We start from the raw sequence: 57,671 nt of genomic DNA, 5'->3' as shown, positions 1-57,671 counted from the left end.
CTGCACGCCTTTTTGAAGAAGCCGGGAAGCTCGCTAAAAAGATCACCGCAGCAAGAGTAAAAGAAGTAAAGCCGCTGGAAGATAAAGTAAACAAATTGCTGGTGCAGGTTGGTATGCCCAATGCCAGGATCAGGGTAGATGTCCGTGCAGATGAACTTCGTGAATTTGGTGCAGATGTGATCGAGTTTCTTTTCGACGCTAATAAAAGCGGGCAGTTCCATCCACTGCGCAAGGTAGCCAGTGGGGGTGAGTTAAGCCGCCTGATGTTATGCATCAAATCACTGGTTGCACAAAGTATTGATCTGCCTACAATGATCTTTGACGAGATCGATACAGGGATCTCCGGTGAAGCAGCGAAGCAGGTGGGGATCATCATGAAGGGGCTGGCATTGAAACGCCAGGTGATCTGCATTACACATCAGCCTCAGATTGCAGGAAAGGCTGATGCACATTATTTCGTGTATAAGGAAAAAGTAAAGGATACAATAAAGACGAATATCCGGGAATTGAAAACAGAGGAGCGGGTAACTGCTATCGCTCAGATGCTGAGTGGAGAAAAACCAACGGCAGCAGCGCTGGAGAATGCGAGAGAAATGCTCTCGAACTAAAGATCAAAAAGTAAAAAGTAAAAATAACCGGCTGGTTGAAGTCCTTTTTCTTGTAACCGGGATGCCCGATCAATAAAAACGTTGAAATGTCGGCGATCTATAAAATAGTACTGACGGTGATAGTCGCAGGGTTTGCACTCTTCGCTGGTTACAGGTTGTTCAGGTATTTCAACGAGAAGATCCAGGATAGTGCAAGAGGAAGAGATATCCTGGCTTATGCTGTATTATTCTTTTTAGTTTGCGCCGGCCTGTTTTTTGGTTCTTTTACGGCGTTAGCGCTGGTTTACCAGTTTCTCCGGGACAGCTAACCTGCACGGAATACAAATCAGGTCCATTCCGTTTCGGGCGGGCATTGCATATTCCCATGGACATTTTTTTAATTTTTACTTTTGAATGCTGACTTTTTATCTTTACCCGCATTTATAAAAATAAAATTATGGCTTATAATCTTTTGAAAGGTAAACGAGGCATTATCACCGGCGCGCTTGACGCCAATTCTATTGCATGGAAGGTGGCTGAAAAAGCGCATGAGGAAGGTGCAACTTTTGTACTGACCAATGCACCGATTGCCATGCGGATGGGAGAGATCAAGAAACTGGCGGAACAGACCGGTTCTGAGATCGTACCTGCAGACGCAACGAATGTGGATGAGCTGACAACGCTTTTCACCCGTTCACAGGAGATCCTTGGTGGTAAGATCGATTTCGTTCTTCACTCTATCGGCATGAGTGTGAACATCCGCAAGAATATCCCTTACACAGAGTCCAACTACGAATATTTCATGAAAGGCATCGATGTATCGGCAATGTCATTCCACAAGATGCTTGCTGTGGCTAAAAAGCTTGATGCGATCAGTGAGTGGGGAAGTGTCGTAGCCCTGACCTATATGGCGGCACAGCGTACCTACCCGTTCTATACAGATATGGCTGATATCAAAGCAATGCTTGAGTCCATTGCACGGAGCTTTGGTTACCATTATGGCCTCGATAAAAAAGTCCGGATCAATACTGTATCCCAATCTCCCACCAAAACCACAGCCGGTACGGGTATCAAAGGGTTTGGCGATTTCTATGATTATGCCAATGCGATCGCTCCTTTGGGCAATGCCAGTGCAGAAGATTGTGCTAACTATTGTATCACATTATTCTCAGATCTCACCCGCATGGTAACGATGCAGAACCTGTTCCATGATGGTGGCTATTCTACTACGGGAGTAAGTAATGAAGTGATGCAGAAGCTGGGAGTGGAGTGAAAATTAAAAATTAAAAAGTAAAAATTAAAAAAAGCCCTCCTTTTGGAAGGGCTTTTTTAATAAAGCAGATATATCAAAAGAATGTACGCGTGAGGGTGACGATGCGGGAGCTGGGAGTCGAGTGAAAAAGTAGAAATTAAAAAAAGCCCTTCCAACAGGAGGGCTTTTTTTATAAAGCAGATACATCAAAAGAATGTTCCCGTAAAGGACACTCATTTTTAATTTTGACTTTTTAATTTTTACTTTTCTTAGTATTCGTCTTCATTGAACAGAAAGTCATCCTGCGTTGGATAATCCGGCCAAATGTCTTCGATCGTTTCATACACATCGCCTTCATCTTCCAGTTCCTGAAGATTTTCCACCACTTCGATTGGAGCACCGCTCCGGATAGAATAATCAATCAGCTCGTCTTTAGTCGCCGGCCACGGCGCATCTTCCAGGTACGAAGCAAGTTCTAAGGTCCAAAACATCTTTCGAAAGGTTTTAAGTTTTTGAAATCCGGGAGTTCGGGGTGGTCAGCCGACCCCAAATTTCCCGCAAAACTAATTTTATTAACGAATTTTCCAAATCAATAGTTGCGCACAGATTGCAGGGAATTCATAAAAAGCAACTTTATACCCATTCCGGTTTTTGCCGGGGGGCTGGTTTTATGGATATTTGAGTTTCAAAACCCTTTCCAAGATGATCAAAGGCGCGAATATTCATAAAAAATACGGGACTGTAGAAGTGTTGAAGGGTGTGGACATGGAAATAAATAAAGGGGAGGTTGTCGCAATTGTGGGGCCATCCGGTTCGGGGAAGAGTACTTTATTACACATTCTGAGCACATTAGACCGGCCGGATGAGGGGCATATCGAAGTCAGCGGTAAAACGATCGAATATCAACCGCAGCTCAATCCGCCGCCTGCCGCATGGTGGAAACGAGCGATCAACCTTTTGATTGACATTGTTTTATCGGGTACAATTGCTTTTCTGATCGCCCAGATCACAGGTTTCCAGCTATCAGACGCTGATCCTGCCCTGGCTTCTGTTGGGGACGTGCTGGCAGGATTCTCCTGGGTCACCTACCTCTACCTGGGTATAATTATCATTCTTTATTACACCCTGATGGAATGGAGCACCGGCCGCACACTGGCAAAATTCATCACACAAACCAAGGTGATCGTTGAGGCGGAAGCAACCAGGCCGGGCTTTCTGATCTGCCTGATCCGTTCGGTCTGCCGATTTCTTCCATTGGAATTTATCAGCGGATTCTCCAAACGTCCTGTTACCTGGCATGACAGCCTTGCTTCCTCCACGGTGATAGACAGCAAACTGGCCTATCAGAAAAAGATGAGCCATAGCCTGACCCCAAAACAACTTTCACTGTTCCGCAACCAGCATATCGGTTTTGTATTCCAGTTCCATCATTTATTACCTGAGTTCACTGCTATAGAGAATGTTTGCATTCCGGGGTGGCTGGCGGGCCGTAAAAAGGCTGAAGTGAAAGCAGAGGCGGAGAGATTGCTCGAAATGCTGGGGCTCTCACATCGGATGGAAAACAAGCCTAATGAGATGAGCGGGGGCGAACAGCAACGTGTTGCCGTGGCGAGGGCACTGATCAACAAGCCCGGGATCGTGTTTGCCGACGAGCCGACAGGAAATCTGGATTCTGCCAATGCCCGTGATCTTCACCAGTTATTTTTTGATCTCCGGAAACAATTTAACCAGACCTTCCTGATCGTAACGCATAATGAGGAACTTGCCCAGCTCAGCGACCGCGTTCTGCGGATGCGTGACGGCCGTATAGAGGCAACGCCGGCCGATGCATAAATGAGAGCGACCATCATGGAACCGGTTCAATAAGATCCCGTGCAGCGTTAAGGCTAACCCCTGTCTATGCGGGGACGCCATGGCGTTTCCGGTACCTGTAAAAGATGCGCCGCAAAACGGGCAAGTGTGAAAAGATAATCGCTCAGGCGGTTGATATATTTGATCACGATCTGATCCACCTCTTCTCCCGCGGCTTGCAATCTGACGCAGGCCCGTTCGGCTCTGCGGCAAATACAGCGCGCAACATGCAATTGTGATACCGTAGGATGACCGCCCGGAAGAATAAAGGATTTCATTACGGGAAGCGTCTCATCCATCTTGTCCATTTCCTTTTCCAGCAGCGTAATATCCTCCTCTTTCAGATCGGGGATCTTCATCTTTGTCTCTTTTTCCGGGTCACACGCCAGCGAAGAACCGACTGTAAACAGCCTGTCCTGTATTTCCTGCAGCACATCAGTGGCAGTGATCCCATCCAGGAGGTCTTTGCAAAGGCCAATGTAGGAGTTCAGTTCGTCCACCGTCCCATACGCCTCTATGCGAAAATGCGCTTTGGATACTTTTGTTCCGCCTATCAGGGAAGTAGTACCCTTGTCACCTGTCTTTGTATAGATCTTGAATGCCATGTTGGAGTGGTTTAGATGTTGAAAGAGACCACCGGGAACGGTCTACGAATGCACTGCATTCGACATCCTTTCCGTTGGGCGGTCACTTTCAATAATGCCGTCACGAAGCCGGACAATGCGTTTGGAGTGATTAGCGATATCTTCTTCGTGTGTAACGAGGACGACGGTGTTGCCGCGACTGTGGATATCGCCAAAGATGGACATGATCTCGTAAGAGGTTTTGGTATCCAGATTACCGGTGGGTTCATCGGCAAGGATGAGAGCCGGATCGTTCACCAGTGCACGGGCGATCGCAACACGCTGGGATTGTCCACCGCTGAGCTCATTCGGTTTGTGGTGGCTGCGTTGGGTAAGATTTACCATGTCAAGCACATGCAGGGCTTTTTCCTGCCTGATCTTTTTGCTGATGCCTGCGTAAACAAGCGGAAGCGCCACATTTTCGAGGGCGGTCAGCCTGGGCAGCAGGTTGAATTGCTGGAATACGAAGCCGATGGTCTTATTCCGTACCTCGGCGAGGGAGTTATCGTCCATTTTACTAACGTCCTGCCCGTTCAATACATATTTCCCTCCGGTGGGGGTATCGAGGCAACCGAGGATATTCATGAGCGTACTTTTCCCGGAGCCTGATGGCCCCATCAGGGCCACATATTCGTTCTTATGAATGTCTAACGAAACGCCTTTTAGTATCTCAAGGGCATTTTTCCCCATGAAATAGGATTTGCGGATCTCTTCCAGGTGTATGATAGATGCATTGCTCATAATAGGATCGTTAGGCAGTCGTGGTTATTTCCTGATTACTTTGGGTACTTTGAAAAACTGATCATCATGCAACGGTGCATTCAGCAAGGCTTTATCCCGGCCGACGGAACCTTTGATCTCGTCTTCGCGCAGCACATTTGTTTCTTCACTCATATGAAGCAGCGGCTGAACGCCCTCAAGGTCCAGTTCATTCAGTTTTTCCACAAAGCTGATCATGCGTTGCAGGTCCGTTTTGATCTCAATTTTCTCATTGTCGTCAAAACGGAGCTTTGCGAGTTTAGCCAGCTTGTCTACCATGGAGTCGTTGATTTCCATCGGACAAATATAGAGGATAATGTTCGTTGTGCGATGGTCGATGGCCGATGACCGATGGCCGGGCTCCGCAGTTTGACAGTTCCGAAAAAATGCGGAGCCCCCCAAGGCTGCCGTGCACCCACATTTTTCCTTTTGTATGACCGAATAATTTCTTGATAGCTTGATGGCGTAAAGGAACGCGGCGGACGCGGCGATACGCGACGCGCGCGGCGAATACAAAGTCTGCTATGGCTGTTTTCGCTGCGTACGTCGCGTATCGCTGCGTACGTCGCGTATCGTCCGCCGCGTTCCTTTTACGCCATTCAAATACTTATGGGTACACGCTAGCCCGAAGGGGAGATTTCCATAAATACAGGAGATTCCTGTTTGCTGCTTGATTTCGGCCATCTGCCATCGGTCATCGGCCATCGATCACCCTCACCAGGAATCTTCCAACTAAACCCCCGCGCCCTGCTTCTGACCGCCAAACTCTCGTTATCTTCGCCGCCCCTTCGGGAGGTGGTAAAACGCCATCCCAGAAAGGGAGAAAGCCGGGAATTAAATAACCGGCATCAGCGTTATGGAAAAGAAAATCGTTATGAGCGGGATCCGGCCTACAGGTTTTTTGCACCTGGGGAATTATTTCGGGGCTCTCCGCAATTATGTACGCATGCAGGATGAGTTTGAATGCTATTTTATGGTGGCAGACCTGCATTCGCTTACCACGCATCCTGACACAAAAGAGTTGAAGGAAAATGTACATCGTGTGCTGTCGGAAAATATCGCGTGCGGACTGGATCCTGATAAGGCAGCTTTGTTTTGCCAGAGCCATGTTTATGAAACCTCGGAGTTATACCTGTACTTAAACATGCTGGCATATACCGGTGAGTTGGAAAGAACAGTGACTTTTAAAGACAAAGCCCGTCAGCATCCGGATAATATCAATGCCGGCCTCCTGACCTATCCGGTTCTGCAGGCTGCAGATATCATCCTTCACCGCGCATCGCTCGTTCCTGTGGGTAAAGACCAGGAACAGCATCTGGAGATGGCCAGGAATTTCGCTAACCGCTTTAATCACCGGTATGATGAAATATTCCCGGAACCGCATGCATTTAACTATGGGTCTGACCTGGTCAAAGTGCCGAGCCTGGATGGTAAAGGCAAAATGAGCAAGAGTGAGAATCAAATGGCGACAGTTTATCTTTCTGACAGCGATGATCTGATCATAAAAAAAGTGAAAAAAGCGTTGTCTGATTCAGGCCCTACTGAACCTAATTCAGCAAAGCCTGATTATATCGAAAATTTGTTTTTGCTTCTTAAGCTGTTCAGTTCCGAAGAAACACTTCAGAAATATGAGTCAGCATACAATGATTGCTCCATCAAGTACGGACATTTGAAAGAAGAACTGTGGACAGATATGATCAGGTTCATCTCACCGATCCGGGAAAAAGCTGAGTCTATCCGCGAAGACAAAGCGTACCTAAAGGAGGTGATGGAAAAAGGCGCCGCAAAAGCCCGTGCCAGCGCACAAGCTACCATGTCACTCGTCCGTGAAGCAATGGGACTCAATTATTACTAATATTTCTTTGCTTGAATGCAAAAACACCAGATAAATCAATATTTTTATTAGCGACGATTCGCGTTCATTCGCGCTGATTCGTGTCAACATTTGCGTTTATGGCAAAATCAAAGAAACCAAAGCATATAGCAGTAGCAGGAAATATCGGTGCGGGAAAGACGACTCTTACAGAAATGCTCAGCAAGCATTATAAATGGATCCCCAACTTCGAGGACGTGGATCATAATCCATACCTCATGGATTTTTATGAAGACATGCCCCGATGGAGCTTCAACCTCCAGATCTACTTCCTGAACAGCCGCCTTCAGCAACTGGTCGACATCCAGCGGGGAACCGAGACTGTCATACAGGATAGAACGATCTATGAAGATGCCAACATCTTTGCCCCCAATCTTCATGAAATGGGCCTCATGAGCAAAAGGGATTTTGATAACTACTTCAATTTCTTTCAGACACTAAAAACCCTTGTACAGCCACCTGATCTGCTCATTTACCTCAATGCCTCTGTACCTACACTTGTGGGGCAAATACAGAAACGCGGCCGGGAATACGAAGAGAACATCCGTCTTGATTACCTCAAGAGGCTGAATGAATATTATAACAAATGGATCGGTGCGTACACCGAAGGTCCACTGCTCGTAATTGATGTCGATAAGAACAAGTTCGCCGAAAAAGAAGAAGACTTCGGCGATATAATCAGCAAGGTGGATAGTCAGTTGTACGGGCTGTTCTGAGAATAAAAGTTTACCTGTTCAAAAGTTTAAAGGTTAGGATGCAAGAAGTATTTTTTGTTTTCTAACCTTTAAACTTTTGAGCAGATAACTTCTAAACTGCTCTCCCTAATAGTTTGCAAATCCGCTCAATTTTTCCAGTTCGCTGCCGATCCTCTGCAGCCATTCCGCTTGTTTTTCCCTGTTGATGGAGTGATTGGTTTCCCGGTCGTATTTGTTCTGCATTTCCTCTTTATCATCCATCGTATTTTCGTAAATGTCCCTGAGATCGGTCTGGTAAGTTTTTTTATCGAACTGGTATTCTTTCAATCGTTGATGGAGTTTTCTGGCGAAGATCTCAGCGATATCGAAATGGCCCTGCTCATGTGCAAGGATATAGTCGTTCTTATGCAGACCCCAGGATTTTGATCTCGAGAAACTGCAGGTAATGATATAACCCAGTTTACCATCCTTGAAGGAATATTCAACGCTAAGATATGTTGCCGTGGAAGCAGCGGCAGTGGCATTGGCTTCCGGTTTTCCCTGGTAATCACTCCAGGAAAGCTGATGACGCTTGTTCCAGTGCACAAGATCATCCGGCTGTTGCGCGTGGACCAATACGGGTAGCAGCGAGATAAAAAGAATTAACGCATATTTCATTGTACCTGTTAACGGATACAGGGAAGGAAATGATGAGTGGGTTTAGCTAAAATTTACTTAAGGTTAAAAGCAGGGCTGATAGGGATGCATAAAATTCCCGGGATCAAAGCCTGGTAAAGGTATAGGTGAGCCCGTCTGTCACGTTGTGAGCCAGTACTAGGCTGTCATTGCGGTTTTTCAAGACGATCATATTGCCGGTGCCAAAAGTGAGAACAGGCTTGTCGAATTTGATCACTAAGGCATCCTGGTACCCGGGAAGAGAAGCTTCGAAGGAAAATCTGCCGCTTGTTTGTTGCCCGGAAGGCTTTGTTGTTGCAGTGAATTCATAGAATGCAAATGACAGCGTATGTTGCTGACCGGGGGGAAGATCAACATTCACTCCTGCAAGGCCACCACTATAATTGACCATTTTCCATGCAGTATTCGCCAACGGCGGCGGAGGAGGAGCACAATCACAATTATTCTTGTTACAGCCGGCATTTAAGATGCCGGCTATAAGGAAAAACATAAGCAGATAAGTTTTCATAAAAAATTTTAAGTGATAGTCGTGACAGCTTCAGCAAGCAAAACGTTGCCCGGATTGCTTGCTGTGACCTGAATGAAGTCGATCTGGTGTTGTTTAACGCCCCTTGGATCCGGCAATATTTTCCTGACAGGCAGGGCTTATCAAACCCATGGTAAGCAGTGAAGGGACAACGGCGACAGCCTGGGTAAGCTGCATCCCGGGAAGCCGGTCAGCAAAAAAATATCCCCCGCACGAACGAAACGCGCAGGGGATGCTACAGCAAGCAATCGCAGGATCTTTATGGTTTTGGGGCTGAAGCCAGAACCTCTGCGGATACTCCGTCCTTATATTTTTCAAAATTCTTAATGAACAGGCTCGCCAGGTAATGCGCCTTATCGTCATAGGCAACTTGATCTTCCCATGTGCTGCGTGGATCCAGTATTTCTGAAGGAACGCCCGGGCAATTTGCGGGAATGGCAACGCCAAATACAGGATGTTCACTGAATTCCGCATTGTCGAGTTTTCCTTCCAGTGCGGCTGTGATCATCGCACGGGTGTAAGAAAGTTTCATACGATTCCCGACACCATAGGCGCCACCTGTCCACCCGGTATTTACCATCCACACATTCACCTTATGCTCTTCCATTTTCCTGCCGAGCATTTCGGCATACCTGCCGGGGTGAAGCGGGAGGAACGGGGCACCAAAACAAGCGCTGAATGTTGGTTTCGGTTCCGTCACGCCGGCTTCAGTGCCTGCAACCTTGGCGGTATAGCCGGAGATGAACTGGTACATTGCCTGGCCAGGACTAAGTTTGGAGATTGGAGGCAACACTCCAAAGGCATCACATGTCAGGAAGAAAATGTTCTTTGGCAATCCGCCGACAGATGGTTCCTGTGAGTTACTGATGAAATCGAGCGGATAAGAGACACGTGTATTTTCTGTGATGCCGGCATCGTCAAAGTTGATCCGTTCAGTTCCGGGAAAGAAGCGAACATTTTCCACTAATGCGCCGGGGCGGATAGCGTGGTAGATCTCGGGTTCTTTTTCTTCCGTAAGGTTGATGGTTTTTGCATAACACCCGCCTTCGAAATTAAAGATCCCGTCATTTGTCCATCCGTGTTCGTCATCACCGATCAGCTTACGTGCCGGGTCCGCGCTGAGAGTCGTTTTCCCCGTTCCGCTAAGACCAAAGAAAACGGCTGTATCTCCATCGTCACCGATATTGGCGCTGCAATGCATGCTCAGCACATTGTTATCGTGCGGCAAAATGTAATTGAGCACGGTGAAGATCCCTTTCTTGGTTTCTCCTGTATACCCTGTTCCGGCGATCAGGATCATGCGGTGCGCAAAGGAAACGATCGCTGCATTTTGCTGACGGACACCACATTCGTGCGGATCCAGTTTTAAGCCGGGGGCAGACAGAATGGTCCATTCAGGAGAGAACTCTTCCAGTTGTTCTTCTTCAGGTCGCAGGAACATGTTATAGGCGAAAAGATTGTTCCATGGTTTCTCATTCACCACGCGGATATTCATCCGGTAGCGTGGATCCGCGCAGGCCTGGCAATCACGAACCCATAATTCGTTGCGTTCGTTCAGGTAGTCAAGGATCTTTTTGTGTATGATATCGAAATAGCGTGTTTCAATAGGCTGATTGAATTCATTCCAGTGTACGGAATTGGCAGTGATCGCATCTTTCACAATAAACTTATCCTTGGGAGCGCGACCGGTAAACTCACCGGTTTTGATGACCAGGGCACCAGTGTCATTCAACACGCCCTCTCCGATGCGAAGTGTATGCTGCACCAAATCCTCTGGGGTGGATTGATAATGAATGCGGTCTGTGTGCTTCAGGCCCATTCGCGAAAGATCTTTTGGCAAAGCAGTCGTTACTGAAATAGACATATAGGCAATCGAGTTTAGTTAGAGGACAAAAATACGCTCAAAAAAACGGTAAATACAAACAGGTGTTAGTAGTACACAATGGAAAATTGTCAGAAAAAGCCGTTTATAATTGATTTCTTCTAATTGAAAACGTTTTCATTCGTTACAAATCAAAAAAGACCGATTGCAATTGGAAGGTGATCATTTCTTAGCGGAGAGGGAAAAAGAAGTGAAAGCGGGGAAAAACAGGGGTAAACCGGCCAGAATGTTACGTGAGAAGATCGGGGTGGTTTTTGAGTAGGGAGGGAGCGCTTATCTTTGGAACACATATGAAACATCTTCCTTTAAAGCAGGATATATTTATTCAGAACAGGAAACGGTTTGTAAGCCAAATGTCTCCGAATTCCATTGCGATCTTTGTAAGCAATGATGAAACGCCAACAAATGGCGACGCTACTTATAAATTCAAGCAGAATAGTGATCTCTACTGGCTCACCGGTATCACGCAGGAGGATACTATGATGATCCTCTACCCGGATAATCCCGATCCGAAATACAGGGAAGTGCTGGTGCTCGTTCGTCCGAACGAAATAAAAGAGAAATGGGATGGGAAGCGTTTGCGGGCGGCCGAAGGTAAAAATATCAGCGGTGCGGGTATGGTCATCTGGCTGGATACCCTCGAGTCTGTGCTGCAAACATGGGTCCACCAGGCTGATGCCATCTATCTTGATACAAATGAGAATGACCGGAAATCTGTTTTGCTGCGCACCAGGGATTATCGTTTTGTCGACGAGATGCGGGAGCGTTTTCCGCTTCACCGTTTCGAACGTGCAGCAAAGATCATGAGGGAACTGAGGGGCATCAAAACACCCCTGGAAGTGGAAGTGATACAGGAGGCGATCGATATTACGGATAAGACCTTCCGAAGGGTGATGCAGTTTGTACGTCCCGGAGTGATGGAATACGAAATAGAGGCGGAGATCATGCATTCATTCCTCAGTCAGCGTGCAACGGGTGAGGCATATGGTTCGATCATTGCGAGTGGCGACAGGGCGAGGATCCTTCACTATGTGTCCAATAACCAGGAATGCCGCGATGGAGAACTGATCCTGATGGATTTTGGAGCCCAGTACGGAGGTTACAATGCTGACCTTACCCGCACTATTCCTGTAAACGGGAAGTTTACAAAACGGCAGAAGGAAGTGTACAACGCCTGTTTGCATCTGCATAATTACGCGAAAAGCCTGTTGAAACCCGGCATCTCACTGGTGCAATACACGGAGAAAGTGGGCGAAGAGGCTTCAAAACAATTCGTGAAGATCGGACTGCTGACAAAAGCTGATCTCAAGAATGATGATGCGGAGAATAAATCTTTCCGTAAGTATTTGTATCATGGCATTTCTCATCACCTGGGTATTGATGTGCATGATCTCGGCCCACGCGTAGAACCGCTGAAACCGGGCATGGTGCTGACGATCGAACCGGGGATCTATATCGAGGAAGAGCAGATGGGCATCCGGATAGAGAACAATGTTTGGATCACGAAGGGGGGCAACAAAGACCTCATGAAAAATATTCCGATCACCGTAGAAGAGATCGAAGCGGGTATGAAACGGTAGGTAATAGCTGGTACTGGTCGGGTACATGATCCCCACGGATCAAGGCAGATCAGCGCAGAGGCGATGATCTGATCGGGCTAAAACGAAATGATCTTTGTACCAGCGCCTGATCGGCATTGATCTCCGGGAACCTGACGCTGGCCCGGAAGAATATTCCGGGCATTAATACAGTATATTGAATCTGCTATCTTTACAAAAAAACATCCCTATCTTGTTGAACATGAAGTCGGCTGAACCAGGAGCGACTGAGCTTAATAAACCAATATCATTCATTACATGAAGCAAATTCCAAACATTTTTACACTGCTTAACCTCGTCTTTGGTTGTATCGCCATCGTATTTATTCTGCAAAACGGGCTTGTCGCTGTTGAAGGTGCTAATGGAACGCAATTGCTTGATATCCCCGAAAAAGTATGGATAGCCACGCTGTTTATTGCCCTGGCAGGGGCAGTTGATTTTTTAGACGGCTTTATGGCGCGCCTGTTCAAGGTGGATTCTGCCATGGGTAAACAACTGGATTCCCTGGCAGATGTGGTCAGCTTTGGCGTTGCTCCGGGTATGATCCTCTACCAGATGCTGCGTCTGAGCTTTGCTCAGGGAGAGAACGGATTGGATACGCCGTTCATCTGGCCGGCACTGGCGTTTATTTTGCCCGCCGCCGCTGCTTATCGCCTTGCAAAATTTAACCTCGATAGCTCCCAGTCGCAAAATTTCAAAGGCGTTCCGACGCCGGCCGTTGGCCTCGTGATCGCCTCTTTACCGGTTCTTTACTGGCAGACAGACATGCAATGGGTGCGGGATCTGCTGTTAAGCAAGGTGTTTATCATCACCCACATCATTGGTTTAAGCATCCTGATGGTGTGTTCTTTGCCGATCATGAGCTTCAAATTCAAGGATTTTAGCATACAGAATAACATTCACCGCTATATTTTACTCCTGATCGCTGTGCTCAGCATCATTTTTTTAGGCTGGTTAGCAGCTCCGGTTATTTTCATTTCTTACGTTCTTGTATCTTTGCTGTTCATAAAAAAATTATCATGACATATACAGTGCAGATCAAAGTAATGCCGCTTAAAGAGTTGTTGGATCCTCAGGGTAAAGCCGTAATGGGTGGTTTGGAAAACCTGGGACTGAGTGGCGTTGAAGATGTGCGTGTTGGAAAGAATATCACCCTGCGTGTAAACGCTGATTCTCCGGAAAAAGCAAAAGCCGTCGCAGAAGAGGCCAGCAAAAAACTGCTGTCCAACCAGGTGATGGAATACTTTGAGATCACTGTTAACTAGAACAATACAATTCAAAAGTAAAAATTCCCCCGCCTAACATTTGTTATATACTTTCTGTTAAAAGCGGGGTTACTTTTGAATTTTTACTTTCTACTTCTGATTTATGCTTTATCTGGTACCCACTCCGATCGGTAATTTGAAAGATATTACCCTCCGCGCGCTGGAGATACTGAAAGAAGTGGACCTGATCCTGGCTGAGGACACCCGCAATACTTCCCATCTTCTGAATCATTACCAGATCACCAGGCCTCTTTCGCCGTATCATCAGCATAATGAACATAAAGTACTGCAGCATCTTGTAAGCCAGCTGCTGGAAGGCAAGAAGATGGCCGTGGTAACCGATGCCGGTACGCCGGGGATCTCTGATCCCGCTTTCCTGCTCGTGCGGGAATGTATAAAGAACGGTGTTAAAGTGGAATGTCTTCCGGGCGCAACAGCCTTTGTGCCGGCGCTGGTGAACAGCGGCATACCTTCCAACCGTTTTGTGTTTGAAGGATTCATTCCCATAAAAAAAGGGCGGCAGACATTGCTCAAACAACTTGTCACAGAAGAGCGCACGATGATCTTTTACGAATCCCCTATGCGGCTGGTGAAAACGCTGGAAGAATTTGCAACCTATTTTGGTCCCGACAGGCTTTGCAGTGTAAGCCGTGAACTGACAAAAATGTTTGAAGAAAATAAGCGCGGGACCTTAAGTGAACTGGCGGCTTATTTCAAAGAGAAAACAGTGAAAGGTGAGATCGTGATCGTACTGGCGGGTGTGGAATAGGGCCCGGCAGCGTCTTTGTCATAGCGGCAAGGTATTCGGCCAGGACTTCATCATCCGATTTTAGGTTGTTGTAAAGTTAAAACACTCCTCAAATCCCTTCTTTACCGTTAATACTCCCGAAATTTGATGTCTGTACATGTATCTGGTACAGTTTTTTTACATTTAGAAAGGACAAGTTTTTACATCACAAACAGATTATTATCATGAAAAAGCTACTACTGACTGGAGTTGTTATTCTTTTTTGCGCGAGCCTTCCCGTTTTCTCACAGATAGGAAAGATCCCGAAGGCTGTTGAAGAAACATTTGCTAACCAGTATCGCGAAGCTTCCAATATCGAATTCAAAAGTCAGCTGGTAAGTGTTGACGTCCATTTCGAATTGAAGGGAGAAGCAATGACGGCTTCTTATACCAATAAAGGCATCTGGAAAGAGACGTTGAAACCATCAACTTTTGAAGATCTTCCGCAGGAAGTAAAGGATGGTTTTCAAAAAAGCAAGTATGCGGATCGTGAAGTGGAGAGTGTGACAGTTATGTATCTTCCCGGAGATCTTACCCAGTACCGCCTGAAGGCAAAGAAAAGTGGCGTCGAGAAAAAGTACCTTATATTCAACCCGAAAGGACGCTTGCTTCGGGAGTCGATCACATTGTAAACACGGTTCCCGGCATACCGGTAAAGAAATATTTATATCGCGATACGGGCAGCATTTTCTGCCGGTATCGCGATATTCTTTTAAATTAGATCCGGGTAAATTCGGGAAGAATGATGGCTAAACCCCCGGTGAATAAAAATCTTTTTAATCTAGCCGACAATTACGAATTTTAACGCTTTAGCTCATATTTCATAAACTGATTAGTACATGAAAAAAATTGCTCTCACTTTCTTTTACACTTCCATTGCGGCGATGGCATTTGCACAGCCGGATCGCTGGCAGCAGCGGGTAAAGTACCAGATGGACGTTGACATGAACGTTCAGACCAATCAATTCAAAGGCAAGCAAAAGCTTGAATACACGAACAACTCGCCTGACACGCTGACTAGAGTATTCTATCATCTTTATTTTAACGCATTCCAGCCTGGAAGCATGATGGATACCCGCAGCCGCAGGCAGGGAACTATTGCTACCGGCAGAGGCTCTGATTGGGATGATCGTGTAAAAGACCGAATTCTTAACCTGAAACCTGATGAAATAGGCTATCAGAAGATCCTGTCATTAAAAATGAATGGAAAGGCACAGCAATACGAAGTGCTGGAGACGATCCTTGAGGTGAAACTCGACAAACCCATCCTGCCAAAAGCAAAGGTGGTGTTTGATATGGAGTTTGAAGGACAGGTACCTTTGCAGATCCGCCGAAGCGGCCGGGATAACCCCACTACCAAAGTGCGTTATTCAATGAGCCAGTGGTATCCGAAGCTCTGTGAGTATGACTATGATGGATGGCATCCTACACCCTATATCGCGCGGGAATTTTATGGAGTCTGGGGCGATTATGAAGTGAACATTACTATCGATAAAAATTATACTCTTGGTGGTACCGGCTACGTGCAGAACCCTAACCAGGTTGGTCATGGCTATGAAGCAGAAGGAGCACGCATCATGGCGCCGACAGGGGATAAGATCACCTGGAAATTCCTGGCGCCCAATGTACATGACTTTATGTGGGCCGCCGATCCGGAATTCGTACACGTAAGAAGAAAGATCAGGAATGACCTGGATCTCCATCTTCTCTACAAACAGGGCGATTCGAAAACAGCTGCATGGGAAAAGATCCTGGACGATGCACAGAGAGCTTTGCCATTTATTGAGAAAACATTCGGTGCGTATCCGTACAAACAATATTCCTTCATTCATGGCGGCGATGGTGGTATGGAATATCCAATGGCAACATTGCTGGCAAGCCCGGGCGCATGGCTGCACGAGTGGATGCACAACTGGTACCAGGGGCTGATGGGAACCAACGAATCTTTATACGCATGGATGGATGAAGGTTTCACTACCTATGCATCCAGCCGTATCCAATCCTTTCTTGCTCCAAGGCCAGGCTTTGCACAGGAAGGAAGTTACCGCGGTTATTTTGCGCTGGTAAAAGGGGGCAAGGAAGAACCATTGACCACGCACGCCGACCACTTCAATACTAACAGTGCTTATTCAGCGGCAGCTTACCAGAAAGGCGCCGTGTTCATGGAGCAACTGGGTTATATCGTTGGCGCAGCTACGCGCGACAAGATACTGCTGGAATATTACAGGCAATGGAGGTTCAAGCATCCGAATGCATCTGATCTTATCCGCCTTTCGGAAAAACAAAGTGGTATTGAACTGGACTGGTACAAAGAGTATTGGGTCAACTCGACCAAAACGATCGATTACGCATTCGATAGTTTGTGGGAGGATAAAGGAAAAACAAAGATCAGGATGAAACGTGTGGGAATGATGCCAATGCCGGTAGATCTTCAGCTTACGTTCAAAGACGGAACATCTGAAGTGCATTATATTCCCCTCGATCTGATGTACGGGGCAAAACCTGCCGAGGATAGCATCAAACGCACAGTGTATCCTGCTTGGAAATGGACAAGCGAAACATACATCATCGAGTCTGACAGAAAACTCGCCGATCTTGCATTGGCAGAGATCGATCCTTCTCAGCGGATGGCGGATGTGGAGCGGCAGAATAACAGGATCAAACTGTAAGAGTGTGGGCTGATGAACGATGGCCGATCTTCGATGGCCGATGGCCGACCTTCAATCGCCGATCTTATAGATGGTAACTACCAACTAAAACAGCAGCCTTCTTATAGTGGAAGGCTGCTGTTTTAGTTGAGGACAGTGCTTTTAGTTAGCCATCGGCCATCGAACATCGGCCATCGAAGATCGGCCATCGGCCATCGAAGATCGGCCATCGTTCATCGGCCATCGTTCATCGGCCATCGGCCATCGTTCATCGGCCATCGGCCATCGAACATCGGCCATCGTTCCTCAGCCATCGCATAACGATATCTCCTAAAAATGACAAAGCCTTTTCCGCCGGAGGAAAAGGCTTTATTCATAGATTAGGTGCCCTCAGGTAATCTTTTTCCGCAGTTTCTAAAAGATAGGTTTTCGGTTAATGGTAGAAATTCGAAACTTGTTATAACTCAACAACAAATCTACAATTCTGGTAGAGCAAAAGAAATACCACTTTTGTGGTATTTCAAGGGTATTTAACGTCCAAAGTATTTATTTACAGCTTCGATCCTGTTGGTTACGTGTAACTTCTCATAAATGTGGTACACATGCTTCCTCACCGTTTCAGGTGATATGAATAACTCTGCTGCAATTTCTTTATACATCAGGCCTTTGGATAGTTGTTCAAGGATCTCTCTCTCGCGTGCTGAGAGATCATCCAGATCGCTGTCCTGCGTAGAAGTGGTTTTATTCTGAAAGGCTGCCACGACTTTTCGCGCGATCTGGCTGCTCATCGGGGCTCCGCCCTGGTAGAGTTCGCGGATGGCTTCCAGGAGGCGCGCAGGAGCAGTTTTTTTGAGAATGTAACCACTCGCTCCTGCACTTAATGCCTCAAATATCTTTTCATCTTCCTCGTATACCGTACACATCATAAAATTTGTGGAGGGCACCTGCGTTTTCAGAATGCGTACGCAATCGATCCCGCTTTCCGTGCCGCCAAGATTGATATCCATCAATACCACATCGGGCTCCATTACCGGGATCTCAGCGATCGCTTCCTCTGCTGTTCCCAGGGTACCAATACACGCATAACCTTCAGACATGCCGATGATCTCTTCCAGTGCATTTCTCAGGTCTCTGTTGTCGTCAACTATACAAACGGATATTTCCTTCATAAAGCAAAAATGGGGGTAAAAGTTGAGGTGCGCAATACCACTTAGAGGTAAGGTGTTAAGAGGCCCGTGAGAAGCTGGGTCTTGCGTAATTAGAAACACTTAGTCTTCGCTGGCAAGGGATGAAGACATTCGTTGCCAGCGGAGATCCGGCAGCCTTTGCTGGTAAACTGAGTGTTTAAGGCTGCCCCCGGGAAAAATCACTTCTTAAAAAACGAAACGTTGTGCGTGCTGCCCGTGAAGACAAAGCATCTTCTCTATTAGGCCCGCGGCACGTAAATAATAAACTTATCCTGGAAAAATTCTTCCTCGAAGATGTCTTTTACTGACATCATCCGCGGTCGTGTAAGACTTTCCTGTATTTCAAGATGAAGATCACCACCTTTCAAACACACCAGTCCGGGGCCGGGCATTCCTGCGGGGTTGGATGACTGGCTTTTCAATAAAGGCTTACTCCATCTCCAAAGATCTTTAAGTGGCGCAACAGCCCGTGATACCACATAGTCAAATTTCCTGTTCTTTACATCCTCTATCCGGCTGTGCTGTGTCGTGATATTTTTGATACCCGCACCTTCTGCTACAGCCTCCACGACCTTTAGCTTTTTGTTGATACTGTCTACCAGGTGAAACTTTACTTCGGGAAAAAAGATGGCCAGCGGCACTCCCGGAAAACCTCCACCGGTTCCGAGGTCAACGATCTCCATGCCTGGCTGAAATTCAAAACTTGCGGCAATGCTCAGGGAATGCAGTACATGACGCTCATACAAACTTTCGATATCTTTTCTCGATACAACATTGATCTTTTCATTCCATTCTGTATAGAGATCCTTCAGTTTTGAGAATTGCTCAAGCTGCTGGGGAGTAAAGTCGGAAAAGTATTTGAGGATGTTTTCCAAAACGGCAAAGGGGGTTAAAATGTAAAAGTTTGATCGTTTAAAAGTTGAAAAGTTGAAAGTTTTATAGTACTGCGGGAATTGCTACACTGCCTGACTGTTACACCTAAAACTATTGAACTTTTAAACTTTTTCAGTTCCATTTCTTCGAAGGCTTCTTCCACAACGCTGGTGCAAAGATCAGGTAATAAAAGAACATCCACATATCGAGGAAGAGGTACCAGGGCCAAAGGTCTTTTTCGTCCATTTTGGCCATTGCTTTGCGCAAAATGATCCCCTGGATGATGAACCTTACCGCAAATACTCCGAGTGCCCAGCGCCAGTCGAAGAAGATGATGGCGGCTGCCAGGGAAGGGTAAAAAATGAACTGGGTAAAAAAATACAGTCCGAGGAGAAATTTATGTTTCGGCTTATAAAATTTTGCCGTTGTATAATGCCTTGCTTTTTGACGCAGCCATCCTGTCCAGGTTGTTTTGGGAATGGAGCGGGTGATCGTATCAGGGTCAAGGATCACCGCGGTGTTTTTAGCTGTGGCCACTTTATTGATAAAAAGGTCATCGTCTCCGCTTGGAATATGGTTGATGGAGGCGAATCCTTTGTTGCGCAGGAACAGATCTTTTTTATAGGAAAGGTTCCGGCCCACGCCCATATACGGGGTGCCTGCCAGCGCGTAGGAAAGATATTGCAGGCCGGTATGGAAGGTCTCGAAGCGGATCAGTTTATTGAGCATTCCGGGCTTTTTATGGTAGGCACCGTATCCCAGTACGATCTCCGTTTCCTCATCGTAAGCTCCCTGCATTTTTTCTATCCAGTTCTCGCTGGCTGGTACGCAGTCGGCATCTGTCAGCAGCAGGATCTCGTGCCTGGCCTGGCGGATCCCGATGGACAGCGGGTATTTCTTTCCTGAGATCAGTTTTGCTTCCTGAGTAAGCTCAACAATATTCAGGGACTTGAAGGTCTTTTTCAGTTCTTCGAGGATGTATTTTGAATCATCAACTGAATTGTCATTGACTGCTACCACCTCATAAGTGCTGGGATAGCTTTGAACGAGCACGCCTGGCAGGTTGCGCGCCAGGTTTTCATCCTCATCCCTTGCACAGATGATCACAGAAACGGGATGCTGCTGTGAATGCGAGCGGGTTTTGGGCTTATAGAATGCAATTCTGCTGAAAAACCAGCAATAATAAAAGACTTGGATGGTCGTAACGGCGACGAAAAAGAAGAAAATCGTCTCTCCCCAGTTAATTAGTGGCATGGGCGCAAAGATAAATGGGATTTATTGGATTTTTGAGATTAGTCGGATGTGAAAAGCGGTTGATTTTACAATCCCATTAATCCAAAGATCCCCCAAATCCCGGTTATCTTTGCGCCCTTATGGCAGCACTACAATTTACCTTACAGCATCAGGATGCAGGATCGAAGGCGAGAGCGGGCAGGATCGTGACGGATCACGGGGAAATACAAACGCCTATTTTCATGCCGGTGGGCACGGTAGGTAGCGTGAAAGCGGTATCGCAGCTTCAGCTGGAAGCGGAGGTCAAAGCTCAGATCATCCTGGGAAATACCTATCACCTGTATTTGCGTCCGGGCCTGGAAATCCTTGAGGCTGCGGGGGGATTGCACCGGTTCAATGGCTGGCAACGTCCGATACTGACGGATAGCGGCGGTTACCAGGTCTTTTCGCTGGCTGGTACCAGGAAGATCAGGGAAGAGGGCGTTACTTTCCAATCTCATATCGACGGCTCAAAACATCTCTTCAGCCCGGAATATGTGATGGATATCCAGCGCGTCATCGGGGGGGATATCATCATGGCATTTGATGAATGCCCGCCGGGTGGCAGCGAATATGCTTATGCCCGCAACTCAATGGAAATGACCCACCGCTGGCTGGACAGATGCCTGACCCGCTTTAACAGTACGGAGGATAAGTACGGCTATACACAAAACCTGTTTCCTATCGTACAGGGAGGTACATTTAAGGATCTGCGGCAACAATCCTGCGAGTTCATCAGTTCGAAAGAGGCGACCGGTAATGCGATCGGTGGATTAAGCGTGGGAGAGCCGGAACCTGTGATGTATGAGATCTGTGAATGGTGCTGCGATCATCTTCCGGCGCAAAAACCCCGGTACCTCATGGGAGTAGGAACGCCATGGAATATACTGGAGTGTATCAGCATGGGGATTGATATGTTCGACTGCGTTATGCCTACAAGAAATGGACGGAATGCCATGCTCTTTACCACAAAAGGGGTGATCAATATCGATAATAAAAAATGGGAGAAGGATTTCTCGCCCATCGATGACGGACTCGAATGCCACACATCCAACTACTACAGCAAAGCGTATCTGCGCCATCTCATGAAGTCGAAAGAGATCCTTGGACTATCCATTGCCAGTATACATAACCTTGCCTTTTACCTGTGGCTGGTAACGGAAGCGCGTAAGCATATTATCGCAGGAGATTTTGCCAGCTGGAAGAGAGAGCAGGTGGAGGTGTTGAAGACGAGGCTTTAGGAACTAAAAATTAAAAATTTAAAAATAAAAAATAAAAACCAGTCTCCGCTTAATGAAGAAGATTCAACGAGCGGAGACTGTTTTTTACTTTTTTATTTTTTAAAGCTTATAAAGCCCATTCTTTATCGCAAATGTGACCAATCCGATGCGTGATTGAACGTTCAGTTTTTTCAGCAATTCGTCTCTGTATCCGTCAATTGTTCTAGGGCTGAGGCTCATGCTCTCGGCGATCTCTTTGTATGTCATCTCGGTGCAGGCCATTTGCAGGAATGCGATCTCTTTTTCGGAGAGTTGAGAGATGATAGATGTTTCTTTTACAGTATGGCTGCTTTCCTGGGTTACATAGTTCAGCATTTTATTGCTGATCAGTTCGTTTATATAAAAACCGGTGTCCCGGATATTATCGAGCGCCTGTCTGAAGACAGCCGGTTTACTATCCTTCAGAATATACCCTCTTGCCCCTTTTTTGAGCATGCTGATGATAATGGAGTCGTTATCCATAACGCTTAATACGAGCACTTTCACAGCCGGAAGATTTTGTTTGATCCAGTCAGCTGTTTCAAAGCCATTCATTTCAGGCATCGTGATATCCAGCAGTACGAGGTCTGGTGCCGGGTAATGTTCCAGTTGGGCGATAAAATCTTTTCCATTATCAGCCTGGAATAAAACCTCATAACCTTCAAAGGAGGTTACCAGTGAAGCAAGACCATTGCGTAATAACGCATGATCATCTACCAAAGCGATGCGAACGGGTTTACTATTCATTGGGTTCTAGCTTGACGGAAATAGTGATAGTTGTACCTGCACCTATTTCACTGTCGATATGCAGGTCTGCAGCGATCATCCTGGCGCGGTTCTCTAAATTACGTAATCCGGCTCCAGCAGAACTTTTTTCTTTGCTGAATCCTTTACCATTGTCTTTTATGATGATCGTCAAATGCTCTTTGTCTTTTGAAACATGGAGGTCAATGGAATTTGCACCGGCATGTTTGATGATATTGTTGATCACCTCCTGTATCATCCGGAAAAGGATGATGGGTCTGTCATGGCCAAGCGTTGGCGGATTTTCGGAAATGATCAGCCTCGCAGTGTATTTGCCTGTCTTCTCCAGATCACGGAGTAATCTTTGCGTGGGTTCCAGCCAGCCTTTGTTACGGATCATGTCCGAGTCGAGAGAATGGCTGAGGTTGCGAAGGTCAGTGATAGCTTTTTCCATCAGTTCATCCACCAGGTTGATCTTATTATTGTCTGCGGGTACATTGAGCGTGTTCAGGTTAATACGCGCCAGGCTTAAAACCTGGCCGATATTATCATGTATCTCACGGCTTATATCCGCAAACGTCTGTTCCTGGATCTCGAGTTTTGACTGAAGCAGTGTTTGCTCAAACTGCACGGCCATGCGTTGTTTTTCCTGCAAAAGTGTATTTTTTCTTTTGAGGTAAATACGGAAAAGGGAGAATACGGCAATCATCAGCAATAAGACAAATACACTGGCTGATATAATTGATACGATAAGGTCTAAGGCTTCTTTCTGCATAGGTAAAAGGCGTAAGTGAAACAACTGTACATAAAAATGCTCATGATCTCTGGAATGGACTGGTAAAGTTTTGTTCCGAAAACAAGAGTTTTTGCTGCCAGCAGATGTTTATAAAAAGCGAATGAAATATTGATCACAGGATAAAACGCAAGCATTCCAACTGTAATAAGAACGACCGGATACCAGCGTTTCTCCTGCTCAGGATCATCCAGGTTAAAATAGCTGATCAGGAAAGAAAGGGCAAAACAACAGATCACAAATCCTGTTGACAGTGCGATATAAGGACTGAAACTATTCAGCGCAGTTGTCAATACAAATATCAACAGGACGAATGCTATATAGATGATATACATCCATCGCATGAATTTCTTTACGATATCGCTGGTGATCTCCATCCGGTAAAAAGTGAAGAAAAAGAATGTTACGGCAAGCGGCCTGTAGATATTATAATAAACACCGGTTGTTTTTATGATCTCCAGGGTATAAAGAATTTCCACTCCTATTTCCTGTATCAGCAGGTACCATAAATACGGTATAAATAAACTGAGCCGCATACTCCTAAGGCTCTCGCGGTAAAGAGTAGCGGTTATTGCACTCAAAAGTATGCAGCTCAGGTAAACATAAAAAAGTATCATAATGCTTTAGGGGTTCAGACGACCATCATTATATGGGTCTGCAGGATCGCCCGGATCACCCGGATCTTGCTCCTCTCCTGGCTCACTTGCCAGAGACGGGTCAGTAGTCCTTGCAGGTTTGCCGCTTTTATAAGGCCATAAAACTAAGGAAGTTCTGCCCGCATTCGGGTTCCCGCTCGGGTAATCTCCCATAAAAATCCTGATCTCGTCCGCAATGGGCGCCATTTTGTTCAGCCACGCCATCAGTTCTGTCAAGGTGAAAGACACTGACTGAGTCTGATCCTTCATGTCAACGCCAAGGCTTGCCATGTAGGTATCATACGTTTTGATCATCGCACTTGCTTGCGATACTGGAATTGGTTTAGACATAAGTAGAAGAATTTAGTGATTTGTGGAGACAAGATATAACAGGATCAGCTAATTGCAATACGTTGATTATGAGAGGGGTGAATAAACGGTATACCATACCGTGAAAACACGGGTATCAAAAAGGGTCTATTACCGCTTGTCTGGCATTCCATGGTTTTGGACCTTTGCATTCAAGTCCCGGTATTTCCATTAACCATACAACCTTATTCTATTTTTTCGCTTTTTTTTGAGGGACTGATTCCGGACTACTTAAGACCTGTCGCTGTGTTAAAGCCGCCGACAGGTTTTTTTTTAACCCTCCTGCGTTAAGCTTCGGTGGAGCGTAGAAGGAGGATCTGCCCGAAATCTCATTTTTTCTCTGATCAACCTTTCTAGTTTAGAATTTTGCCCGTTCAGCGTTTCTTCTTTTCCTCTTCCGCCTCTTTGCCGTCTTCGTTTTTTAACGGTTTTTTCCTTTTTTATTCAGTTACTTCGCATCCGGTTCGATGACCGGCTCCTGGTCATAAACTTTTAAACTTTAAACATTTAAACTTTCCTTGGGCAAGCTCGACTGGTACATACTGAAGAAGTTCCTGGTTACCTTTTTCTTTTGCATGATGTTGTTTCTCGTGGTGGCCGTAGCAGTGGACACAAGCGAGAAAACAGATGATTTTGTAAAGAGCGGGCTGACCAGTTCGCAGATCATTACCCAGTATTATTTTGGGTTTGTGCCTCATATCTGGGGGTTGCTTTTCCCGTTGTTCGTTTTTATCGCAGTGATCTTTTTTACCAGTAAGATGGCGACCCGCTCCGAGATCATTGCGATCCTGGCCAGTGGTACAAGCTATAACCGGATGCTGCGCCCTTACATCGTAGGCGGCTTATTCCTGGGCACTATCCTCTGGTTTGGGAACAGGTACCTGATCCCGCGCGCGAACGCGATCATGAGCAACTTTAAGTCGGTATATATTGACCGCAGTGATCCAACCAAGAACCAGCAGAACAGCAGTTGCTTCAATTGTTTTTACCGGAGAATAGATCAGAATACCTACATCGGGATCAAGAACTACGACACGGCGAGCAAATCAGCACAAGGCTTTTTTATGGAGCGGGTACGCGATAATAAAGTGGTGTATAATCTCCGGTCGAGCTTTATCCAGTGGGACCAGGCTGAAAAGAAATGGAAGCTGCAGAATGCTGTTGAGCGGACGGTAGACAGTCTTGGTGAGAAAGCAACAGAGCATGCATCCATGACGATCAACATCAGTTTGAAGCCAAACGAACTTCGCAAGGATGATTATCTGAAAGATAAGCTGCCGACGCCGCAGTTGATCAGTTTTATAGAACAGGAAAAGTTGAGAGGAACAGAAGGCCTGAGTGCATTGGAAGTAGAGCGCTACAGGCGCACAGCAACTCCTGCGGCCGTATTGTTGCTGACCCTGATCGGTGCGGTGATCGCAAGCCGAAAGACCCGTGGCGGCAGCGGTATGCACCTTGCTATCGGGATCGTTATCGGCGCTCTTTTTATCATGTCCGACCGCTTCTCTACGGTATTCGCCACCAAGAGCGATCTCCATCCGCTACTGGCCGCATGGATCCCCAATATCGTGTTTTCGCTGGTTGCACTTCGGCTCTACCGGAAGACGCCGAAATAAGAAGCAGGGCCGATGATTGCCGGCAGATCTGTGTCCGAAAAAATGAAGTGATCCTTTCCGTTTTTCATTCTTTTTGCACTACCTGAAGAGGTAAGCACGTCCTGCATAAATGGCATTCCGGCCATCTGCCATCGTTGACCTGCCATCGCACCTCGCGCGCCACAGCCCTTATCCCATCTACATTAGAACGACATTAGTCATATTGTGATGTTTGTGTAAAATGAGTAACATTATTCTCTAAAATGTTTGTTCTGGCAAAGGTCATTAACTACCTTTAGCACTTCAACATTTTTGTGATTTTTAAACGATCTGTCATGGGAGTAATTAAAGATAGGTTCAAAGCAAAAGCCGATCAGCTGGGTGTAGAAATCAAGGATTTGCTCAAGGAACACGGTAATAAAGTGATTGGAGAAGTACAGTTGTCTCAGATATACCAGGGTATGCGCGGAATGACTGGCCTCGTGTCTGAAACATCATTACTGGATGCGCAGGAAGGTATCCGTTTCAGAGGATATTCGATCCCCGAGTTGAGGGAGAAGCTGCCAAAAGCACCGGGAGGCTCGGAGCCTTTACCTGAAGGTTTGTTTTACCTGATGCTTATCGGGGAGTTGCCTACGGAAGAAGACGTGCAGCATGTGACCGCCGTATTGCAACGTCGCAGTCATGTTCCGAATCACGTTTTTCATACGATCGAAGCATTGCCTTTGAGCACCCATCCAATGACGCAGTTTGTTGTTGGTGTGATGGCTTTGCAGACAGAAAGCCAGTTTTCCAAGAAATATGCGCAGGGCATGAACAAGAAGGATTACTGGGAAGCTGTATTCGACGATTCAATGGATCTTATCGCAAGATTGCCCCGTGTAGCTGCATATATCTATCGCCGCAAATATAAATTCGGAGAGCATATCCAGCCGAATGGTCTGCTCGACTGGGCAGGGAACTTTGCCCATATGCTCGGCTTCGAAGATGATACATTCAAAGAACTGATGCGGATGTATATGACCATTCATGCTGATCATGAAGGAGGCAACGTATCAGCCCATACAACGCACCTTGTAGGCTCTGCATTGGCAGACCCTTATCTTAGCTTCGCGGCTGGTATGAATGGCCTTGCTGGTCCTCTGCATGGCCTCGCTAACCAGGAAGTGGTTAAATGGATCTTTGAAATGCAGGCGGAGCTGAATACAGATTCACCCAGCAAAGAACAGATCGAAGAGTATGTGAAGAAAACACTCACTTCCGGCAAAGTTGTTCCGGGTTATGGTCACGCGGTATTGCGCAAAACAGATCCGCGCTTTACTGCCCAGATGGAATTTGGTAAGAAACATATGCCGGACGACAAACTGGTAAATACTGTCTGGAATATCTATGAAGTAGTACCTCCGATCCTTCAATCATTAGGCAAGATCAAAAATCCCTGGCCGAACGTGGATGCGCATAGCGGATCATTGCTGGTTGGTGTTGGAATGAAAGAATATGAATACTATACCGTATTGTTCGGTGTAAGCCGCGCATTAGGTGTATTGGCCAGCCTTTGCTGGGACAGGGCGCTTGGTTTCGCTATCGAAAGACCGAAATCAGTTACTACTGACCTGGTTAAAAAATGGCTCAAAGGAGAAGAGCAGATATGGGGAGAATAAGCCCCATATGGTCCGATATCAGAACCCTGGCTTTAGGCCGGGGTTTTTCATTTATAGTCGATGGCCGATGACCGATGGCCGATTAGACTACTACAGAAGAAAATCCTGTATGTTATCGAGGCTGCTTTAATGCCACTTAGTTCTTCTTATATAATTGCTTAGGGCCGTGAAATACCTGGGTTTTAAAGTTATTTAAGCCTGTAAGGCGCCCCTGTTCGACCTATATTCATGTGCTGCGGTTACAGTTAACTGTCGGCCATCGGGCATCGGCCATCGCTGTTCTGGTATGGTTTTTTATAAGTTAACAGCAGATGACATTCATTCCTTAACTCTTAAAAACATAAATTATGACAACCAAAAACAAAGTATTGTTAGGTATCCTTGGAGCTGCGGCTGCTGGTGTAGTCATTGGTTTGCTGATTGCTCCTGAAAAAGGAAGTGATACTCGCAAGAAAATTAAAAATACAGCAGGCGATTGGGCTGATAGCCTTGGTCATCTTTGGAACAAAGGCAAAAAAATGGCGGAAGATGGTCTTGATGAAGCAAAAGACAAAGGCCGCCAGGCGAAACATGCAGCTGACAAGCTGAAAGAAAACTTCAGCTAAATAATAGTCAACAGGCGAGGAAGCCCATGGGGTCTTTTTCGCCTGTTTGCTTTTTGAAATTAAATTCTATAACTGATGGAAGAATTAAAGGAAAAGACCGCAGATCTCGTAGATCATGTAGAAGATATCGCAGACACCTTTTACAGGCTGACCATCATTAATGTAACGCAGAAGGCAACGAATGTCGCATCAAGCGCTCTCACGATGATCGTTGTTACCATCATTGGTTTTTGTGTGCTGCTCTTTCTGGGAGTGGCTTTGTCGTTCTGGCTGGGGGATCTGATCGGCAGCAGGTCCGGCGGTTTCCTGTTAGGAGGAGCGTTCTTCCTGCTGGTACTTTTGATATTGATTGCCTTGCGAAAAAAGATTGTTTTCCCGATGATCAGAAACCTGATTATAAGCAAAGTGTATGACTAAGAACTCTACTACTATCCGCACATACAACGATCTCCTGACAGAAAAGGAGCGTCTGAAGACTTTGTTACAGGCGCAGAAACAAATATTACGTCAGGACGTTGAAGATATCAAAGCTGAATTGCAGCCGGTAAAAAATGCTATCTCCCTCGTAGGAAAATTTACTACGCGGGATAAAAGCAATCCGCTGCTCACCAGCGCTACCGAAAGCATCATAGACCTCGTAGTGAAGCGTCTGTTGCTTTCGCGCACCGGTTGGCTTACAAAGCTCGTAGTTCCTTTTTTGATGAAGAATGTTTCTTCGCATTTAGTAAATGCGAACCAGGGAAAGATCTTTTCAAAATTGTTCTCTTTCTTTGGTAAAAAGAAAACAGACGATACAGATACGGATGAATTTGAAGACGATGAGCCTGTTACACCTGCTGCTGCACGCAGGAAACCTGAACCGGAAGAGCCTGTCGAAGAGAGGGCTGTTTAAGTTACTGGTAAGCAAATTTCCCCGGGGCTTTTTTTGAATACGTGAAATCCCTATTTTTGCGTCCCTGCAGGGGAATTAGCTCAGTTGGTAGAGCGCTAGCATGGCATGTTAGAGGTCATCGGTTCGAACCCGATATTCTCCACCTTGGGAAAAGCCCTTAAATGCTTTACTGTAAAGTGTTTTGGGGCTTTTTCATTGAAAATGACTCTCCTCGGTTTAGCCCTCAAATGACCCTTCACTCTCAAAATTAAGTCTAAAATGGCGCTAAAAAGAAATCCCGTGAAGGGGAAATAAGCATTGAAAATAACAATGGTAGAATCCGTTTAAGATGGAGGGTATCAGGTGAAAGATTCACCTGTTATACAGTTATTCCTCGGCGTCTTCCATACCTGCAGTTGGAAAGGAGATGATTTTTTATTTTCAGCGATCTTAACAAGGAGATTTTTTATGTATTCAACAGGAATAAAAAAACTCACTATCATTTATTTCATATCCCCCGGGTTATAAAAACATTTCTCACCGTTTTTTTCTCATTTTTCTATTTTCTCGCTCTTCTACCTTGCATTGATGGCAAGAGAATATAACTTTCACGTTTATATAATGACCAATATAAATCGCACAGTGCTTTACGTCGGTGTGACTAGCAATTTGGATGTAAGAATATGGCAACACAAAACAGGACAAAGTAAGTTTACTGCAAGGAATAAGTGCAATCGTCTCGTGTATATCGAACCATATACTGATATACGGGTAGCTAAAAGAAGAGAATGGTTATTGAAACGTTGGAGGCGTGAATGGAAGATTGAATTGATTACCAAAGCCAATCCGTTTATGGAAGATTTAGCGAGGGATTGGTATCCATCTTTGCGCGGCAAGTAAGCGTTTGGGTTGTCTGATTTCGGAGTGCATCGTGTTTGCCCGCCCCCCTCAAACTATGTTTCCCCGGGCGACGAACTTAATGCTTTGGCGAGTTTAAACGACTGAAGACCCGGGGCCCCTCTGATTGCCAACGGCTTCCTAACCGTTGAGGAACTCAAACTTCCGGCTCTGCCAGAGTTTGATAACCCGAGAGACCCCGGGTCTGGCAGGAATTAAGATTGTTATCTCAGGTAAGTTCGCCCGCCCGGGGAAACAGAGCGGGAAGGGGAAAGCGAGTACGATGCACTCCGATGATCGAAGAATGACCTCCTGTTATGCCATAGTTTGATAACCAGAGAGACCCCGGGTCTGGCAGGAATTAAGATTGTTATCTCAGGTAAGTTCGCCCGCCCGGGGAAACAGGGGGGGAAGGGGAAAGCGAGTACGATGCACTCCGATGATCGAAGAATGACCTCCTGTTATGCCAGAGTTTGATAACCAGAAAGACCCCGGGTCTGGCAGGAATTAAAATTGTTATCTCAGGTAAGTTCGCCCGCCCGGGGAAACAGAGCAGGAAGGGGAAAGCGAGTACGATGCACTCCGATGATCGAAGAATGACCTCCTGTTATGCCAGAGTTTGATAACCAGAGAGACCCCGGGTCTGGCAGGAATTAAGATTGTTATCTCAGGTAAGTTCGCCTGCCCGGGGAAACAGGGGGGAAGGGGAAAGCGAGTACGATGCACTCCGATGATCGAAGAATGACCTCCTGTTATGCCAGAGTTTGATAACCAGAAAGACCCCGGGTCTGGCAGGAATTAAGATTGTTATCTCAGGTAAGTTCGCCTGCCCGGGGAAACAGGGCGGGAAGGGGTGAGCGAGTACAATGCCCTCCAATGATCGAAGCATGAAATCCTGCTATGCGAGAGCTCGGCAATCAAAGAGGTCCAAATCTGGCAATTCAACCCCCCACCGCCACCAAATCCACGATCTTCCCCGCACCCGCTTTCCTAATCCCTCCCGATCCCCTCAACACCGTAATCTCCATCTCTATCCCAATCGACAACACATAACTGATCCCGCGATCCTTTGGCCTTTTTGCCGGCATCGGGAGCGACAGCTCAAACGTCTGGCCCTTATGCTGCTCCGTCGATGACAGCCAACCAGTGGTGGCCACTGTGGTACCCGGACTAAACGAATCCTTTTTTCCCGATGCATCAAACAACTGATCTGCTGCCAAACCCAACGCCATGATCACACGGAATTGAGGAACAGGCCAGGGTAGAAACAAACTCACCCCCTGTTGCAACTCCGGCAGTTCAACCCTTGCTATGCCTGCAACCGGATCGATGGAATACTGCAGCGGATGACGAATGATGCTATCGAACAGATGATTTTTATTCAGATTAAATCCCGCGAAGTAGGAAGGGTGTTGTGAGATCAATACGCTTCTTTCTCCACGCTTGCCAACAGGATCCAGCTTCTGCGGATGCCGGCATAAACCCGTCAACTTCGGCGTAAAATTATAATCAGCGAGATGTTTAATGTCCCTGATCGCCCAGCGGATGGCTTTCGATGTGCTTGCGCAAAGGCTGAACTCAGTTACCGTTTCCTGAACACGCTCACTGAGTTCCTTCTTCTTCTTCTTTCGACCACCATTGCGTCTTTGTCTAACAAAGATCTTGTCGGATCCCTGCTTGCGGTAAAACGTGTAGGTGCCCACGGCACCGGTAAATTCGACTCCACTTGATAATGTTCCCATACTGTTGAATTTTAAAGGTTAAGGCATGTAGATATAGTGCATTTGGCAATTATCTATCTTAGATAAATATACCAGTTATAATAATTTAGTATTACATATCCGTATTTTATCCATATTTAATTAATTATGGATATAGTATGGATAACATATGGAAAATATATGGATAACATATGGATACATAGAAAAAACAGCATAGAATCACTATTTGCTTATTGAATGAAAAACAGACAGTTGAGTAAGGATTTTAAGCAGTTGATCCAATAGCCTGAAATCTCGTCTTTACCCCGGCGCACGCCGGATTAAAGCTCAGGAAAATAGATCGGAAAGGAATGTAAATAGTTGAATAAGAAGTTGAATCAATGAGCTTCTTGGAATACATCGTAAGCTGGTTAACGCGATGGAGCAGGAACACAGCCGGCATAATGATCAATCATACCTGCAACTGAACCCGGATCTCCTGGAAACCTGGCCGCTTAGATCGGCATAGCTGAAAGCAATCTGTTACTTCCGTGAATGACTCGATAAGATTTCCAAAGAGCTAAACAAATTATTACATTAGTCCAGTTATAATTCATACCAGAGCAGCAAACAATGAAACGAACAAGGAACCTACTTGCAACAGCATTCATGCTCACCATTTTGAGCTGTGGTCAGGGTGAGGCAGACAGCACAAATACTGATGATCCGTCCGACACACCCGTGACGGTACCTGTAACCAATATTTCAGCCACAAAGGATCAGTCGGAGCGGCGAGCCAGATCGGAAGCCATTTGCAAGGCGAATGGCATTCCGGTGTATAAAAATCCCAACTCTCTTTTTGTAGAACCCGAGGAAAAAGTAACGCTCAGAACACAGGATGAAGTGGTTGACAGAGCCCTTGCTCTTTGTTATATCGGCTTGAAAAGCGAAGGTCTGGGACAGGAACAGTTGGACAAGATGGACAAAGACTATGGTATTTCAGCTAAGTTATCACCCAATGAAAAAGCATACGCAACGGCAAAGCAGGCAACGGAGCAACAGAAAATAGATGGCCTCTGGAGATATGAAAGCCTGCACGTTCTGCTATGGGCATTGGGGTATGTTGACAGCTTAAGCTTTCCTGATAAAATATGCAATGTAGGAGACGATGTAAAGATAATATATGAACTTAAGGAATCAGGCTTCCGCCAAAAAGCTCGGTTGAGGTCGAAGAAAGAGATCCTTGACCAGGCCGATCTGATCCTGCGTTTCGACTGGGCTTGTGTGAGTGCGAATCTCGAAGGCAAGCCAATGCCGGGACGGCTTGATAAGGGAGTTGTTTTTGAACGACATCATACGCTGAACTGGCTGATCCAATATATGAATCAGAATTGGGATGATGTAACAACTGATACCTAGATCAAGGTTTCGCTCGTCAATAACAACAGAAATAATTCAGCAGAGAAAAATCGTTTGAGTAAAAGTTCTCCAATGATCTACTCCTGATCTAAAATAGCACAATGCTCGATTTCCCAACACAGGATCTGGACGATAAGGAATTATTGCAGGAATCTAATGACGTCTTGCATGATCATGGATCATTAGCGGTGATATCGGATGCTGCTGAGAAAAAAAATGATCTTCCAGGAGATAACAGGTTCTTTATCCTTATCACCGATCCGACGATCCTTGAAGTAAGAAGGGAGCGTGGTATCGGACTGAGCCTTGAAGGATTCCGCTTTGCCGATATCCTAAGATGGAAAAGAGTTGAGCTCATGACACAGGAGTGGAATGGCTTCTATGTACCATCACTCAACACACCAATGGATCTGAATGAGGATGGCATCCTGGATGTTGCATTTTTTCGGGGAACGCGTCCTTCGCCAACCGTAGCCGGAGTAACACACGTAGATGTATCCGCGCGGATTGGTAATGCGGTGAATTCACAATTATTGAGAAAGGCACTTCCAGTGAATTGATCTGGATGAAGGAGATCCCAAGAGAATGGAATGAGCGAAACTACCTTTATCCGATCCCGTTAAACGATCTTCAGCGCAATCCGAACCTGCTGCAGAATCCGGGATGCCAGTAATGGCGCAGGGAAATAGGTTGAAAGTTTAAGAGTTTGAAAGTTTAAGGTTAAAAGTTTTATGTTTGGATATTGAATAGCTGCCTGATGTCAAATTATTAAACGCTTTATTCTTTCAAAGTTCTGTATCTATAATCACAAATTTTTACCAATGAATTTAAAGATCATGTGGATGACTGCGGCTTTCTTTTTAATGATCGCTGCGCAGGCACAGAAAGTAACGATCGGCACTTTTAATATTCGCTTTGATAACCCGGGGGATTCCGGTAACCTTTGGGTAGACCGGGCACCGGTTGTGTCTAACCTGATCCGTTTTCACGACTTTGATATTCTGGGTATACAGGAGGGATTGAAGAATCAGCTGGACGATATCAGTACTGCCCTGCCTCAATATGCGCGTTATGGTAAAGGCCGGGATGATGGTAAAGATGCAGGTGAACATTCCGCGATCTTTTACAAGAAAGATCGTTTTACTTTGTTAAAGAGCGGTGATTTCTGGTTATCAGAAACACCTGATAAGCCGGGCAAAGGTTGGGACGCGACCTGCTGCAACAGGATCTGTTCCTGGATCTACCTGGAAGATAGAAAGACGAAGAAGAAGTTTTATGCATTCAATGTTCATTTCGATCATCAGGGTGTCGTAGCTCGTCGGGAGAGCAGCAAGCTGATTTTGCAGAAGATCAAAGAGATTGCCGGTAATGCCCCGGTGTTGCTGACGGGAGATTTCAATGGTGGAAGAGACAGTGAATGGTATCAATCTATAGCAACATCCGGTTCATTGATCGATGTGTTTACGAAGGTGAAATTCCCTTATGCGAATAACTCATCGATGAACGGGTTCAGAACACCGCGGGGAAGCGCTGTGATCGATCATATCTTTATGACAAAGCAGTTTGAAGCAAGCAAGTGGGGAGTGTTGACGGATACTTATTTTGGAAAATATCCTTCCGATCATTTCCCGGTGTTGGCAGTGGTGGAGTTAAAGTGATCCCGATAGATTTTTAATCAGAAGATCTCCTGAGCAATTTTTTCAGGGGGTCTTTTTTTGTTTACACGCAAGGAGCACATCGCTCAAAAGGAAGTCAGTTGCCGCGGACATCATTAAACGGCATTGGATTTAAAAAATACGTGAAAGATCCGGGCTGACACGGGGATGGTATTGACAATTGCCGCTGAATTAATTAAATTCACCCTGCCTTCAGAGCCTTGTCCGGCTACCGATATTTAGAAACCGGGAGTTTCGGGTTGTATGCCTGGTCGCTTAGGTGTACGGAGTGTACTGAAAAGAACTGCAGAAAATAACCGATTGAAGAAACGAAAGTATGGATGATGAATGGCATGCAGTTGAAGAGAATGCTACAGTTTACTATGCGTAATACTATTCGGAGCCACTTTGCGCTTCCGGATAGATGAGGAACAGCAATGATAATATCAACGTATTGTTGCTTTAGCGTTACAAGCAATATTTACAAAGAACTCAATATGTTTGGATTATTCAGCAAAAAAAAATATCAGCCAACGGTAACTCCTGAAGACAAGGAGTGGATAGAAAGAAGTATTATCTGGTTTATTGAAGTCTTTGGGTTTCAACAACTGAATGCAAGGCCGTTTATTACTCCGGGAACAACAAACTTTCCATATAAGAATTTAAAAGATCCGGAGCAATTTCAGCAATTATTTGAGCAGATGTGCAACTACTGGGGGCTGAAACCGAATGAGATCATCGTAAAGTTCTTTGATGACATCAAGTCAAAACAATGGACGACGGCATGGATGCCTATTGGTCCGGCCAATGAACCGGGAGGAACATATACTCAGATTTACACAACAGAGGAAAAACGGTTCAGGATTCAATTGGCAAAATCGAATCTCGAAAATCCGGAATTGCTCATCGCTGTTATGGCGCATGAACTTGCCCATGTAAAACTTCTTGGAGGAAAATACATAAGTGCAAATGACCCAAACATGGAACCTCTTACTGATTTGGTAAGCATCTTTTTCGGATTTGGGGTTTTCGTTGCAAATAGTGTTCAAACAACAGACGGTTACTGGATCAGCCGGTCGGGGTATCTCCCCAATCAGTTAATAAGTTATGCCAATGCTTTGATCTGTTATATAACCGGAGGCAATGCAGATAATTATGAATCGATATTGAACGCCAATACCAGGGATCTTTTCCGCAAAGATTTTGAATTCTTAAGTAAGACCAATAATACTACTTTAACGAAAACGATAGTGGAAGCAACTGAAAGGGTTTTTGAAACCGGAAGAAAAATTACCGATGGCTTTGACAGGAGAGACTTTCATGATGTAATTGAAACAAGTAAGAAACTTGTTGAGTCTAATCCGAAAGATGTCTGGGCATTTAATACTATAGGGTATGCTTTGCTTCAACAAAAGAAATATCCAGAGGCGATAGAACAATTTACTACTGCGATTGCAATTTCCCCGTACTGGGATTACCCATATAATAACCGGGGATATTGTAGACTTCAGCTTGGGGATCTGGATAATGCGTTTGTGGACCTGGATCATTCATTCGAAATGAATCCTGATAATTCTTACTCATGGAGAAATCTGGGCGCCTACTATCTGGCGACAAGTGAATTTGAAAAAGCACTATACCATTTTCAGGAAGCCGAAAAAAGAGACCCTAAAACGGAGCTTATTAATTTCTATCTTGGACAAGCCAATCTTAAATTGGGGAATCTCGAAGAAGGACAAAAATATATTTACAAATCCAGGGCGCTTAAAGAGCATAATGATTCAGTAATTGAGTAGAGTCATTTCGTTTACGTTCTAAAAATGATCAAATCTTGCTGAAAGTTTAACTGCAACTATAATGACAGATACCGGAATTATAAGCCTGATACTGATCGCCGCAAATATTGCCTTTTCATATAAAGGATTCACCAACCAGTCCTTTTTTGAAGGGTACAAATTCGAAGTTGATAAGATACTTGTTCATAGGGATTACAAGCGATTAATTACGTCAGGATTTTTGCATGTGAACTGGACTCATCTTATTTTCAATATGATCAGTCTGTTGCTTTTCAGCGGAGCAATTGAATATACGCTTGGCAGCTTCAGATTTTTGATCATTTACTTTGTAAGTTTAATTGGAGGAAGTCTGCTTTCGTTATTTATTCATAGAAACCATGGCAGCTACAGTGCCGTTGGTGCATCAGGTGCCGTGTGCGGAATTATCTTTGCTGCTATTGCATTGTTTCCGGGAATCGGAGTTGGCTTCTTCTTTCTTCCGGTATCTATTCCAGGCTGGGTATACGGTGTTGTATATGTAGCCTATTCTATTTACGGGATCAGATCGAATAAAGACAATATCGGACACGAAGCACACCTGGGCGGTGCATTGATAGGAATGGCGGTTGCTTTGATTTTAGAGCCGGCTGCGTTCTCCGAAAATTACCTGACAATTCTGATCATCCTGGTTCCGGCAATTGCTTTTATTGTTCTGATCATCACAAAGCCACATGCCTTGCTGATCGATAATTTTTATTTCAAGACACAGAAGAATTACTATTCGATAGATCATAAGTACAATGAAGAGAAGATGAACAGTCAAAGGGAGATAGACGATATCCTCGATAAAATAGGCAGGAAGGGAATGGATAGTTTAAGTACAACAGAAAAGGAAAAACTCAAACGATTTTCCCGAAAAATCTGATCAGCCCCGGGGTAATATTTTGAATTTAAATAAACCTTGACCATGCTGCCATCCTATAGTAAATTGTTTCCAGCCTCGTCAGATGTTTCTGCTGACAAAGTTAAAGAGCATGCGGATATTTTATTTCCCTCTTTCTCCATCGATCTGAAAGAGATAGACCCAGAATGATTAGGACAGGTTCACATGCCTCAGTTTGATGAAGATCCGAATAACAAGTAAGCGACTGATGCACCATTACTGATAAACAGTAAAAACCTCATAACAGGAATATGCCAAAGAAACGACCTATACATCCAGACTTTCGTTCTTTACTGGACTTTAAAGACAAAGTGCTGATCGATCTTTTTACTGATCTGAGAGAATTTGTCCTGGAACAAAGCAAAGATTGTAATGAGTTAATTTATCATACGCACGCGTTGACCGCCGTATTTACAACTTCTGATAAATTGCAGGATGCTTTTTGCATGATCCCAATTTATTCAAATCACTTAAACCTGGGATTCAATAAGGGAACACTTCTGAAAGACCCTGGAAAATTGCTGACCGGGACGGGGAAATTGATACGGCATATTGATGTGGAGAAAAAGAGTGATTATAGAAATGCGGAAACCAAGGCTTTAATAAAAGAAGCGATCCAATTTTCTTTAAAGGATAGGGGTACCTTTTCGGATTGTGCCGGTCAGACAATTTCAAAAATAAAAACGAAAGAGAGATAAAATTTCATAACTATCATGATTGAGCAGCATACAGAATCAATAATAACCTTTAAGCTATAACAACTTATTTATGGACGAAGAAAAGTATGGTATTGACATAGAGTTCGCGCATGACAGGGCGAAAGCCCTTATCCCTGAAGAATTCTTTTGGAGTTGTGTAGATGAACTTGCTCCGTTTGGGTCAGATGAGGGGGATACAGCGCTGGCAGAGTTCAGGACATGGAGAACCCAGTATCCTGATGCTCCTACTATAGAATGCATGAAATGGGTGATAGAGAGTGTGGGAGAAATGGATTTTGCCGAATATAACGATTCTCTTACAGACCCTTCGACAGTGGCAGAAGCAGTCGAAGATGAAGCATTTGATGATCATCAGTATATTTTCACCCTCGACGTCTCAGTAATCGCAACTGGTTTTGCGCAGTTGGTAGATGAAGGGATTATCGAAGCGGAGAACAAGCCAGTCATACAACTGGCTATCGACAGGCAGAGAGTTTGGGCGAAAGTTCTGGATAACTGGGAGCATGCAGGCGAATATCTTATCAACCTCGATGTTCTTGAACGTGCACTAAGCAAAGCCTGAGGAACTGCCAATGCAGGAAGCACGCTGTACTATTGCCGTATTGAGTGTTCTAAAATTTTAAGAAAATGCAAGTTTTTAAGATCAACCGTGACGGGATCAATGTTTTAAAAAAGCAAATGTTGAACCGTATAATTCCTTTGATGAGCGTTGTGATGATCGGGGCAGTGATCGTCAGCATATCTAATTCGAAAGAAAAGATTGCTGGCTCAGGAATAACGACGTTTCTGATAATGATTGTTTTCATAGCGCTTGCTTTTGGGGCTGGGATCTATAGCGCAATAAGAAAGCAAAAAGCATTGCTGGAGAGTTATACGCTGACCATTACAAACAACCTGATTACGCGGGAGCAGCTGAATACGCCAACAATTTCGATCTACTTCAACGATATTAATAGCATTATCAAAACGAAGAAAGGTGCTTTTTTGATTAAAGGAAGGAATTCAGGTGATCTGATTTTTATCCCGCCACAGATCGACAATGTTTCGACGCTGGAAGCGCTCTTAAGCCAGATCCGCCCGTTCAGTGAAAAGTCCAGTACATCCCTCCTTGAGAAATATCAGGGTCTGGTCTTGCTGCTGACCATCGGACTTATGCTTTGTGTTTACGGTGTGAATAATAAGATTGTTGTTGTAGTAGCAGGAACCGGACTGGTTGCATTGATGACGTGGAGTTTCATCAAAACTATCACCAGCAAAAATATAAATAGCAAAACTAAACGGAGTATGTGGTGGATACTGGTAGTGTTGGCTTCTGTGATTGCGGTGATGGCAATGAAGTTGTCGGCGATGTCATAAGTGGAATTGAATGCAGTTTTTTTAGGCGCATGCGAATGATCCGGATGAGATTGTTTAATAAAAATCATGACTGGATGAGGCTACTCCCAGATCATATATTTTCGATTTTGTTCTTTCTGGATGTTAACAGCGGAGCGTTGGGACTTTTTTCCGGACAAGGCAATTAAATTAGTATGGAATTATGCGAATATTTCACCGCTGATGGATCTGATCTTTGGGACGTATGTTTGTCCGCCGAAAGAGCCTGATAGTTTTGGGATCAGCGAGGCATTTCCGAAGACTTATGTTGGACAGATGGTTAAGCTGTTGTTGCCAAAGATTGTGTGGAATAAGCCCCCCCGAAGAAGCCGGAAAAATGGAAGCGTTTAGGCGTTAACAGAAGAGAAGACCATTGACCAGTTCAACTACTTTAAGCGGACTTACTCCGATCACTTTAAGAAAGAATGGGTGATATCAGATCGGATAATTTGTTTGTGTGGGAAGTTACGGGTTGGGGGTGAAATCACCCTAGATGAAAAGTGTATTAACCCTCCTTTTGCGTGGATCTGATAAAACTATAAAATACCTTTTGTGCAGGTTTTTAATTTCCGTATCTTTTTGATGAAAGATAGTTGGATCTCTTTTCCAATACTGTCACGTTACGTGATTGAATGACCTATTCACCCAATGAAAAGTTTACTGTGTCTGCCTGTTTAACTATGAAGCGGGGATTTGCGCCTGAAACTGAATTATTTCAATTGTGGTAATAAAACGGTCGTCATTATGAGTGCGGGAGAAAACACTTTATTTGTCCGGGATTTCATTTCATCCCTTGTAGGAAAGAGAGAGGATAGTTTATTCCAGGATTGGCTGCTTTGGCCTCCTGACGTGTTTCTTGTAACATCTATATTGTTACAGCGAACTGGCTGTTATCGGATTGCCCTGGTTGAGCTGGAAGAAGAATGGCTGAATGCTGTACAAGATACTCATGCTGAAACTGCGTCTTTTAAAAAAGGAAGTCAGGGAGAAATGTCTTCGTCAAAAAAATTCTACTGGCAGTCGGAGAAATGGCAGGAGGATATCAGATCTGTAGGATCTGCGTGGATTAATGTGACCGGCTTTGCCGCCATGCAGGAGCATAGTGGTTCACTTGCTGAGATCAAGGAAAAGATCGTTACAAAGAGGTCTGTATCCTGCAAGGGCTGGATAGCGAAGCTGGAACTGCTGGAGCGTCTTTGGCACAAACTGGATACGGAAGATGTCAATATAGAAGAGCTTCGTTTGATATCGTCAGACACCTGGGATAGTCTTGATCTGCAGTTGAACGCGGATTTTTCCGAAGAGAAATTCTACAAATGCCGCGAGATAGCCCTTATTCTTGTTTGGATACATGCCCTGGCTGATGAAGCTTGTATGGGGTTTGGGTTGGTTAGCGAGTGTTATACGACTTCACTCGACAAATACGAGTTCGCAACAGGGATCAGAGCGTTTGCAAAGATGAAAGCAAACCTCCTGCTTATTTCAACCGGTTCATTAAGTACTGTTTCCAAATTTCATGGCGTGGTATTGCCAAAAATGAGGACTCCTCAGGTTGGATTTATTCTACGCTCCATGTCCCATCATATCAGCTATCATGCTACAGAAGTAGAAGTGATCTGGCGGACGATCCCCTGGCTTAATTCAAATGAGAAGACATTAAATGTGCTGGCTTTTCCATTTCCTTACCAGGTTTCCAATGACGATTTCAAGGTGATGGAAGAACGCTATCATTCGGTCCGTTATTTTCAGCCCAACTTTGAAAAGAAAAATGTAGAAGGAATAGCGATGCTGGAAGCGATCATCAAACTTGTCTTTGATCTGCATGATACAGGTACCACCATTCATATGATAGTCTTTCCTGAATGTGCGTTGAAAGAAGAAGAGTATCAACACATGCTGAGCCGCTTCCATAAGCTGCTTGCTGTAAAGTCCACTGGTGAATCATTTAAGCTGCCCATGATCATTGCAGGCGTGATAGGATTAAATGGGTCCGATCAGGCGCCCCTTAAACAGATGGATAAAGCAGAACGTTATGTAAATAATGAAGTTAGGGTAGCATCTTATTTTGCAGGACGCTGGTACGAAGTGAAGCAGCGGAAACATCATCGCTGGCAGCTTGACAGGAAGCAGATCATTCAATATGATCTGCAGGGCGTGTTATCTACAGAGCGGAGGTGGTTTGAGTATACGACCGTTTCTCAGCGGCGGTTGACATTTCTTGCGCCAAATGACTGGCTGGTGATCACTTCGCTGATCTGTGAAGACCTTGCTCGTCTGGAGCCGGTTTCAGAGATCATCAGAGGGGTAGGACCCACATTTTTAGTGGCTTTACTTAGTGACGGGCCACAACTCACGGAGAGATGGTCTGCCCGCTATGCAAGTGTACTGGCAGACGATCCTGGTACCGCAGTCTTCTCTCTCACCTCCTATGGAATGGCGTCCAGGTCTAAGCCAGAAAATGCCGATACAGATGCAAGGATTCCTGGGAGTGGAACGGTGGTGGGATTATGGAGGGATGCTGTAACCGGATTTAAGATCATGAAGTCCACTCAGGCCAATACAGCCCAGCTTATCACCATCTCGGCAGAATTTCAAAAAGAGCAGACCCTTGATGGCAGAGAAGATGGAGGAAAAGCGCCATCATTCAAAATCGACAGGGTGAAAGAAATATCAATTGGCGAAACGAAAGCTGAAAAGAAGACATTTGAGCTGAACGAAACAGAGTGGGGTAATTGGGAAGATATACGACAGCTTTCAGTCTTTGTATTCACGCTTGATGCAGCGATCGATCTGCTGTTGATGACTGTCAGCGATGCCTCAAGAAGCAAGGGAAGTCAGAATACTGAAATAAAAGAATTTCAGGAAGAGAATACCATACCCGAGGATATCAAGAGCAAATTCGATTTATACTGGAATGAGATCCTGTCTATTTTAATGATGAAACACGTACCTGGAAATTCTGTCCGTAAAAAGAACTATGAACCTTTTATCGAAAAAGTTAAATATGAGAAAACAGAGCAATCTGAAATCAGTAAGCATGCTTTTGACCATATGCTGCATAAAACCAAACAATCGTTGCAGCAACCTTTAAAGTACGGTGTAGGGGTGCGGACCTATTACGCAGCTGAATGGCCGACTAAAGAAGTTCAATTTGCCTATTCCAATGCGACACGCATCTTCAAGGAATCTACAAAGGCTCTTGATTCCAGTAAACTACCTGAAACGGTAACATCTATTATGCGGGTGCTGTTTGAAAAAGCAAAATTTGTTTTTGAAGATGAGCAGACTGAAATGGGACGGCTCAGAACTGTTTTCACTAAGGAACAGATAAGAACCAGGCAGGCTGTTCCCATAGCGATGGTCATGGCAATAGATAATAAACTTTCAAATTGGAAACTGACACACAAAGATGATCTTACAGAATTAAAAAGGTTACGTACGGAGATCAGGGCATTTCTGAATAGCTGTTATAAAAGAGTTCGTGTAGCGAAGTAGTCTTTTTTAAACCTCATCAACATAATACTATTCAGCAAATGTAAGGGTATAAGATCCTGCTGTCAGCCTAATCGATTTTTCAACTACGATCTCCTTTCCGTTCAGCTTCGCTTTCTTTATCACTGGCGGCAATTGAACCGAAGCTGAAGAGTTTGCGGGGACCGTCACTTCATACACGATATTCCCTGCGGTGCGTTTCCAGGAGGAAATGATCTTTCCATAAGGGCTTCGGTAACTTGCCGAAAAATTCTCAAGTCCTGTAGGAAACCCCGGTTCCAGTTTTACATGCTTAAAACCTGGTGCTGCTTCATCGGGGTGTATGCCTCCGAGGCCTTTATAGAACCATCCGCCGATCTCTCCAAACATCATGTGATTCAAAGAAATGTCACGTGCGGCATCTATATCCCAGTTTTCGTACAATGTTGTAGCTCCGTTCTGGATCCACCAACCCCAGGAAGGGTAGGTCGACTGCACCGCCAGTTGATAGGCTATATCAGTCTTTCCATTTTCGCTGAGTGCATTCAGAATGGCTTTTGCTCCTAAAACTCCCACATCAAGATGGAGATTATCCTGCATTACGCGTTTTGCGAGATTGTCAGCCACGGCCGCTCTGAATTCTTCAGGGACGATCTTCCAGTATAAGGCCATACTCAACTCTGTCTGGACCCCATTACCGTAGATCTTCTTGTCTCTATCAAAATATTTTTCATTGATGGCTTTTCTGATCTTTTCAGCAAGCGCTGTATATCGCTGCTGATCGTCTTTCCTGTTAAGCAGTTTTGCTGTTTTTGCAAGAATGTTTGCGTCCACATAGAAATAAATGGACGAAGTCAGCTCAAGTGATGAGGTTGATTTCACCGGCACCCAATCGCCACGCCCAAAAGTTGTAAAACCGGTAGGGCTGATCCCTTCTACATAATTTACATACCGTTTTATATTCTCGTAGTTGTCTTTTAATGGAGTCAGATCACCATAGAAAAGATACAGATTCCAGGGAATGATCGCGATCGTGCTCGTCCAGTCGGTGCCATTTGCTGTACCATAACCCCACCCTCCTGTGGGAATGATATCGGGTAATACCCCATTTGGCTGTTGCTCATCGCGATGGTCTGCCATCCATTTTTCATAAACGCTGATGCCGTCAAAGTTGAACAGGCCGCTTTCTATTGCAAAATGGCCATCACCTGTCCAGCCGTTCTTTTCGCGCTGCGGACAGTCTGTTGGGTATCCGAAAAGATTTGACAGGTAAGAATTGTTGGTCGCTTCCCAGATCTTATTGAGCAAAGTATTCGAAGAGCTGATTTGTCCTGTTGCAGATACATCACTGTGCATGAAGTATGCGACGAGGTCATTTTTTTCGATCTTGACCGGCTTATCGCTGATGATCTCTACGTACTGAAACCCTTTATAATTGAACTTAGGCATGAATTCAACCGCCCCGGATCCGTTAAGTATCACGATATCCGTTTGAAATGGATCACTGTTGTCTTTAGGACGATGGTATACATCAATATTGGAAAGGTCAACGTGCTGTGCAGGTACTTTCCTTGCCGCTCCCTGCTTATATAAGCGCTCTCCATGAATGATGCGGACAGTTGTGCCACTTTTTCCTTTGAGTTTTATTTTGATCACTCCGGCGATATTTCTTCCGAGATCAAACAGGTAGCTGGTGTCACTAAAGCGTGTAAAGGAGGTCGGTTTAATTTCATCTACGTTTTTAATGGGCGCCATTAGCTGGCTGACCACGTGTTGGGAGGGCGCAGCGCGAAGCCCTGATCCTCTCCATGTGCTATCGTTGTATCGTGTCGTACTCCAATCCGGGATCTCCAGGCGGCTGTCATAATGTTCTCCTGTATAAATGCTATTAAATATGATGGGGCTTGCATGGCTTTTCCATGAGCCATCTGTAGAAACAGTTTCGGTCGTTCCGTCTTCATAAGTGATCCGTATATCCATGCAGAATGTTGGTCGCTGACGCCATGGAGCGCGTTCAAAATTCCAAACGGCGAGAGATTGGTGATTGTACCAGCCATTGCCGAGTATCACGCCAACTGCATTTTCTCCGTTGTTCAGCAATCCGGTGATATCATGACTCACATACATATTTCTTCTGTCGAAGCGGGTATACATCGGGTCGAGACGATGATCGCCGGTTTTTTGTCCATTGATATAAAGTTCATATAAGCCCGCAACGGCGATATATGCACGTGCTGAGCTGATCTTCTTCTTCGCTGTGAATTGTTTTCTGAAGTAGGGTGCAGGTAATGTATTGATACTTCCTCCGTCGCTGATCCAGGTGCCTTTCCAGTTAGCCATGTCCATCATGCCTGTTTCAAACCAGCTGACAGGAGATGATGGTAATTGCTTTCCATTCTTATCCCAGATCTTCACCTTCCAGTGATAGCGCGTAAATGGTGCCAGTCGCTTGCCATTGTAAGTAATGAGATGGGTGGTTGAACTGATCTTACCGGAGTTCCAGTGATTTTTACTGCCGGATTCTGGTAAGGCAGTGTCAGTGGAGATGATCACCTGGTAAGCAGACTGAGTGGCACCCTGTGCCGGGTCGTTCATCTGCCAGGAAAGTCTTGGCTGATCTTTATCAACGCCGAGCGGTGTGACGAGATGTTCGCAGCGCAATTCTTTCGATCCCGTTTGGGCAAGAATGAAGGGGCTTGATAATAAGATCGAAAGTATGGCGAAAGCAATTGCTGGTATAATATTTCTCATGAATGGATTTATATCTTTATTCCGCTGCTTTTTTCTCTTCGTATTGTTTTTTTATTTTCTGTATTCTTTTCAAGAAAGCGGCTTTGTCGGAGAATGCTGCAGGGTTATAGGTACCGCCTTCTTTTCTTTTGTCATGCATGTTGAACTGGCTGGCATGGGCCGCCACCCAGATATCAAAATCCAGTTTTTCCATAGCCGCAAGTGTATAAGCATAGTCGTTGGCCATGGAAGGATAGGATTCGACTTCGGAAAACTTTTTATCATCATCGAGAATGATAGAGGGGATATTGGCGATCAGTACGCGAATGGTTTTGTTATTGTCTTTTACATTGATCAGATAGCTGCAGGAGCCCCTGGTATGACCGGGATGATGCAGCATGGTCAGTTTGTTTTCACCGAGAACGATAGAATCTTTATCCTGTAATAAACGGTCTGGTTTCGCAGGTGCGAAACTTGGCGTATTGCCACCGAAGTAATAGTCTGTTTTCCCGCCATCTGCCATTACGCCAGCATCTTTGCTGTCGATCATTAATTGTGCTCCTGTTAATTCCTTTAAGGCGGCAATTGCGCCGACATGATCGAAATGCACCTGGTTTGTCAGCAGGATTTTTACGTCCTTTATTTTAAAACCGAGACTTTCTATATTGGATTGAATGGTTGCAGCCGAGGATGCAAGACCGGTGTTGATCAGGATATGACCTTTTGAACCGGTGATAAGATAACAGGCCAGGTCATATGTTCCGACGTAATAGATATTTCCGGCAACGCGGAACGGTTTGTAAGGGGCTGTCCATTCTTTGTTGTCGGAAATGGGTTCAACGACTTTTTGAGCGGCAACGGTTAAGTTGACAAGACAGGCGAATACTACTATTTGCAGTTTTGTGAGGATGCATGAATGATTGGGCATGGAAGGGGACAGTGTTTTGCAGACTGTCAGGGACCGAAATTAATGAATCTGTATAAGGGGTGGAAATGTAAGTTTTTCTAATTGGCGTAGAAGGAACGCGGCGGAGGCGGCGATGCGCAGCGGGCGCGGAGAAAACAGCCGGAAAAGACATGGTGTATCGCCGCGTATCGTTGCGTTCGCCGCGTTCCTCACTTGTCGGAATAAAGAATGCCACGGTGTTAATGAGATCTCTTCTCCCGGTACAACGCCGGTGACACGCCCATTACCTTTGTGAACAGTCTCGAAAAATAATACGGATCCTCAAACCCCAATCCTTGCGCCACCTCCTTGATCCGGAGGCTCGTGAACAGCAGGTACTGGCACGCCTTCTGGATCTTCAAATGATTAAAATACTCCATCGGCGCATGCCCCGTCTTTTTCTTAAACAACGAAGAAAAATGTGAGGTAGAAAAATTAACCTGTCGCGCCACTTCTTCCAGTGTCAATGCTTTGTCAATATGCTTGCTCATATAATCAATCGCAAGATCAGACGGATCTTTCTCCAGGCTTTCCGCCGATGCATTGAATTTATTGTTAAAAAGAAACAACGTCATAAAATGCCAGAAGCACATATTGGTATAAGCAACATTGTCTATACTGTAACCCCGCTCCAGCTGATGATACATTTCATCAAACAGGTTGACGATCTTTTCGCTGGCGAGAATGGATCCTTTGTATGAATCGGTTTGTTTTTCAAATGTGTCAATGATGGAATTGGAGACAGATCCTTTGAAGTGTATCCAGTGAATAGTCCATGGGTCCTGGTCATCCGCTTCATATACATGCGGCGTTTTTGCCGGGATCAGTACAAACTCCCCTGAGCCTATTTCATGCGATGTATTATGAATAGTTACACGTCCATTGCCCTTGATGCAATAGATCAGTATATGCTGGTCTGCTCCATGTTTTCTCTCACGGAAATGATGTTTTGCTTTTGGATAATAGCCAATGTCGGTAATATAAAGCGGGCTGACAATGTCATTGTTTTTAATAAGTGTGGCAAGTACAGAACGGGGAAGGATGATCGCTTTTTGTCCCTGGAATCCTTCCTGTTTCTTTATCGTTGTTTCCGGATTCATTGGCCAATGATAATAAAAAAATCCATCAAATTGCGGAATTACTCCATCAACGGTTAATGGATCAGGCGATACTTTTACCATCAAGAAATTAGCTGTATGAAAAAAGACGTCTCCGTTTGGCAGGAAGAGGTGATCATTCCTACCTACCCGGTTGGAAAACCAGAGAAGAATCCCATGTTTCTCGAAAACCGGGTTTACCAGGGCAGCAGTGGTGTGGTGTATCCGCATCCGGTGATAGAAAAAATTGCTGATGAAAAGACCGATCAGGTTTACCAGGCTGTTTATCTCGAGAATGAATATATCAAAGTAATGGTGCTGCCTGAACTCGGTGGCCGTATTCAAATGGCGTATGATAAAGTACGCCAACGTCATTTTATTTATTACAACCAGGTGATCAAACCCGCGCTGGTTGGACTTACCGGGCCATGGATCTCCGGTGGTATAGAATTCAACTGGCCGCAGCATCACCGGCCATCTACTTTTCAGCCGGTCGACTTTACGATCAAAGAGAATGAAGACGGTAGCAAGACCGTCTGGCTGAATGAAGTGGAACGGATGTTCCGCACCAAAGGAATGGCCGGCATTACTCTGCATCCCGGGAAAGCTTATATAGAGATCAGCGGGCGTTTGTATAACCGGACCCCTTTTCCGCAAACATTCCTGTGGTGGGCAAACCCGGCGGTGAAGGTGAATGATCATTATCAGTCGGTTTTTCCGCCGGATGTATACGCCGTGTTTGATCATGGTAAAAGAGACGTTTCTTCCTTCCCGATCGCAAAAGGCGTATACTATAAAGTGGATTATGCTCCGGGAACGGATATTTCCAGGTATAAGAATATTCCGGTTCCGACTTCTTATATGGCGATCACGTCAAAATATAATTTCATCGGCGGGTATGAACATGATTCGCGCGCGGGACTTCTGCATGTGGCAGATCATCATATTTCTCCCGGGAAAAAACAATGGACATGGGGCAATGGAGCTTTTGGCCAGGCATGGGATAAAAATTTAACAGATGAAGATGGACCTTACATCGAGTTGATGACTGGTGTGTTTACCGATAATCAACCCGATTTCAGCTGGCTTCAACCATACGAACAAAAGGAATTTACACAATACTTCATGCCTTATTCCGAAGTAGGTGTAGTGAGTAATGCAAGCAAAGAGATCGTCGTTGGTCTGCAGGCTGATCAACAGCAAGTGCAACTTAAAATATATGCTACATCTGTGTTTGAAAGCGCGGAGGTAAAAGTTGAAACCGTTAATGGAGACGAAATATATTCTTCAAAGGAGAACCTTTCACCGCTGAAGGCATTTATTTCATCTTTTGGAATGCCCGGAAAAACAATATTAAAAGACCTGGTTATTGCTGTTTATCACAACGGGAGAAAACTGATCGATGTTAAATATGAAGAAGCGGTCGAGCAGGAGATCCCCGCTGCAGCGCAAGCAGCAAAACGTCCGGCGGAAGTTGAAAACAATGAGCAGCTTTTCCTGACCGGGCAGCACCTGGAACAGTATCGTCACGCCACCTATAAGGCGGCAGATTATTACGGGGAAGCGCTTCGTCGAGATCCGAAAGATATCCGTTGCAATAATGCGATGGGTTTGCTGAAACTGAGACAAGGTCATTTTGAAGAAGCGGAAGCATATTTCAGGAAAGCGATCACGACTTCAACCCAGCGCAATCCAAATCCATATGATGGGGAACCGTATTACAACCTCGGATGGAGTTTGCAGATGCAGGGCAAATACGATCAGGCGTTCGATGCATTCTATAAAGCCACCTGGAATCATGCGTGGCAACATGCCGCATTTCTGAACCTGGCAAGAATTGCGTGCAGGAAAAATGATTTCGAGGAAGCGTTGCAATTAATAGAACAATCGATCGTCCGGAATTATCACAGTCATACAGCAAGGCATTTGAAAGCTGTTGCATTGCGAAAGCTGGGACGTATGAACGAAGCCGTATCATTTATCGACGAGTCATTAAAGCTTGATCCATTCAACTTCGGATGCATTTTCGAAAAAATGCAGATGATGGCCACTTCCTCTGCGGCGGATGCAATGTCCAGCGAATTGTTGACGCTTAGCCGGAACTGGGTTCATAATATCCTGGAATACGCGTTGGATTATGCCCACGCCGGCCTCGGAGAAGAAGCGATCAGGCTATTGCAACTTCATGTAAAATATGCGGAAGAGAAATATCCGATGACTTTGTACTGTCTTGGCTGGTTGTTTCAGTTGAAAGGCGATGATGTAAGGGCTGCGGAGTTCTATTCAGCTGCCGGAAACCTGAACGCTGATCATTGCTTTCCTAACAGAATGGAAGAGGTAGTGATATTGAAAGCCGCTATGGCCTTTAACGGAAATGATGCAAAGGCGCCTTACTATCTGGGCAATTTATGGTATGACAAACGCCAGTATGAAGACGCAATAAATTGCTGGGAAAGATCGGCGACTATCGATGAAAATTTTCCCACCGTTCACCGGAATCTTTCCCTGGCCTATTATAATAAACAGCATGACGAGAATAAGGCACACGCATCTTTAACAAAAGCATTCGAACTGGATACAACAGATGCGCGTGTGCTGATGGAACTTGATCAGCTGCGTAAGCGGCTGGATCATGATCACGCCGCACGCCTTGCTTTCCTGGAAAAATACTCATTGCTGGTTGAATCGCGTGATGATCTCTTTCTTGAATTGATCACGCTGCACAATCAACTGGGGCATTTTGAAAAAGCAAAAGAATTGCTTGCCGGAAGGAAATTTCATCCATGGGAAGGTGGTGAAGGGAAAGTGGTAAATCAATACCTGATCTGTTACATCGCACTTGCGCGGAAAGCGATCCAGTCGGGAAATTATTCAGCAGCTATTGGGCTGCTCGATCAGGCAGCTGAATATCCGGATAATCTCGGAGAGGGGAAGCTTCCTGGTGCGTCGGAGAATGATCTCCATTATCTGAAAGGAATGGCCTTGCAGCGGATGGGTGATGATACGGAAGCTGACAGAATGTTCCGTTTGGCTACTGAAGGGAACAGCGAGCCTGCGCAGGCAATATTTTATAACGATCCGCAACCTGACAAGATCCTTTACCAGGGATTGGCCTGGATAGAACTGGAGGAGAAGGAAAAAGCGTACAGCATTTTCCAGAAGTTGATCTCGTTTGGCAAAGCACATATGGACGATAAGATCAGTATTGATTATTTCGCCGTGTCGCTTCCGGAATTGCTGGTATTTGATATTGACCTTGATCTCCGGAATAAAATACATTGTCTTTACCTGATCGCATTAGGCGAACTGGGACTTGCAATGATGGAGGGGCCTGCTGCTGGTGATCTGTTTCAGAACGTACTTGCACTGGATAAAAATCATCAGGGTGCATTATTGCATAAAGATCTTAAACATCAATTGGCCGGAGCGATGAAAGATTCCGCATAATATACTGATTACACTGACGATGTTTTGTGCTGTTAACAAATGTTGTTTTTTATCATCATAAAATAATCCATCTTATTCAACCGATAATCCATTTCCTTCGGTTAAGGTTAATGATACATTTGGGTTGGGTTCTGGATTCACTTCTTCAAACAAACTTGCGTATGAGAAATTTCTTAAATGCCTCCCGGCATAAGGCACTTTTTGTGCAAACGATAATCCCTTTACTTCTACTAATTTTTAGTCAGCATGCGTATGGTCAGGCAAAACTGATCAATGGGCGTGTGTTGGGTGCTGATCAGGCACCGTTGTCTGGTGCTTCTGTTACCATTAAAGGAGTTACCGGTGGTACGACCACAGATGCGAATGGACGCTATTCTATTATGGCATCTGCTGGTGATAGCATCCAGGTCACTTCTATCGGTTATGAAGCTGCAACGATGGCTGTTGGCAGCGGATCGGAATTGAATTTTAGCATGACCGGCACAGCATCTACATTGAGTGATGTCGTGGTGGTGGGTTATGGTACGGTCCGTCGCTCAAATCTTACTGGTGCTGTAACGACGGTCAGTTCAAAAGATCTTACAAAATTACCAGCCGCCAATCTTGATCAGGCGTTGCAAGGGAATGTACCTGGACTGTATACACAACAAAGTGATAGAAGTCCGGGTGCGGGCGTTTCGCTTGCGCTTCGCGGTAATAATTCCTTCTCGGGAAACGCTCCTCTGTTCATCGTAGATGGATTTCCGATTGCATCCGGTGGTGGTGTGAATGCGATCAACCCGAATGATATCGAATCAGTGTCCGTTTTAAAAGACGCTTCATCTGTAGCGATATATGGAGCACGCGCGGCGAATGGTGTGATCCTGATCACCACAAAAGCGGGGAAGGCCGGAAAGAATTCATTTGATGTGAATGTGTGGACAGGTTTCAAATCGTTTTCGAATCCGATCGATTTTATGAATGGCGATCAGATCGCGCAGATGAGAAGGGAAGCTTATCAGAATGACAATGTGAATGGCGGTGTTGCCGTATTCCGGCCGGAAGAAGAAGCGATGCTGCAAAGCGGAAAATCAACCAGCTGGCTGGACGAGGTTACCGGATCAGGAAGAATTACACAAAACATTCAGCTTGCCTTTTCCGGAGGTACGGAGAAAACCAGGATTCTCGTGAGTGGTAACTTATATAACGAGCGAGGCGTGATCAATAACTCTGATTATCTCCGGGGAAGTTTACGTTTGAACCTGGTGCAGAAGATCGGTGATAAACTGACGCTTACCTCCAACAATAACCTGAGTGTGCTGACTGGCCGTGGTGTAACCGGGCCAAGTGTATTGTATCCTGCATATGTAGGTAATCCGCTTGCTCCGATCCGGCAGCCGAACGGACAGTATTACACAATGCTGATCGGTGTGGGAAATACGCCATGGGCAAACCCGGTAGCGTACACGGAGATGATCGATAATAAATATGTACAGCCGGTGATCACGAGTTCACTCGCGCTGGAATACAGGATCCTGAATGGTTTGAAAGTACGCACGCAGATCAGCGGCGAACTTGATTCTTGGAAAGAGAATTTCTATGTGCCGATCGCGCTTTCTGCCAACCATGAAGAAAGTGGTCGGGTAGCCAATGGTTTTGCGCGTGTTTCCCACAACACGAATTATAACTGGATCTCCGAGACTGTTCTTTCTTATAACAAACGTTTCGGCAGCCGTCATGAAGTGGATGCCGTAGCCGGCTATTCTGCGCAGCAGAATCGCTGGGAGCGTACGCAGGCTTCTGCTTCAGGTTTTCCCTTTGATATATATGGAACATGGAATCTCGGTGCTTCAACCGGTACACCCCGTAAGCCGGTATCTGACCTGCAGATCTGGACGATGAATTCCTATATCGGTCGTGTGATCTATACATTCGATTCGAAGTATATCGCCACGGCTAACTTCCGTGCCGATGGCTCTTCAAGATTCGGCTCAAATAACAAATGGGGTTTCTTCCCAAGTGCTGCGTTCGCATGGAGAGCTTCGGAAGAAAACTTTATCCGCAACCTGAATGTGTTTGATGACCTGAAGATCAGGGCGAGCTACGGTTTGGCAGGTAATGCGAATGCATTGGGCGTTTATTCAACGCAGGCGAGAATGTCTCCGGCATCTTTTAACTGGAATGGTATTGAGGCCCCGGGTTATTACCCATCACAGTTGGCGTTTGACAACCTGAAATGGGAAACAACCAAGCAATTCGATCTTGGTATTGATCTGTCAATATTGAAGCGCCGGTTGAACATCACTGCTGATTATTACCTGAAAAATACACGTGATCTGATCCGTCAGTTGCCGATCCTTGCTGTATCTGGTTTCCAAACAGGATGGGCAAACCTGGGTAACCTGCGTAACGAAGGGGTGGAGTTAGCGATCAAAGGCCTTATTATTGACCGTGAATTGAAATGGAATGCAACGTTGAATCTTGCTACCAATACAAACAAACTGACTTCTCTTGGTGATGGAACAGACAGGATCGGTACTACGCACTTTGTCGGTCAGCCGATCGGTATCGGCGCCCGTTACCTGATCGAAAAAACCGGGATCTGGCAGACAAGCGAAGCCACACAAGCGGCATTGTATGGCGCCCGTCCGGGTAATGTGAAATACAATGATCTGAATAAGGATAATAAGATCGATAATAATGATCGCGCATTCTACGGTAAGCTGTTTCCTGATTTCTATGGCTCATTAACAAATGAGATCTCTTACAAAGGGTTTGATCTGAATACATTCTTCACGTTCGAAGCAGGTAGAACGATCTACAATGGTTTGAACTATAAATTGCTGGCGGGCGATGGTTATGATAACCACCGGATCGAAATGCTGAACAGGTGGACACCTTCCAATCCAACAAACGAATATCCAAGAGCAGCGATCGGTTATTCAAACCGTTCCAGCATGGCTTCAACAGAATTTTTGGAGAAAGCAGATTTCATCAAGCTGAGAAGTTTGACACTGGGTTACACGTTCCCTGCATCTGTAACAAGAAGGATCTCCAGCAACAATCTGCGCGTATACGTAACCGGGTTGAACCTGTTTACGATCACAGGGTACAGCGGAATGGATCCGGAGGATAGCGATCTGGGTAATACCGCCAGAAACGCACCTTATCCGATCACCCGCACGATCATCTTCGGATTGAATCTTGGTTTTTAATCCAATCATTATTTAAATCACTTGTCATGAAACTTACTTGTTATATACTGATCCTTTTCACGGTGCTGGCTTCATCCTGCACCAAGGAGTTCCTCGAGGAAGATCCGAGAACATTTTTAACCCCCGGGAATTTTTACAAAACAGAAGCAGACCTGCAGATGGGATTGAATGGAGTCTATCGCACTCCACAGGATCGCTATTCGAATATGTGGGGTGCTCCCTGCTGGTTTGGCTGGGCAACAGATCTTGGTTACCTGACGCCGGCCAATGGCCACGCATTCCATAACCAGCCAGCTCACCTCCGCGCTGATTTTAATCCGGCTTCTGATATGCCCTGGAATATGTGGGATTATATCTATCGTCACGTAAAAGATATCAACTTTTTGCTGGCCGCGGTTGACGTGGTTGATGCTCCCGCCGCTGCAAAAACAAGTATTGCTGCACAGGCAAGAGCATGGCGTGCACATCTGTATTTTGATGGCGTACGCATCTTTGGCGCATTGCCGCTGATACTTGAACCGGTTTCAGATGTAAAAGCATTGAATTCGTTGACACGTACACCCGCAGCGCAGGTGTATGAGCAGATCATCAAAGACCTTGAATTCGGGATCGCCAGTCTTCCTAATACTTATACCGCCGCTGCGGATAAAGGAAGGATCACCGCTGGTGCTTGTGCCGCAATGCTGGCACGCGTGTATATCACTATGGCCGGCTACCCGCTTCGCCAGACCGACAAATGGGAAAAGGCGCGCGTACTGCTGAAAGAATTTGTGGATGATAAGAAATATGGTGCGCAATATAATTTGTGGCCGGAATACAGCCAGGCTTTCGCTGATGCAAATATCCAGGGTGGACAGGAAGCCGTATGGACAGTCAACTTCACCCGTGGTACATTCGGACAGGGAAGCCAGGTACATACCGACTTTTCACCGATCGAATTGTATTATGATTCAAGAGCAGGATTGACACGTGGTGGAGGATGGAGCAACGAATTGCCTACAGAAGCATTCCTCGCTTCGTATAACCAGGCAAGAGATAAACGTTATACGTTCACTTACTGGAGATCTACGGCAGATCTTCCGACGGAATATGCTGCGATCAATAACAGCGCAGGTGGTCCGGTGGTTTTTGCCGCACCGCATATAAAGAAGTTCAGGGAAACATCTCCGAATGATAACTCGCAGGGTTCCGGACTTGATCATTACATCATTCGCTATGCAGATGTATTGCTGATGTATGCAGAAGCTATCAACGAAACAAACGGAGCAAATGCGGCGAACTATGTAAATCTTGTAAGAAGACGTGCGGGGCTGGATGATCTTCCGGCCATGTCACAAACTCAGTTGCGCGATCATCTGCTGCTTGAGCGTGCCTGGGAATTGTGTTTTGAAGGTGAGCGCCGTTTTGAGCTGATGCGTACGGGCACTTATTATTCAAGAGTGAAGGCGTGGAATCCGCAGGCAGGCGCGAACATTGTACAGAACAAACATGAGTTGTGGCCGGTGCCGCAACGGGAGATCGATATCAATAGTAATTTATTACCCAATAATCCGGGTTATTAAGTTTCGTTAAGCAGTCAGTTAGCAGAACCCCCGAATGAGGCTTGTCAAAGTCTTTTCGGGGTTATGCTTAGGTTCCCGCAGATGACGCTGATTTATCAATTTTCCCGTGTAGTTGCGGGATCGACTTGCAACTTTCTGAATTTGATTTCACAGATGGCGCAGATGACGCTCTGTTGTAAGAAATTGATTTGCGGAATCTGCGGGAACCTTTACGCCAGTCAAAGTTTGAGAAGTCTCTAAACTAAAGGAAATTATGAATGAAGTAAAATCGGCGAAGTTCAATAACTCCTATATAATTGCCATCTCTTTCATATCAGCATTGGGTGGATACTTATTCGGTTTTGATTTCGCCGTCATTGCCGGAGCACTACCTTTCTTAAAAACAATGTTTGATCTCACTCCATTGCAGGAAGGTTTTCTGACCGGTTCGCTGGCTTTAGGATGTATTGCCGGAACCTTGATCGCCGGTTCTGTAGCGGAGAAGTATGGACGGAAACCGGCATTGATGAGTGCCGCATTGATCTTCGCGCTGTCTTCTTTAGGCATGGCATTTTCAGGGTCGCTCCCTGTTTTTATCGCGATGAGATTTGCCGCAGGCATTGGCGTGGGGATGGCATCCGTGCTGAGCCCGATGTATATCGCTGAGATCTCACCGGCAAGTGTAAGGGGAAGGAATGTATCCATTAACCAGCTGACGATCGTGATCGGCATATTGATCACAAACCTCGTGAATTATCTTCTTGCGGATAGTGGCGTGGATGCCTGGAGATGGATGTTTGGTCTAGGTGTGATTCCTTCTGTGTTGTTTTTTGCAGGCGTGTTCTGGCTGCCTGAAAGTCCGAGATGGTTATTGAAGAACAATAAAGGAGAGGCGTCAAAAAAAGTGTTACTGAAGATAGGGAATGAAGCATATGCGTCCTCGGTGACGAATGACATCAATGCTTCATTGGTGAATGTGAAGAAGCAATCCTGGAGAGCATTGCTTGATAAGGCAGTGTTCCCTGCATTGGCAGTTGGGATCGGGCTGGCTGTGTTCCAGCAGTTGTGCGGCATCAATATCATCTTTAATTACGCGTCGACCATTTTTGCTTCGGTAGGAGCGGGGATTGATCAGCAGTTGCTGGGAACGGTGGGCATTGGTGTGGTGAACCTCGCATTTACTTTACTCGCGATGTGGCAGGTGGATAAGCTTGGGCGCAGACCGTTGATGCTGATCGGCTCTATCGGGTTGACCGTTTTGTATATCGTGCTTGCGCTGGCATTGAAAGCGCAATTGAGTACTGCCTGGGTAGCGGTCTTTGTATTTCTTGCGATCGGCATGTATGCTACTTCGCTGGCACCGGTTACCTGGGTGCTGATCTCGGAGATATTTCCCAATAAGGTCCGCGGAATGGCGACCTCCGTGGCAGTTGTTTTTCTATGGATCGGTTATTTCGTTCTGACATTCACCTTCCCGATTTTGATAGAAGCAATGGGAAGTACGTATAGTCCCTTTATTCTTTACGCTGGAATTTGCCTTGTGGGCTTCCTGTTTGTAAAAATGAAGGTGAAGGAAACGAAGGGCCGGACGCTGGAGGAAGTGGAGCAGGTGATGGCGGGACATTAAAAGGAACGCGGCGGAAGCGGCGATACGCAACGGACGCCGCAAAACAGCCGTGGAAGATATTTTAATTCGTTGCGCTCGCCGCGCATCGCCGTGTCCGCTGCGTTCCTTTTACGCCGATGCTATTAAATGCTGCCAACACGAGGAGGATTGCCCGCTTACCTGTAATTTAGTTCCTATGAATGAAACGAACGACAAACAGCATGCTCCAACAGGGTTCGAAACCTTCACAATAGATAATGGCATTATCCGTG

At 45.5% G+C, this 57,671-nt stretch carries 52 protein-coding genes and 1 tRNA gene (2 of these 53 only partly in view); 35 read left to right on the top strand and 18 right to left on the bottom strand.

From position 1 onward, the window contains the following. The 3 genes from recN to LZZ85_RS08725 form a co-directional block, all read left to right on the top strand. Positions 1-608 carry the 3' portion of a DNA repair protein RecN gene (gene recN, locus LZZ85_RS08735; RefSeq protein WP_237870705.1) on the top strand. The gene continues 1,048 nt to the left of window position 1, outside the view, so only the last 608 of its 1,656 coding nucleotides appear in the window; its start codon lies off the left edge, out of view; its stop codon occupies positions 606-608. Positions 609-694: 86 nt separating this feature from the next. Next, positions 695-916: a hypothetical protein gene (locus LZZ85_RS08730; protein WP_237870703.1), complete on the top strand. Its 222-nt coding sequence runs from the start codon at positions 695-697 to the stop codon at positions 914-916. Between the two features lie 128 nt (positions 917-1,044). Next, a complete protein-coding gene (locus tag LZZ85_RS08725) occupies positions 1,045-1,860 on the top strand; it encodes an enoyl-ACP reductase FabI (protein ID WP_237870701.1) in 816 nt (271 codons plus the stop codon). A 248-nt stretch (positions 1,861-2,108) separates the two neighbouring features. On the opposite strand, the gene LZZ85_RS08720 is transcribed toward LZZ85_RS08725, so the two are convergent. After that, a complete protein-coding gene (locus LZZ85_RS08720; RefSeq protein WP_028787673.1) occupies positions 2,109-2,330 on the bottom strand; it encodes a DUF2795 domain-containing protein in 222 nt (73 codons plus the stop codon). Between the two features lie 211 nt (positions 2,331-2,541). On the opposite strand from LZZ85_RS08720, the gene LZZ85_RS28585 reads away from it, so the two are divergent. Continuing rightward, entirely contained in the window at positions 2,542-3,672 is a 1,131-nt protein-coding gene (locus tag LZZ85_RS28585; protein WP_284698422.1) for an ATP-binding cassette domain-containing protein, read from the top strand. A 53-nt stretch (positions 3,673-3,725) separates the two neighbouring features. Here LZZ85_RS28585 and LZZ85_RS08705 read toward each other — a convergent pair whose 3' ends face one another. Genes LZZ85_RS08705 through gatC form a run of 3 tightly spaced genes read right to left on the bottom strand, consistent with a single transcriptional unit; the run spans position 3,726 to position 5,369 of the window. Continuing rightward, a complete protein-coding gene (locus LZZ85_RS08705; RefSeq protein WP_237870699.1) occupies positions 3,726-4,295 on the bottom strand; it encodes a cob(I)yrinic acid a,c-diamide adenosyltransferase in 570 nt (189 codons plus the stop codon). Positions 4,296-4,337: 42 nt separating this feature from the next. Next, positions 4,338-5,054 (bottom strand): ABC transporter ATP-binding protein, encoded by a 717-nt coding sequence (locus tag LZZ85_RS08700; protein ID WP_255724024.1) that lies wholly within the window; start codon positions 5,052-5,054, stop codon positions 4,338-4,340. A gap of 24 nt (positions 5,055-5,078) precedes the next feature. Next, positions 5,079-5,369, bottom strand: coding sequence for an Asp-tRNA(Asn)/Glu-tRNA(Gln) amidotransferase subunit GatC (gene gatC / locus LZZ85_RS08695; protein WP_237870697.1), 291 nt, complete (start codon positions 5,367-5,369; stop codon positions 5,079-5,081). Between the two features lie 559 nt (positions 5,370-5,928). On the opposite strand from gatC, the gene trpS reads away from it, so the two are divergent. Both trpS and LZZ85_RS08685 read left to right on the top strand, forming a co-directional pair. Then, positions 5,929-6,927 (top strand): tryptophan--tRNA ligase, encoded by a 999-nt coding sequence (gene trpS, locus LZZ85_RS08690; RefSeq protein WP_237870695.1) that lies wholly within the window; start codon positions 5,929-5,931, stop codon positions 6,925-6,927. Between the two features lie 98 nt (positions 6,928-7,025). Beyond that, a complete protein-coding gene (locus LZZ85_RS08685; protein WP_237870693.1) occupies positions 7,026-7,661 on the top strand; it encodes a deoxynucleoside kinase in 636 nt (211 codons plus the stop codon). Positions 7,662-7,766: 105 nt separating this feature from the next. On the opposite strand, the gene LZZ85_RS08680 is transcribed toward LZZ85_RS08685, so the two are convergent. The 3 genes from LZZ85_RS08680 to pckA form a co-directional block, all read right to left on the bottom strand. Then, entirely contained in the window at positions 7,767-8,297 is a 531-nt protein-coding gene (locus tag LZZ85_RS08680; RefSeq protein WP_237870691.1) for a DUF922 domain-containing protein, read from the bottom strand. 103 nt (positions 8,298-8,400) lie between these two features. Then, positions 8,401-8,823, bottom strand: a complete 423-nt coding sequence (locus LZZ85_RS08675) for a hypothetical protein (RefSeq protein ID WP_237870689.1) — start codon at positions 8,821-8,823, stop codon at positions 8,401-8,403. 277 nt (positions 8,824-9,100) lie between these two features. After that, positions 9,101-10,705: a phosphoenolpyruvate carboxykinase (ATP) gene (gene pckA, locus LZZ85_RS08670; RefSeq protein WP_237870687.1), complete on the bottom strand. Its 1,605-nt coding sequence runs from the start codon at positions 10,703-10,705 to the stop codon at positions 9,101-9,103. Between the two features lie 308 nt (positions 10,706-11,013). On the opposite strand from pckA, the gene LZZ85_RS08665 reads away from it, so the two are divergent. From LZZ85_RS08665 to LZZ85_RS08640, 6 genes are all read left to right on the top strand, one after another. After that, the gene (locus tag LZZ85_RS08665; protein ID WP_237870685.1) at positions 11,014-12,303 is read left to right on the top strand and encodes an aminopeptidase P family protein; all 1,290 of its coding nucleotides are present in this window, start codon (positions 11,014-11,016) and stop codon (positions 12,301-12,303) included. 276 nt (positions 12,304-12,579) lie between these two features. Next, the gene (locus LZZ85_RS08660) at positions 12,580-13,344 is read left to right on the top strand and encodes a CDP-alcohol phosphatidyltransferase family protein (RefSeq protein WP_237870682.1); all 765 of its coding nucleotides are present in this window, start codon (positions 12,580-12,582) and stop codon (positions 13,342-13,344) included. Beyond that, entirely contained in the window at positions 13,341-13,586 is a 246-nt protein-coding gene (gene purS / locus LZZ85_RS08655) for a phosphoribosylformylglycinamidine synthase subunit PurS (RefSeq protein WP_237870680.1), read from the top strand. The genes LZZ85_RS08660 and purS overlap by 4 nt, the downstream gene beginning before the upstream one ends. A gap of 103 nt (positions 13,587-13,689) precedes the next feature. Further along, positions 13,690-14,355 carry a 16S rRNA (cytidine(1402)-2'-O)-methyltransferase gene (gene rsmI, locus LZZ85_RS08650; protein ID WP_237870678.1) on the top strand — a complete coding sequence of 222 codons (666 nt, stop codon included), beginning with the start codon at positions 13,690-13,692 and terminating at the stop codon, positions 14,353-14,355. A 203-nt stretch (positions 14,356-14,558) separates the two neighbouring features. Continuing rightward, positions 14,559-15,005 (top strand): PepSY-like domain-containing protein, encoded by a 447-nt coding sequence (locus tag LZZ85_RS08645; RefSeq protein ID WP_237870676.1) that lies wholly within the window; start codon positions 14,559-14,561, stop codon positions 15,003-15,005. 207 nt (positions 15,006-15,212) lie between these two features. Continuing rightward, positions 15,213-17,042, top strand: a complete 1,830-nt coding sequence (locus LZZ85_RS08640) for a M1 family metallopeptidase (protein ID WP_237870674.1) — start codon at positions 15,213-15,215, stop codon at positions 17,040-17,042. Positions 17,043-17,551: 509 nt separating this feature from the next. On the opposite strand, the gene LZZ85_RS08635 is transcribed toward LZZ85_RS08640, so the two are convergent. From LZZ85_RS08635 to LZZ85_RS08625, 3 genes are all read right to left on the bottom strand, one after another. Then, entirely contained in the window at positions 17,552-18,190 is a 639-nt protein-coding gene (locus LZZ85_RS08635; RefSeq protein WP_237870672.1) for a response regulator, read from the bottom strand. 257 nt (positions 18,191-18,447) lie between these two features. Next, complete coding sequence (gene rsmG / locus LZZ85_RS08630; RefSeq protein ID WP_237870670.1) at positions 18,448-19,083, bottom strand: 16S rRNA (guanine(527)-N(7))-methyltransferase RsmG; 636 nt, start codon at positions 19,081-19,083, stop codon at positions 18,448-18,450. Positions 19,084-19,213: 130 nt separating this feature from the next. Beyond that, on the bottom strand, positions 19,214-20,335 hold the full coding sequence (locus LZZ85_RS08625) for a glycosyltransferase (protein ID WP_237870667.1): 1,122 nt from the start codon (positions 20,333-20,335) through the stop codon (positions 19,214-19,216). A gap of 119 nt (positions 20,336-20,454) precedes the next feature. Between LZZ85_RS08625 and tgt the strand changes: the two genes are divergently transcribed. Continuing rightward, complete coding sequence (tgt, locus tag LZZ85_RS08620; RefSeq protein ID WP_237870665.1) at positions 20,455-21,594, top strand: tRNA guanosine(34) transglycosylase Tgt; 1,140 nt, start codon at positions 20,455-20,457, stop codon at positions 21,592-21,594. A 99-nt stretch (positions 21,595-21,693) separates the two neighbouring features. Here tgt and LZZ85_RS08615 read toward each other — a convergent pair whose 3' ends face one another. From LZZ85_RS08615 to LZZ85_RS08600, 4 genes are read right to left on the bottom strand one after another with little or no spacing between them, the layout of a single operon-like run. Continuing rightward, a complete protein-coding gene (locus LZZ85_RS08615; RefSeq protein WP_237870663.1) occupies positions 21,694-22,359 on the bottom strand; it encodes a response regulator transcription factor in 666 nt (221 codons plus the stop codon). Next, complete coding sequence (locus LZZ85_RS08610; RefSeq protein WP_237870661.1) at positions 22,352-23,131, bottom strand: sensor histidine kinase; 780 nt, start codon at positions 23,129-23,131, stop codon at positions 22,352-22,354. The genes LZZ85_RS08615 and LZZ85_RS08610 overlap by 8 nt, the downstream gene beginning before the upstream one ends. Continuing rightward, positions 23,113-23,766 carry a hypothetical protein gene (locus LZZ85_RS08605; RefSeq protein ID WP_237870659.1) on the bottom strand — a complete coding sequence of 218 codons (654 nt, stop codon included), beginning with the start codon at positions 23,764-23,766 and terminating at the stop codon, positions 23,113-23,115. The genes LZZ85_RS08610 and LZZ85_RS08605 overlap by 19 nt, the downstream gene beginning before the upstream one ends. Positions 23,767-23,772: 6 nt before the next feature. Beyond that, positions 23,773-24,135, bottom strand: a complete 363-nt coding sequence (locus LZZ85_RS08600; protein WP_237870657.1) for a hypothetical protein — start codon at positions 24,133-24,135, stop codon at positions 23,773-23,775. 536 nt (positions 24,136-24,671) lie between these two features. On the opposite strand from LZZ85_RS08600, the gene LZZ85_RS08595 reads away from it, so the two are divergent. The 7 genes from LZZ85_RS08595 (at position 24,672) to LZZ85_RS08565 (ending at position 29,785) form a co-directional block, all read left to right on the top strand. Then, positions 24,672-25,769: an LptF/LptG family permease gene (locus LZZ85_RS08595; RefSeq protein WP_237870655.1), complete on the top strand. Its 1,098-nt coding sequence runs from the start codon at positions 24,672-24,674 to the stop codon at positions 25,767-25,769. Positions 25,770-26,083: 314 nt separating this feature from the next. Further along, complete coding sequence (locus LZZ85_RS08590) at positions 26,084-27,409, top strand: citrate (Si)-synthase, eukaryotic (protein WP_237870653.1); 1,326 nt, start codon at positions 26,084-26,086, stop codon at positions 27,407-27,409. 347 nt (positions 27,410-27,756) lie between these two features. After that, the gene (locus LZZ85_RS08585; RefSeq protein WP_237870651.1) at positions 27,757-28,014 is read left to right on the top strand and encodes a YtxH domain-containing protein; all 258 of its coding nucleotides are present in this window, start codon (positions 27,757-27,759) and stop codon (positions 28,012-28,014) included. Positions 28,015-28,089: 75 nt separating this feature from the next. Further along, positions 28,090-28,431 carry a phage holin family protein gene (locus tag LZZ85_RS08580; protein ID WP_237870648.1) on the top strand — a complete coding sequence of 114 codons (342 nt, stop codon included), beginning with the start codon at positions 28,090-28,092 and terminating at the stop codon, positions 28,429-28,431. Then, positions 28,424-28,906, top strand: a complete 483-nt coding sequence (locus LZZ85_RS08575; RefSeq protein WP_237870646.1) for a hypothetical protein — start codon at positions 28,424-28,426, stop codon at positions 28,904-28,906. The genes LZZ85_RS08580 and LZZ85_RS08575 overlap by 8 nt, the downstream gene beginning before the upstream one ends. Before the next feature lie 69 nt (positions 28,907-28,975). Next, a tRNA-Ala gene (locus LZZ85_RS08570) sits at positions 28,976-29,048 on the top strand. A 425-nt stretch (positions 29,049-29,473) separates the two neighbouring features. After that, a complete protein-coding gene (locus LZZ85_RS08565) occupies positions 29,474-29,785 on the top strand; it encodes a GIY-YIG nuclease family protein (protein ID WP_349291739.1) in 312 nt (103 codons plus the stop codon). A gap of 938 nt (positions 29,786-30,723) precedes the next feature. Here LZZ85_RS08565 and LZZ85_RS08560 read toward each other — a convergent pair. Beyond that, entirely contained in the window at positions 30,724-31,524 is an 801-nt protein-coding gene (locus LZZ85_RS08560; protein WP_237870644.1) for a hypothetical protein, read from the bottom strand. Between the two features lie 591 nt (positions 31,525-32,115). On the opposite strand from LZZ85_RS08560, the gene LZZ85_RS08555 reads away from it, so the two are divergent. From LZZ85_RS08555 to LZZ85_RS08515, 10 genes are all read left to right on the top strand, one after another. Beyond that, positions 32,116-32,901, top strand: a complete 786-nt coding sequence (locus tag LZZ85_RS08555) for a DUF4272 domain-containing protein (RefSeq protein WP_237870642.1) — start codon at positions 32,116-32,118, stop codon at positions 32,899-32,901. 101 nt (positions 32,902-33,002) lie between these two features. Continuing rightward, on the top strand, positions 33,003-33,461 hold the full coding sequence (locus LZZ85_RS08550; RefSeq protein ID WP_237870641.1) for a RagB/SusD family nutrient uptake outer membrane protein: 459 nt from the start codon (positions 33,003-33,005) through the stop codon (positions 33,459-33,461). A 5-nt stretch (positions 33,462-33,466) separates the two neighbouring features. Continuing rightward, the gene (locus LZZ85_RS28765) at positions 33,467-33,574 is read left to right on the top strand and encodes a RagB/SusD family nutrient uptake outer membrane protein (protein WP_432422757.1); all 108 of its coding nucleotides are present in this window, start codon (positions 33,467-33,469) and stop codon (positions 33,572-33,574) included. A gap of 148 nt (positions 33,575-33,722) precedes the next feature. Next, positions 33,723-34,559 (top strand): endonuclease/exonuclease/phosphatase family protein, encoded by an 837-nt coding sequence (locus LZZ85_RS08545; RefSeq protein WP_237870639.1) that lies wholly within the window; start codon positions 33,723-33,725, stop codon positions 34,557-34,559. A 494-nt stretch (positions 34,560-35,053) separates the two neighbouring features. Then, complete coding sequence (locus tag LZZ85_RS08540) at positions 35,054-36,352, top strand: tetratricopeptide repeat protein (RefSeq protein WP_237870637.1); 1,299 nt, start codon at positions 35,054-35,056, stop codon at positions 36,350-36,352. 61 nt (positions 36,353-36,413) lie between these two features. Further along, positions 36,414-37,256 (top strand): rhomboid family intramembrane serine protease, encoded by an 843-nt coding sequence (locus LZZ85_RS08535; RefSeq protein WP_237870635.1) that lies wholly within the window; start codon positions 36,414-36,416, stop codon positions 37,254-37,256. A 329-nt stretch (positions 37,257-37,585) separates the two neighbouring features. Beyond that, a complete protein-coding gene (locus LZZ85_RS08530) occupies positions 37,586-37,972 on the top strand; it encodes a DUF1801 domain-containing protein (RefSeq protein ID WP_237870634.1) in 387 nt (128 codons plus the stop codon). A gap of 70 nt (positions 37,973-38,042) precedes the next feature. Next, complete coding sequence (locus tag LZZ85_RS08525) at positions 38,043-38,555, top strand: hypothetical protein (protein WP_237870633.1); 513 nt, start codon at positions 38,043-38,045, stop codon at positions 38,553-38,555. Between the two features lie 65 nt (positions 38,556-38,620). Beyond that, positions 38,621-39,349, top strand: coding sequence for a hypothetical protein (locus tag LZZ85_RS08520; protein ID WP_237870632.1), 729 nt, complete (start codon positions 38,621-38,623; stop codon positions 39,347-39,349). A gap of 762 nt (positions 39,350-40,111) precedes the next feature. Next, the gene (locus tag LZZ85_RS08515) at positions 40,112-42,862 is read left to right on the top strand and encodes a hypothetical protein (protein ID WP_237870631.1); all 2,751 of its coding nucleotides are present in this window, start codon (positions 40,112-40,114) and stop codon (positions 42,860-42,862) included. 27 nt (positions 42,863-42,889) lie between these two features. Here LZZ85_RS08515 and LZZ85_RS08510 read toward each other — a convergent pair whose 3' ends face one another. The 3 genes from LZZ85_RS08510 to LZZ85_RS08500 form a co-directional block, all read right to left on the bottom strand. Next, positions 42,890-45,589: an alpha-L-rhamnosidase gene (locus LZZ85_RS08510; RefSeq protein ID WP_237870630.1), complete on the bottom strand. Its 2,700-nt coding sequence runs from the start codon at positions 45,587-45,589 to the stop codon at positions 42,890-42,892. 16 nt (positions 45,590-45,605) lie between these two features. Next, the gene (gene bla, locus LZZ85_RS08505; RefSeq protein WP_237870629.1) at positions 45,606-46,496 is read right to left on the bottom strand and encodes a subclass B3 metallo-beta-lactamase; all 891 of its coding nucleotides are present in this window, start codon (positions 46,494-46,496) and stop codon (positions 45,606-45,608) included. 218 nt (positions 46,497-46,714) lie between these two features. Next, complete coding sequence (locus LZZ85_RS08500) at positions 46,715-47,614, bottom strand: AraC family transcriptional regulator (protein WP_237870628.1); 900 nt, start codon at positions 47,612-47,614, stop codon at positions 46,715-46,717. 96 nt (positions 47,615-47,710) lie between these two features. Between LZZ85_RS08500 and LZZ85_RS08495 the strand changes: the two genes are divergently transcribed. The 5 genes from LZZ85_RS08495 to LZZ85_RS08475 form a co-directional block, all read left to right on the top strand. Further along, positions 47,711-51,058 carry a DUF5107 domain-containing protein gene (locus tag LZZ85_RS08495; RefSeq protein ID WP_237870627.1) on the top strand — a complete coding sequence of 1,116 codons (3,348 nt, stop codon included), beginning with the start codon at positions 47,711-47,713 and terminating at the stop codon, positions 51,056-51,058. Positions 51,059-51,219: 161 nt separating this feature from the next. Then, complete coding sequence (locus LZZ85_RS08490) at positions 51,220-54,252, top strand: SusC/RagA family TonB-linked outer membrane protein (protein ID WP_237870626.1); 3,033 nt, start codon at positions 51,220-51,222, stop codon at positions 54,250-54,252. Positions 54,253-54,278: 26 nt separating this feature from the next. Then, positions 54,279-55,814, top strand: coding sequence for a RagB/SusD family nutrient uptake outer membrane protein (locus LZZ85_RS08485; RefSeq protein ID WP_237870625.1), 1,536 nt, complete (start codon positions 54,279-54,281; stop codon positions 55,812-55,814). Positions 55,815-56,067: 253 nt separating this feature from the next. After that, positions 56,068-57,420, top strand: coding sequence for a sugar porter family MFS transporter (locus tag LZZ85_RS08480; protein ID WP_237870624.1), 1,353 nt, complete (start codon positions 56,068-56,070; stop codon positions 57,418-57,420). Positions 57,421-57,595: 175 nt separating this feature from the next. Continuing rightward, positions 57,596-57,671, top strand: the 5' end (the start) of a protein-coding gene (locus tag LZZ85_RS08475) for an aldose epimerase family protein (RefSeq protein ID WP_237870623.1). Its footprint extends 971 nt past the window's final position; 76 of the gene's 1,047 nt are visible here — the first part of the coding sequence; it begins with the start codon at positions 57,596-57,598; the stop codon falls past the right edge of the window.

The sequence above is a fragment of the Terrimonas ginsenosidimutans genome (assembly GCF_022012415.1).
Taxonomy (GTDB): Bacteria; Bacteroidota; Bacteroidia; order Chitinophagales; family Chitinophagaceae; genus Terrimonas_A; species Terrimonas_A ginsenosidimutans.
Note: the sequence above shows the minus strand (reverse complement) of the source record. Positions and strands in the feature narration are given on the sequence as shown.

What these genes read in the sequence shown, in the direction of transcription:
- gatC (WP_237870697.1), bottom strand. Translation starts at nt 5,369, where the DNA reads ATGGAAATCAACGACTCCATGGTAGACAAGCTGGCTAAACTCGCAAAG.
- LZZ85_RS08540 (WP_237870637.1), top strand. Translation starts at nt 35,054, where the DNA reads ATGTTTGGATTATTCAGCAAAAAAAAATATCAGCCAACGGTAACTCCT.
- LZZ85_RS08495 (WP_237870627.1), top strand. Translation starts at nt 47,711, where the DNA reads ATGAAAAAAGACGTCTCCGTTTGGCAGGAAGAGGTGATCATTCCTACC.
- LZZ85_RS08550 (WP_237870641.1), top strand. Translation starts at nt 33,003, where the DNA reads ATGCTCGATTTCCCAACACAGGATCTGGACGATAAGGAATTATTGCAG.
- LZZ85_RS08490 (WP_237870626.1), top strand. Translation starts at nt 51,220, where the DNA reads ATGAGAAATTTCTTAAATGCCTCCCGGCATAAGGCACTTTTTGTGCAA.
- rsmI (WP_237870678.1), top strand. Translation starts at nt 13,690, where the DNA reads ATGCTTTATCTGGTACCCACTCCGATCGGTAATTTGAAAGATATTACC.
- tgt (WP_237870665.1), top strand. Translation starts at nt 20,455, where the DNA reads ATGGCAGCACTACAATTTACCTTACAGCATCAGGATGCAGGATCGAAG.
- LZZ85_RS08500 (WP_237870628.1), bottom strand. Translation starts at nt 47,614, where the DNA reads ATGAATCCGGAAACAACGATAAAGAAACAGGAAGGATTCCAGGGACAA.
- LZZ85_RS08560 (WP_237870644.1), bottom strand. Translation starts at nt 31,524, where the DNA reads ATGGGAACATTATCAAGTGGAGTCGAATTTACCGGTGCCGTGGGCACC.
- LZZ85_RS08665 (WP_237870685.1), top strand. Translation starts at nt 11,014, where the DNA reads ATGAAACATCTTCCTTTAAAGCAGGATATATTTATTCAGAACAGGAAA.
- trpS (WP_237870695.1), top strand. Translation starts at nt 5,929, where the DNA reads ATGGAAAAGAAAATCGTTATGAGCGGGATCCGGCCTACAGGTTTTTTG.
- LZZ85_RS08535 (WP_237870635.1), top strand. Translation starts at nt 36,414, where the DNA reads ATGACAGATACCGGAATTATAAGCCTGATACTGATCGCCGCAAATATT.
- LZZ85_RS08515 (WP_237870631.1), top strand. Translation starts at nt 40,112, where the DNA reads ATGAGTGCGGGAGAAAACACTTTATTTGTCCGGGATTTCATTTCATCC.
- LZZ85_RS08605 (WP_237870659.1), bottom strand. Translation starts at nt 23,766, where the DNA reads ATGATACTTTTTTATGTTTACCTGAGCTGCATACTTTTGAGTGCAATA.
- LZZ85_RS08700 (WP_255724024.1), bottom strand. Translation starts at nt 5,054, where the DNA reads ATGAGCAATGCATCTATCATACACCTGGAAGAGATCCGCAAATCCTAT.
- LZZ85_RS28585 (WP_284698422.1), top strand. Translation starts at nt 2,542, where the DNA reads ATGATCAAAGGCGCGAATATTCATAAAAAATACGGGACTGTAGAAGTG.
- LZZ85_RS08615 (WP_237870663.1), bottom strand. Translation starts at nt 22,359, where the DNA reads ATGAATAGTAAACCCGTTCGCATCGCTTTGGTAGATGATCATGCGTTA.
- LZZ85_RS08640 (WP_237870674.1), top strand. Translation starts at nt 15,213, where the DNA reads ATGAAAAAAATTGCTCTCACTTTCTTTTACACTTCCATTGCGGCGATG.
- LZZ85_RS08675 (WP_237870689.1), bottom strand. Translation starts at nt 8,823, where the DNA reads ATGAAAACTTATCTGCTTATGTTTTTCCTTATAGCCGGCATCTTAAAT.
- LZZ85_RS08565 (WP_349291739.1), top strand. Translation starts at nt 29,474, where the DNA reads ATGGCAAGAGAATATAACTTTCACGTTTATATAATGACCAATATAAAT.
- LZZ85_RS28765 (WP_432422757.1), top strand. Translation starts at nt 33,467, where the DNA reads ATGAAGGAGATCCCAAGAGAATGGAATGAGCGAAACTACCTTTATCCG.
- LZZ85_RS08680 (WP_237870691.1), bottom strand. Translation starts at nt 8,297, where the DNA reads ATGAAATATGCGTTAATTCTTTTTATCTCGCTGCTACCCGTATTGGTC.
- LZZ85_RS08685 (WP_237870693.1), top strand. Translation starts at nt 7,026, where the DNA reads ATGGCAAAATCAAAGAAACCAAAGCATATAGCAGTAGCAGGAAATATC.
- LZZ85_RS08725 (WP_237870701.1), top strand. Translation starts at nt 1,045, where the DNA reads ATGGCTTATAATCTTTTGAAAGGTAAACGAGGCATTATCACCGGCGCG.
- LZZ85_RS08525 (WP_237870633.1), top strand. Translation starts at nt 38,043, where the DNA reads ATGGACGAAGAAAAGTATGGTATTGACATAGAGTTCGCGCATGACAGG.
- LZZ85_RS08555 (WP_237870642.1), top strand. Translation starts at nt 32,116, where the DNA reads ATGAAACGAACAAGGAACCTACTTGCAACAGCATTCATGCTCACCATT.
- LZZ85_RS08480 (WP_237870624.1), top strand. Translation starts at nt 56,068, where the DNA reads ATGAATGAAGTAAAATCGGCGAAGTTCAATAACTCCTATATAATTGCC.
- LZZ85_RS08660 (WP_237870682.1), top strand. Translation starts at nt 12,580, where the DNA reads ATGAAGCAAATTCCAAACATTTTTACACTGCTTAACCTCGTCTTTGGT.
- LZZ85_RS08590 (WP_237870653.1), top strand. Translation starts at nt 26,084, where the DNA reads ATGGGAGTAATTAAAGATAGGTTCAAAGCAAAAGCCGATCAGCTGGGT.
- LZZ85_RS08705 (WP_237870699.1), bottom strand. Translation starts at nt 4,295, where the DNA reads ATGGCATTCAAGATCTATACAAAGACAGGTGACAAGGGTACTACTTCC.
- LZZ85_RS08645 (WP_237870676.1), top strand. Translation starts at nt 14,559, where the DNA reads ATGAAAAAGCTACTACTGACTGGAGTTGTTATTCTTTTTTGCGCGAGC.
- LZZ85_RS08635 (WP_237870672.1), bottom strand. Translation starts at nt 18,190, where the DNA reads ATGAAGGAAATATCCGTTTGTATAGTTGACGACAACAGAGACCTGAGA.
- LZZ85_RS08520 (WP_237870632.1), top strand. Translation starts at nt 38,621, where the DNA reads ATGCAAGTTTTTAAGATCAACCGTGACGGGATCAATGTTTTAAAAAAG.
- LZZ85_RS08575 (WP_237870646.1), top strand. Translation starts at nt 28,424, where the DNA reads ATGACTAAGAACTCTACTACTATCCGCACATACAACGATCTCCTGACA.
- LZZ85_RS08545 (WP_237870639.1), top strand. Translation starts at nt 33,723, where the DNA reads ATGAATTTAAAGATCATGTGGATGACTGCGGCTTTCTTTTTAATGATC.
- LZZ85_RS08585 (WP_237870651.1), top strand. Translation starts at nt 27,757, where the DNA reads ATGACAACCAAAAACAAAGTATTGTTAGGTATCCTTGGAGCTGCGGCT.
- pckA (WP_237870687.1), bottom strand. Translation starts at nt 10,705, where the DNA reads ATGTCTATTTCAGTAACGACTGCTTTGCCAAAAGATCTTTCGCGAATG.
- LZZ85_RS08610 (WP_237870661.1), bottom strand. Translation starts at nt 23,131, where the DNA reads ATGCAGAAAGAAGCCTTAGACCTTATCGTATCAATTATATCAGCCAGT.
- LZZ85_RS08720 (WP_028787673.1), bottom strand. Translation starts at nt 2,330, where the DNA reads ATGTTTTGGACCTTAGAACTTGCTTCGTACCTGGAAGATGCGCCGTGG.
- LZZ85_RS08510 (WP_237870630.1), bottom strand. Translation starts at nt 45,589, where the DNA reads ATGAGAAATATTATACCAGCAATTGCTTTCGCCATACTTTCGATCTTA.
- LZZ85_RS08580 (WP_237870648.1), top strand. Translation starts at nt 28,090, where the DNA reads ATGGAAGAATTAAAGGAAAAGACCGCAGATCTCGTAGATCATGTAGAA.
- LZZ85_RS08730 (WP_237870703.1), top strand. Translation starts at nt 695, where the DNA reads ATGTCGGCGATCTATAAAATAGTACTGACGGTGATAGTCGCAGGGTTT.
- LZZ85_RS08625 (WP_237870667.1), bottom strand. Translation starts at nt 20,335, where the DNA reads ATGCCACTAATTAACTGGGGAGAGACGATTTTCTTCTTTTTCGTCGCC.
- purS (WP_237870680.1), top strand. Translation starts at nt 13,341, where the DNA reads ATGACATATACAGTGCAGATCAAAGTAATGCCGCTTAAAGAGTTGTTG.
- LZZ85_RS08485 (WP_237870625.1), top strand. Translation starts at nt 54,279, where the DNA reads ATGAAACTTACTTGTTATATACTGATCCTTTTCACGGTGCTGGCTTCA.
- LZZ85_RS08600 (WP_237870657.1), bottom strand. Translation starts at nt 24,135, where the DNA reads ATGTCTAAACCAATTCCAGTATCGCAAGCAAGTGCGATGATCAAAACG.
- bla (WP_237870629.1), bottom strand. Translation starts at nt 46,496, where the DNA reads ATGCCCAATCATTCATGCATCCTCACAAAACTGCAAATAGTAGTATTC.